Origin of the sequence: Ancylobacter amanitiformis (assembly GCF_030814815.1) — a bacterium.
GTDB classification, from domain to species: Bacteria; Pseudomonadota; Alphaproteobacteria; order Rhizobiales; family Xanthobacteraceae; genus Ancylobacter; species Ancylobacter amanitiformis.
Genome location: NZ_JAUSVR010000021.1, coordinates 1 through 53,645, shown reverse-complemented (window position 1 = coordinate 53,645; position 53,645 = coordinate 1). Strand labels below are relative to the sequence as shown.

At 67.4% G+C, this 53,645-nt stretch carries 50 protein-coding genes and 2 tRNA genes; 31 read left to right on the top strand and 21 right to left on the bottom strand.

What is annotated here, in order from left to right; genetic code table 11:
- Positions 1 to 214 precede the first annotated feature (214 nt).
- The 4 genes from QOZ99_RS19950 to QOZ99_RS19935 all read left to right on the top strand — a co-directional run bounded on the left by QOZ99_RS19950 (position 215) and on the right by QOZ99_RS19935 (position 6,908).
- Positions 215 to 1,015, top strand: coding sequence for an ABC transporter permease (locus QOZ99_RS19950; RefSeq protein ID WP_306891749.1), 801 nt, complete (start codon positions 215 to 217; stop codon positions 1,013 to 1,015).
- Between the two features lie 11 nt (positions 1,016 to 1,026).
- Positions 1,027 to 2,478 (top strand): gamma-aminobutyraldehyde dehydrogenase, encoded by a 1,452-nt coding sequence (locus QOZ99_RS19945; protein ID WP_306891748.1) that lies wholly within the window; start codon positions 1,027 to 1,029, stop codon positions 2,476 to 2,478.
- A gap of 320 nt (positions 2,479 to 2,798) precedes the next feature.
- Complete coding sequence (locus QOZ99_RS19940) at positions 2,799 to 3,824, top strand: efflux RND transporter periplasmic adaptor subunit (protein WP_306891747.1); 1,026 nt, start codon at positions 2,799 to 2,801, stop codon at positions 3,822 to 3,824.
- 9 nt (positions 3,825 to 3,833) lie between these two features.
- Positions 3,834 to 6,908 carry an efflux RND transporter permease subunit gene (locus tag QOZ99_RS19935; RefSeq protein WP_306891746.1) on the top strand — a complete coding sequence of 1,025 codons (3,075 nt, stop codon included), beginning with the start codon at positions 3,834 to 3,836 and terminating at the stop codon, positions 6,906 to 6,908.
- Between the two features lie 14 nt (positions 6,909 to 6,922).
- On the opposite strand, the gene QOZ99_RS19930 is transcribed toward QOZ99_RS19935, so the two are convergent.
- Genes QOZ99_RS19930 through pxpB form a run of 3 tightly spaced genes read right to left on the bottom strand, consistent with a single transcriptional unit; the run spans position 6,923 to position 9,521 of the window.
- The gene (locus QOZ99_RS19930) at positions 6,923 to 7,693 is read right to left on the bottom strand and encodes a LamB/YcsF family protein (RefSeq protein ID WP_306891745.1); all 771 of its coding nucleotides are present in this window, start codon (positions 7,691 to 7,693) and stop codon (positions 6,923 to 6,925) included.
- A 14-nt stretch (positions 7,694 to 7,707) separates the two neighbouring features.
- Positions 7,708 to 8,745 carry a 5-oxoprolinase subunit C family protein gene (locus QOZ99_RS19925; RefSeq protein ID WP_306891744.1) on the bottom strand — a complete coding sequence of 346 codons (1,038 nt, stop codon included), beginning with the start codon at positions 8,743 to 8,745 and terminating at the stop codon, positions 7,708 to 7,710.
- Positions 8,745 to 9,521, bottom strand: a complete 777-nt coding sequence (pxpB, locus tag QOZ99_RS19920) for a 5-oxoprolinase subunit PxpB (RefSeq protein WP_306891743.1) — start codon at positions 9,519 to 9,521, stop codon at positions 8,745 to 8,747. Before pxpB ends, QOZ99_RS19925 begins: the two co-directional genes overlap by 1 nt.
- A 356-nt stretch (positions 9,522 to 9,877) precedes the next feature.
- Here pxpB and QOZ99_RS19915 point away from each other — a divergent pair, with 356 nt between their 5' ends.
- The 11 genes from QOZ99_RS19915 to QOZ99_RS19865 all read left to right on the top strand — a co-directional run bounded on the left by QOZ99_RS19915 (position 9,878) and on the right by QOZ99_RS19865 (position 20,754).
- On the top strand, positions 9,878 to 10,507 hold the full coding sequence (locus QOZ99_RS19915; RefSeq protein WP_306891742.1) for a DUF1989 domain-containing protein: 630 nt from the start codon (positions 9,878 to 9,880) through the stop codon (positions 10,505 to 10,507).
- Complete coding sequence (locus QOZ99_RS19910; RefSeq protein WP_306891741.1) at positions 10,507 to 11,322, top strand: amino acid ABC transporter ATP-binding protein; 816 nt, start codon at positions 10,507 to 10,509, stop codon at positions 11,320 to 11,322. The genes QOZ99_RS19915 and QOZ99_RS19910 overlap by 1 nt, the downstream gene beginning before the upstream one ends.
- Positions 11,322 to 11,990, top strand: coding sequence for an amino acid ABC transporter permease (locus tag QOZ99_RS19905; protein ID WP_306891740.1), 669 nt, complete (start codon positions 11,322 to 11,324; stop codon positions 11,988 to 11,990). The genes QOZ99_RS19910 and QOZ99_RS19905 overlap by 1 nt, the downstream gene beginning before the upstream one ends.
- 13 nt (positions 11,991 to 12,003) lie before the next feature.
- Entirely contained in the window at positions 12,004 to 12,948 is a 945-nt protein-coding gene (gene speB, locus QOZ99_RS19900) for an agmatinase (RefSeq protein ID WP_306891739.1), read from the top strand.
- Positions 12,949 to 13,062: 114 nt separating this feature from the next.
- Complete coding sequence (locus tag QOZ99_RS19895) at positions 13,063 to 13,866, top strand: transporter substrate-binding domain-containing protein (protein WP_306891738.1); 804 nt, start codon at positions 13,063 to 13,065, stop codon at positions 13,864 to 13,866.
- Between the two features lie 67 nt (positions 13,867 to 13,933).
- Complete coding sequence (locus QOZ99_RS19890) at positions 13,934 to 14,614, top strand: GntR family transcriptional regulator (protein WP_306891737.1); 681 nt, start codon at positions 13,934 to 13,936, stop codon at positions 14,612 to 14,614.
- A 9-nt stretch (positions 14,615 to 14,623) separates the two neighbouring features.
- The gene (locus tag QOZ99_RS19885) at positions 14,624 to 15,556 is read left to right on the top strand and encodes a dihydrodipicolinate synthase family protein (protein WP_306891736.1); all 933 of its coding nucleotides are present in this window, start codon (positions 14,624 to 14,626) and stop codon (positions 15,554 to 15,556) included.
- Positions 15,557 to 15,562: 6 nt separating this feature from the next.
- The gene (locus QOZ99_RS19880; RefSeq protein WP_306891735.1) at positions 15,563 to 16,342 is read left to right on the top strand and encodes an SDR family oxidoreductase; all 780 of its coding nucleotides are present in this window, start codon (positions 15,563 to 15,565) and stop codon (positions 16,340 to 16,342) included.
- A gap of 78 nt (positions 16,343 to 16,420) precedes the next feature.
- Positions 16,421 to 17,419, top strand: a complete 999-nt coding sequence (locus QOZ99_RS19875) for a hydroxyacid dehydrogenase (protein ID WP_306891734.1) — start codon at positions 16,421 to 16,423, stop codon at positions 17,417 to 17,419.
- On the top strand, positions 17,416 to 18,678 hold the full coding sequence (locus QOZ99_RS19870; protein WP_306891733.1) for a Zn-dependent hydrolase: 1,263 nt from the start codon (positions 17,416 to 17,418) through the stop codon (positions 18,676 to 18,678). Before QOZ99_RS19875 ends, QOZ99_RS19870 begins: the two co-directional genes overlap by 4 nt.
- 258 nt (positions 18,679 to 18,936) lie before the next feature.
- Positions 18,937 to 20,754 (top strand): ABC transporter ATP-binding protein, encoded by a 1,818-nt coding sequence (locus QOZ99_RS19865; RefSeq protein ID WP_306891732.1) that lies wholly within the window; start codon positions 18,937 to 18,939, stop codon positions 20,752 to 20,754.
- A gap of 58 nt (positions 20,755 to 20,812) precedes the next feature.
- On the opposite strand, the gene QOZ99_RS19860 is transcribed toward QOZ99_RS19865, so the two are convergent.
- Complete coding sequence (locus tag QOZ99_RS19860) at positions 20,813 to 22,915, bottom strand: hypothetical protein (RefSeq protein WP_306891731.1); 2,103 nt, start codon at positions 22,913 to 22,915, stop codon at positions 20,813 to 20,815.
- A gap of 3 nt (positions 22,916 to 22,918) precedes the next feature.
- The gene (locus QOZ99_RS19855; RefSeq protein ID WP_306891730.1) at positions 22,919 to 23,293 is read right to left on the bottom strand and encodes an EamA family transporter; all 375 of its coding nucleotides are present in this window, start codon (positions 23,291 to 23,293) and stop codon (positions 22,919 to 22,921) included.
- Between the two features lie 269 nt (positions 23,294 to 23,562).
- Between QOZ99_RS19855 and rffA the strand changes: the two genes are divergently transcribed.
- The 9 genes from rffA to QOZ99_RS19810 all read left to right on the top strand — a co-directional run bounded on the left by rffA (position 23,563) and on the right by QOZ99_RS19810 (position 32,161).
- A complete protein-coding gene (rffA, locus tag QOZ99_RS19850; protein ID WP_306891729.1) occupies positions 23,563 to 24,723 on the top strand; it encodes a dTDP-4-amino-4,6-dideoxygalactose transaminase in 1,161 nt (386 codons plus the stop codon).
- Positions 24,724 to 24,867: 144 nt separating this feature from the next.
- On the top strand, positions 24,868 to 26,070 hold the full coding sequence (locus QOZ99_RS19845; RefSeq protein ID WP_306891728.1) for an ATP-grasp domain-containing protein: 1,203 nt from the start codon (positions 24,868 to 24,870) through the stop codon (positions 26,068 to 26,070).
- 69 nt (positions 26,071 to 26,139) lie between these two features.
- A complete protein-coding gene (locus tag QOZ99_RS19840; protein WP_306891727.1) occupies positions 26,140 to 27,066 on the top strand; it encodes a glycosyltransferase family 2 protein in 927 nt (308 codons plus the stop codon).
- Positions 27,063 to 27,737, top strand: coding sequence for a class I SAM-dependent methyltransferase (locus QOZ99_RS19835; protein WP_306891726.1), 675 nt, complete (start codon positions 27,063 to 27,065; stop codon positions 27,735 to 27,737). Before QOZ99_RS19840 ends, QOZ99_RS19835 begins: the two co-directional genes overlap by 4 nt.
- Positions 27,738 to 27,893: 156 nt before the next feature.
- On the top strand, positions 27,894 to 28,811 hold the full coding sequence (locus QOZ99_RS19830; RefSeq protein ID WP_306891725.1) for a polysaccharide deacetylase family protein: 918 nt from the start codon (positions 27,894 to 27,896) through the stop codon (positions 28,809 to 28,811).
- Positions 28,812 to 28,934: 123 nt separating this feature from the next.
- On the top strand, positions 28,935 to 30,536 hold the full coding sequence (locus tag QOZ99_RS19825; protein WP_306891724.1) for a hypothetical protein: 1,602 nt from the start codon (positions 28,935 to 28,937) through the stop codon (positions 30,534 to 30,536).
- A 150-nt stretch (positions 30,537 to 30,686) separates the two neighbouring features.
- Positions 30,687 to 30,760, top strand: a tRNA-Gly gene (locus QOZ99_RS19820).
- A 153-nt stretch (positions 30,761 to 30,913) separates the two neighbouring features.
- Positions 30,914 to 31,219 carry a hypothetical protein gene (locus tag QOZ99_RS19815; RefSeq protein ID WP_306891723.1) on the top strand — a complete coding sequence of 102 codons (306 nt, stop codon included), beginning with the start codon at positions 30,914 to 30,916 and terminating at the stop codon, positions 31,217 to 31,219.
- A 48-nt stretch (positions 31,220 to 31,267) separates the two neighbouring features.
- Positions 31,268 to 32,161 (top strand): polysaccharide deacetylase family protein, encoded by an 894-nt coding sequence (locus QOZ99_RS19810; RefSeq protein ID WP_306891722.1) that lies wholly within the window; start codon positions 31,268 to 31,270, stop codon positions 32,159 to 32,161.
- 199 nt (positions 32,162 to 32,360) lie between these two features.
- On the opposite strand, the gene QOZ99_RS19805 is transcribed toward QOZ99_RS19810, so the two are convergent.
- The 9 genes from QOZ99_RS19805 to QOZ99_RS19765 all read right to left on the bottom strand — a co-directional run bounded on the left by QOZ99_RS19805 (position 32,361) and on the right by QOZ99_RS19765 (position 42,436).
- Entirely contained in the window at positions 32,361 to 33,011 is a 651-nt protein-coding gene (locus QOZ99_RS19805; protein ID WP_306891721.1) for an NUDIX domain-containing protein, read from the bottom strand.
- Complete coding sequence (locus tag QOZ99_RS19800; protein WP_306891720.1) at positions 33,008 to 34,675, bottom strand: ABC transporter ATP-binding protein; 1,668 nt, start codon at positions 34,673 to 34,675, stop codon at positions 33,008 to 33,010. The genes QOZ99_RS19805 and QOZ99_RS19800 overlap by 4 nt, the downstream gene beginning before the upstream one ends.
- Positions 34,672 to 35,145: a type II toxin-antitoxin system VapC family toxin gene (locus tag QOZ99_RS19795; protein WP_306891719.1), complete on the bottom strand. Its 474-nt coding sequence runs from the start codon at positions 35,143 to 35,145 to the stop codon at positions 34,672 to 34,674. Before QOZ99_RS19795 ends, QOZ99_RS19800 begins: the two co-directional genes overlap by 4 nt.
- A complete protein-coding gene (locus tag QOZ99_RS19790) occupies positions 35,133 to 35,360 on the bottom strand; it encodes a hypothetical protein (RefSeq protein ID WP_306891718.1) in 228 nt (75 codons plus the stop codon). The genes QOZ99_RS19795 and QOZ99_RS19790 overlap by 13 nt, the downstream gene beginning before the upstream one ends.
- 34 nt (positions 35,361 to 35,394) lie before the next feature.
- Entirely contained in the window at positions 35,395 to 36,573 is a 1,179-nt protein-coding gene (locus QOZ99_RS19785; protein ID WP_370876897.1) for an ABC transporter permease, read from the bottom strand.
- The gene (locus QOZ99_RS19780; RefSeq protein WP_306891717.1) at positions 36,573 to 37,679 is read right to left on the bottom strand and encodes a microcin C ABC transporter permease YejB; all 1,107 of its coding nucleotides are present in this window, start codon (positions 37,677 to 37,679) and stop codon (positions 36,573 to 36,575) included. The genes QOZ99_RS19785 and QOZ99_RS19780 overlap by 1 nt, the downstream gene beginning before the upstream one ends.
- 98 nt (positions 37,680 to 37,777) lie before the next feature.
- On the bottom strand, positions 37,778 to 39,625 hold the full coding sequence (locus tag QOZ99_RS19775) for an extracellular solute-binding protein (RefSeq protein ID WP_370876898.1): 1,848 nt from the start codon (positions 39,623 to 39,625) through the stop codon (positions 37,778 to 37,780).
- Between the two features lie 59 nt (positions 39,626 to 39,684).
- Complete coding sequence (locus QOZ99_RS19770; RefSeq protein WP_306891715.1) at positions 39,685 to 41,592, bottom strand: extracellular solute-binding protein; 1,908 nt, start codon at positions 41,590 to 41,592, stop codon at positions 39,685 to 39,687.
- Positions 41,593 to 41,854: 262 nt separating this feature from the next.
- Positions 41,855 to 42,436 (bottom strand): c-type cytochrome, encoded by a 582-nt coding sequence (locus tag QOZ99_RS19765; protein WP_306891714.1) that lies wholly within the window; start codon positions 42,434 to 42,436, stop codon positions 41,855 to 41,857.
- 216 nt (positions 42,437 to 42,652) lie between these two features.
- On the opposite strand from QOZ99_RS19765, the gene QOZ99_RS19760 reads away from it, so the two are divergent.
- Both QOZ99_RS19760 and QOZ99_RS19755 read left to right on the top strand, forming a co-directional pair.
- Positions 42,653 to 43,396 carry a 3-deoxy-manno-octulosonate cytidylyltransferase gene (locus QOZ99_RS19760; protein WP_306891713.1) on the top strand — a complete coding sequence of 248 codons (744 nt, stop codon included), beginning with the start codon at positions 42,653 to 42,655 and terminating at the stop codon, positions 43,394 to 43,396.
- A 24-nt stretch (positions 43,397 to 43,420) separates the two neighbouring features.
- The gene (locus QOZ99_RS19755; RefSeq protein WP_306891712.1) at positions 43,421 to 44,272 is read left to right on the top strand and encodes a prephenate dehydratase; all 852 of its coding nucleotides are present in this window, start codon (positions 43,421 to 43,423) and stop codon (positions 44,270 to 44,272) included.
- A gap of 127 nt (positions 44,273 to 44,399) precedes the next feature.
- Here the strand turns inward: QOZ99_RS19755 and fabI are convergent, their stop codons facing one another.
- The 3 genes from fabI to fabA form a co-directional block, all read right to left on the bottom strand.
- Positions 44,400 to 45,236, bottom strand: a complete 837-nt coding sequence (gene fabI, locus QOZ99_RS19750) for an enoyl-ACP reductase FabI (protein WP_306891711.1) — start codon at positions 45,234 to 45,236, stop codon at positions 44,400 to 44,402.
- Between the two features lie 28 nt (positions 45,237 to 45,264).
- Positions 45,265 to 46,488, bottom strand: a complete 1,224-nt coding sequence (gene fabB / locus QOZ99_RS19745) for a beta-ketoacyl-ACP synthase I (protein ID WP_306891710.1) — start codon at positions 46,486 to 46,488, stop codon at positions 45,265 to 45,267.
- A gap of 120 nt (positions 46,489 to 46,608) precedes the next feature.
- Positions 46,609 to 47,115 (bottom strand): 3-hydroxyacyl-[acyl-carrier-protein] dehydratase FabA, encoded by a 507-nt coding sequence (gene fabA / locus QOZ99_RS19740; RefSeq protein WP_183191823.1) that lies wholly within the window; start codon positions 47,113 to 47,115, stop codon positions 46,609 to 46,611.
- 399 nt (positions 47,116 to 47,514) lie between these two features.
- Between fabA and irrA the strand changes: the two genes are divergently transcribed.
- Positions 47,515 to 48,045, top strand: coding sequence for an iron response transcriptional regulator IrrA (gene irrA / locus QOZ99_RS19735; protein ID WP_183191758.1), 531 nt, complete (start codon positions 47,515 to 47,517; stop codon positions 48,043 to 48,045).
- A 69-nt stretch (positions 48,046 to 48,114) separates the two neighbouring features.
- Here irrA and QOZ99_RS19730 read toward each other — a convergent pair whose 3' ends face one another.
- Complete coding sequence (locus QOZ99_RS19730; RefSeq protein WP_306891709.1) at positions 48,115 to 48,957, bottom strand: LysR substrate-binding domain-containing protein; 843 nt, start codon at positions 48,955 to 48,957, stop codon at positions 48,115 to 48,117.
- 93 nt (positions 48,958 to 49,050) lie between these two features.
- Between QOZ99_RS19730 and QOZ99_RS19725 the strand changes: the two genes are divergently transcribed.
- Positions 49,051 to 49,485, top strand: coding sequence for a tautomerase family protein (locus tag QOZ99_RS19725; protein WP_306891708.1), 435 nt, complete (start codon positions 49,051 to 49,053; stop codon positions 49,483 to 49,485).
- Here the strand turns inward: QOZ99_RS19725 and QOZ99_RS19720 are convergent.
- Complete coding sequence (locus tag QOZ99_RS19720; protein ID WP_306891707.1) at positions 49,461 to 50,003, bottom strand: SH3 domain-containing protein; 543 nt, start codon at positions 50,001 to 50,003, stop codon at positions 49,461 to 49,463. The two genes, QOZ99_RS19725 and QOZ99_RS19720, sit on opposite strands and share 25 nt — an antisense overlap.
- Positions 50,004 to 50,310: 307 nt before the next feature.
- Between QOZ99_RS19720 and QOZ99_RS19715 the strand changes: the two genes are divergently transcribed.
- Positions 50,311 to 51,312, top strand: a complete 1,002-nt coding sequence (locus QOZ99_RS19715) for a 2-hydroxyacid dehydrogenase (RefSeq protein ID WP_183191753.1) — start codon at positions 50,311 to 50,313, stop codon at positions 51,310 to 51,312.
- A gap of 34 nt (positions 51,313 to 51,346) precedes the next feature.
- Here the strand turns inward: QOZ99_RS19715 and QOZ99_RS19710 are convergent, their stop codons facing one another.
- Positions 51,347 to 52,192 carry a HesA/MoeB/ThiF family protein gene (locus tag QOZ99_RS19710; RefSeq protein WP_306891706.1) on the bottom strand — a complete coding sequence of 282 codons (846 nt, stop codon included), beginning with the start codon at positions 52,190 to 52,192 and terminating at the stop codon, positions 51,347 to 51,349.
- Positions 52,193 to 52,573: 381 nt separating this feature from the next.
- Between QOZ99_RS19710 and QOZ99_RS19705 the strand changes: the two genes are divergently transcribed.
- Positions 52,574 to 52,650 (top strand) — tRNA-Arg (locus QOZ99_RS19705).
- A gap of 83 nt (positions 52,651 to 52,733) precedes the next feature.
- Complete coding sequence (locus tag QOZ99_RS19700; RefSeq protein ID WP_306891705.1) at positions 52,734 to 53,075, top strand: hypothetical protein; 342 nt, start codon at positions 52,734 to 52,736, stop codon at positions 53,073 to 53,075.
- A 106-nt stretch (positions 53,076 to 53,181) separates the two neighbouring features.
- On the opposite strand, the gene QOZ99_RS19695 is transcribed toward QOZ99_RS19700, so the two are convergent.
- Positions 53,182 to 53,547, bottom strand: coding sequence for a LysR substrate-binding domain-containing protein (locus QOZ99_RS19695; RefSeq protein WP_306891704.1), 366 nt, complete (start codon positions 53,545 to 53,547; stop codon positions 53,182 to 53,184).
- Between the last annotated feature and the right edge of the window lie 98 nt (positions 53,548 to 53,645).

Genomic DNA, 53,645 nt, shown 5'->3' with positions numbered 1-53,645 from the left:
TTTTTTTTCGCGCGCGCGGTGGGGGGGGGGGTGTGCCCCCCCCGGGCCCCCCCCCCCCCCCCCCCCCCCCCCCCCCCCCCCCGGGGGGGGGGGGGGGGGGGGGGGGCCCCCCCCCCGCGCGCTCCATCGTCGTAGCGCGTCGCCCCTCACCCGGCGCCTGCGGCGCCGACCTCTCCCCGACGGGGAGAGGTGAAGATGCGGCGAGGCCTCAGCGATGACCCGCGCCCCTCTCGCCCTGAAGATCGCCGCGCTTGGCGGGCTCGCCTTCCTGCATGTGCCGCTCTTGTTCATCCTGCTCTACTGCTTCACCACGGAAGAAAAGAGCTACGCCTTTCCCCCGCCCGGCCTGACCTTGAGGTGGTTCGCCGTCGCGTGGGGGCGGGCGGATATCTGGGCGGCGGTCGGGCTGTCGCTCAAGGTCGCGCTGATCGCCACGGCGCTGGCACTGGTGCTCGGCACGCTGGCGGCCGGTGCGCTGGCGCGGGCGCGCTTCTTCGGGCGCGAGCCGGTCTCGCTCTTGTTGGTGCTGCCCATCGCGCTGCCCGGCGTCGTCACCGGCATCGCGCTGCGCCAGGCGTTCGGGCTGATGGAAATCCCCTTCTCGTTCTGGACCATTGTGCTCGGCCACGCCACCTTCTGCATCGTCGTGGTCTACAACAATGCCGTGGCCCGGCTGCGCCGGCTCTCGCCCTCGCTGATCGAGGCGTCGATGGACCTCGGGGCCGATGCCTTCCAGACCTTCCGGCTGGTCGTGCTGCCCAATATCGGCACCGCGCTGCTGGCGGGCGGCATGCTGGCCTTCGCGCTGAGCTTCGACGAAGTCATCGTCACCACCTTCACCGCCGGCCAGCAGTCCACCCTGCCGATCTGGATGCTGTCCGAGCTCATCCGCCCGCGCCAACGCCCGGTGACGAATGTCGTCGCCGTCCTTGTGATCGCCGTCACCTTCCTGCCCATCCTCGCGGCCTATTACCTCACGCGCGCGGGCGAGGCGGTGGCCGGCTCAGGCAAATAGGAGCCCTCTCCATGACCCCTCTTTCCGACACGCAGATGCTTATCGGCGCGCGGTTCGTCGCCGGCACCGAGACGCCGGAGACCGTGCTCAACCCGAAGACCGAGGAGACGCTGATCGAACTGCCCGAAGCCTCCGCCGACCAGATCGACGCGGCGGTGAATGCGGCCGACGCGGCGTTCCGGGGCTGGTCGCGCACCACACCGGCGGAGCGCTCCGCGCTGCTGCTGAAGCTGGCCGACCGTATCGAGAGCGAGGCGGAATCCTTCGCCACGCTGGAGGCGCTCAATTGCGGCAAGCCGCGCCACGCCGTGCTGAACGACGAATTGCCCGGCGTGGTGGATTGCTTCCGCTTCTTCGCCGGCGCGGTGCGCACCCAGCACGGCATGGTGGCGGGCGAATATCTGGCCGGCCACACCTCGATGATCCGCCGCGATCCGATCGGCGTCGTCGCCTCCATCGCGCCGTGGAACTACCCGCTGATGATGGCGGCGTGGAAGCTGGCGCCGGCGCTGGCGGGCGGCAACACGGTGGTGATCAAGCCCTCGGAGCAGACGCCGCTCACCCTGCTGAAGCTGGCGCGGATCATCGCCGACCTGTTTCCCGAAGGCGTGGTGAACGTCGTGGTCGGGCGCGGCGAAAGCGTCGGCAACGCGCTGATCCACCATCCCAAGGTGGCGATGGTCTCGCTCACCGGCGACATCGCCACCGGCAAGAAGGTGCTCGCCGCCGCCGCCAAGACGGTCAAGCGCACGCATCTGGAACTCGGCGGCAAGGCGCCGGTCATCGTGTTCGACGATGCCGACATCGCGCAGGTGGTCGAGGGGGTGAAAGCCTTCGGCTATTACAATGCCGGGCAGGACTGCACCGCCGCCTGCCGCATCTATGCGGGCCGCCGGATCTACGAGAAACTGGTTTCCGATCTCGCCTCGGCGGTGTCCGGGCTCCGGTTTGGCCGGGCGGACGACACACAGAACGATATCGGCCCGCTGATTTCCGCCCGCCAGCGCGCCCGCGTCGCCTCCTTCGTGGAGCGTGCCGCCGAGGTGAGCCATATCGAGATCGCCACCGGCGGCCGGCTCGCGGGCAGCGCGGCCTCCGGCAAGGGCTTCTTCTACGAGCCGACCGTGGTCGCCGGCGCGCGGCACAGCGACGAGATCGTGCGCCGCGAGGTGTTCGGCCCGGTCGTCTCCGTCACGCGGTTCGACGATGTGGACGAGGCGATCGGCTGGGCCAATGACAGCGATTACGGCCTCGCCTCCTCGGTGTGGACGTCCGACGTGGGCAAGGGCATGGCGACGGCGGCGCGGCTGCAATATGGCTGCACCTGGGTGAACTGCCACTTCATGCTGGTGAGCGAGATGCCCCATGGCGGGCTGAAGCAATCGGGCTACGGCAAGGACCTTTCGGCCTATGCGCTGGAGGATTACACCGTCGTGCGCCATGTGATGGTGAAGAACGGCTGAGCCGTCGCGGAACTCCTCCTCGACACGTATCGTTAACCCTGATGGTCGTCACTGACGGCCGTCGGATGAGAATATTCTATTGATGGAGTATCTTACCGAACTGTGATCGGCCACCCGGGAATGTGACAGAGATTTAAGTTGGCACCTCCCGTAGCATCTGCTGTGTCAAAGCTTGGGCTTCCAGATCTCGGGCGCGGCTTGCGAGGACCTTTATGCGACGCGGAATTGGCTTTGTGCTGTGTGTGGCCGTTCTGGCGGGCGTGGGCGCTTTCGCCCAGCAAAAGGGCTGGTTTGATCGGGACTTCGTCACGGAATTCGGATTGGATCAGAAGTTCGCCGCGCTGAAGGGCGAGGCGCGTGCGGCGCCGGAGCCGCGCGCCGGCGCGGCGCGGATCGCTGTCGAGGTGGCACAGGCGCGCGCCTCGCAGGTCACGGCCGACATTCGCTCCATCGGCACGCTGCAATCGGATGAATCGGTGAAGGTGGCCTCGGAGGTCACCGGCCGTGTCCAGGAGATTTCCTTCCGCGAGGGCGAGCACGTCAAGGCCGGCGATGTGCTGGTGCAACTCGACGCCGCGCTGGTGAAAGCCTCGCTGGACGAGACCGAGGCGCGCCTCGAACTGGCCAAGGCCAATCATGACCGGGCCTCGCGCCTCTCGCAGTCCGGTGCCGGCACGACGCGGGCGCTGGATGAGGCGCTCGCGGAGCTGAACCGCTCCAATGCGGTGCTGGACTCGCAGCGCGTGCAGGTGGCCAAGCACACCATCACCGCCCCGTTCGACGGGGTCGTGGGCCTGCGCACGGTGTCGGTGGGCGCCTATATCGCCGTCGGCACGGAACTGGTGAACCTGGAGAAGATCGACCTGCTCAAGGTCGACTTCAAGGTTCCCGAGATCTACCTGCGCAATGTCGCGGTGGGGCAGGAGGTGGAGATCCTCGCCGATGCCATGCCGGGCCAGACCTTCACCGGCATGGTCTATGCGATCGATCCGCTGATCGACGTGAACGGCCGCTCGCTCAGCGTGCGTGCCCGCCTGCCCAACCCGGGCGGCGTGCTGCGGCCCGGCCTGTTCGTGCGCGTGCTGCTCAAGGGCAGCGAGAGCCGTTCCGCGGTGTTCGTGCCGGAGGGCGCCGTGGTGCCGCGCGGCCAGGAGCGTTTCGTCTGGGCGGTCGAGGAGGGCCGCGCGGTCGAGACGAAGGTGACGCTCGGCCAGCGGCTGGCCGGCGAGGTGGAGGTTTTGAGCGGCATCGCGGCAGGCGCCAGCGTGGTCATTGCCGGGCAGGGGCGGCTGCGCAACAAGGCCGCCGTCGAGATTGTGAGCACCCCGCCGGACCCGCAGAGCTGAGGCGCAACCATGGGCCTGCCCGAGATCTGCATCCGCCGCCCGGTCTTCGCCACCGTGCTCAGCCTGCTCATGGTGCTGGTGGGCATCGTCGCCTATAGTCGCCTCACGGTGCGTGAATACCCCAATATCGACGAGCCCGTGGTCTCCGTGGTGACGCGCTATCCCGGCGCCTCGGCCACCATTGTCGAGAGCCAGGTGACGCAGGTGCTGGAAGGCTCGATCGCCGGCATCGAGGGCATCGACGTGCTGGAATCCACCAGCCGCTCGGAATCCAGCCGCATCACGGTTCGGTTCCGCCCGGAGGTCAATGCCGATGTCGCGGCGAGCGACGTGCGCGACCGCGTCAGCCGGGTGCGCCAGCGCCTGCCGGACGAGATCGACGAGCCGGTGATTTCCAAGGTCGAGGCGGATGCGCAGCCCGTCGTGTTCGTGGTGTTCCGCTCGGACCGCATGAACGGGCTGGAGCTGACCGACTATATCGACCGCTACGTGGTCGACCGTTTCAAGAACCTGACCGGCGTCGCCGACGTGCAGATCTATGGCGAGCGCCGCTACGCCATGCGCGTGTGGATCGACCGCGAGCGGCTCGCCGCCTATGAACTGACCGTGCAGGATATCGAGACCGCGCTCAGGGCGCAGAATGTCGAGATTCCCGCCGGGCGCATCGAGAGCGTGAACCGCGAGTTCACGGTTCTCTCGCGCACCGCGCTGGCGAGTGTCGAGCAGTTCAACGACATCATCGTCAAGCGCGCCGGTACCGCGCAGGTGCGGCTGGCCGATGTCGCCAAGGTCGAGCTGGGCGCCGCCGACGAACGCCGCTCCTCGCGCTTCAATGGCGGGCAGGCGATCATTGTCGGCATCGTCAAGCAGGCGGTGGCCAATCCGCTCGACGTCTCGTCCGGCGTGCGCGGGGTGCTGCCGGCGGTGAACGAGAGCCTGCCGGAGGGCATGAGCGCCTCGATCGGCAACGACAATGCGGTGTTCATCGACCGCTCGATCCGCTCGGTGTTCCACACCATCTTCGAGGCGGTGGTGCTGGTGGTGCTGGTGATCGTGGTGTTTCTGCGCTCCTTCCGCGCCTCGATCATCCCGATCGTCACCATCCCCATCTCGCTCATCACCACCTTCGCCGTGATGTATGTGCTCGGCTTCAGCGTGAACACGCTGACGCTGCTCGCGCTGGTTCTGGCCATCGGTCTCGTGGTGGACGATGCCATCGTGGTGCTGGAGAATATCTTCCGCCATATCGAGCACGGCATGAAGCCGATCCCCGCCGCGCTGAAGGGCTCGCGCGAGATCGGCTTCGCGGTGGTGGCGATGACGCTGACGCTGGCGGCGGTCTATGCCCCCGTCGCCTTCGCGCCCGGCCGCACCGGGCGGCTGTTCCTCGAATTCGCGCTCACGCTGGCCGGCGCGGTACTGATTTCCGGCTTCGTCGCGCTGACGCTGACACCGATGATGTGCTCGCGCCTGCTCAGGCACGAGGAGAAGCCCGGGCGCATCTCCGCCTTTGTCGAGGGGTGCCTGCGCGGGCTGGAAAGCGGCTATCGCGCGGCGCTCACCCTCGCGCTCCGGCTGCGGGTGCTGGTGCTGCTGGTGGCGCTGGTGGTGGCGGGGGCGAGCGCGGTCCTGATCCGCGTGCTGCCGTCCGAACTGTCGCCGGTCGAGGATCGCGGCGTGGTACGGGTGACGGGGAGCGGGCCGGAGGGGTCGACGCTGTCCTACACCTCCCGTTACACCAATGAGGTGGAAGGCATCCTCGAAAAGCTGCCGGAGATGGAGAGCGTGCTCATCATCAACGGCATGCCCGAGGTGCATCGTTTTCTCGTCATCGGCCGGCTCAAGGACTGGGACGAGCGCGACCGGCGCCAGCAGGAAATCGTGCGGGCTACCGCGCCGGACCTGCGCCGCATCGCCGGGGTGAACGCCTATGCCAATAATCCACCCTCGCTCGGTGCCTCCAATAATTCGCGGCCGATCGAATTCGTGCTGCAGACCTCGGGCACCTATGAGGAACTCGACACCTATGTGAACCGCTTCCTCGATCGCATCGCCGATTACCCCGGCCTCGCCAGCGTGGAGAGCGACCTCAAGCTGAACAAGCCGGAAATCTCCATCGCCATCGATCGCGCCAAGGCAGCGGATCTCGGCATCGATGTCTCCGTGCTGGGGCGCACGCTGGAGAGCCTGCTCGGCGGGCGGCAGGTGACGCGTTTCGAAGTGGGCGGCGAGCAATATGACGTCTATGTGCAGCTCGACGCCAGCGATCGCGCCTCGCCGGCGACGCTCGACACGATCTATCTGCGTGCTGCCAACGGGCAGATGGTGCAATTGTCCAACCTGGTGAACATTGCCGAGACGGTGGCGCCGCAGGAGCTGAAGCGCTTCAACCAGCTGCGCTCGGCCACCATCTCCGCCAACCTCGCCCCCGGCTACGCGCAGGGCGAGGTACTCGCTTTTCTGGACCAGACGGCGCGCGAGGTGCTGCCGCAGACGGTGCAGACCGACGTCTCCGGCCAGAGCCGCGAATATCGCGCGGCCGGCCAGAGCCTGCTTCTGGTGTTCATCCTGGCGCTGGGCTTCATCTATCTCGTGCTCGCCGCCCAGTTCGAGAGCTTCCGCGACCCGGTCATCATCATGCTCACGGTGCCGCTCTCCATGACCGGGGCGCTGGCCGCGCTCTATTTCGCCGGCGGCACGCTCAACGTCTATTCGCAGATCGGCCTCGTCACGCTGGTGGGCCTCATCACCAAGCACGGCATTCTCATCGTCGAGTTCGCCAACCAGCAGCAGGAGGCCGGGCTGGACCGGCGGGCGGCGGTGATCGAGGCGGCGACGCTGCGGCTGCGGCCGATCCTGATGACCACCGGCGCCATGGTGCTCGGCGCGGTGCCGCTCGCCATGGCCAGCGGGGCGGGCGCGGAGAGCCGCTCGCAGATCGGCTGGGTCATCGTTGGCGGCATGACGTTGGGCACGTTGCTGACGCTGTTCGTGGTGCCGGCGGTCTATTCGTTCATCGGGCGCGTTCACCATGTGGCCCACGCCGAAATCGCCCCCGGCCTGGTGCACACCCCGGGCGAGTGAGCCGCAGATGAGCGCTACAGCCAGTTCGCCATGGGCTCCACGCCATAGCCGGCGGCGGTGAGGCGCGTGCGCACGGCGCGGGCCATGGCGACCGCGTCGGCGGTGTCGCCATGCACGCAGATCGTGTCCGCCCGCACCGGAATGCGCGGACCGTCGAGCGAGGCGACCGAACCGCTGTCGAGAATGTCGAGGATCCGCGCGGCCGCCGCCTCCGCGTCATGCAGCACCGCGCCGGGCAGCTTGCGCGAGGCAAGGTTGCCGTTACCGGCATAGGCGCGATCGGCATAGATCTCGCGGGCAACGCGCAATCCCGCCTCCTCGCCGGCGCGCTCGGTCGGCAGGCCGGGCATCACCACGAAAATCAGGCCGGGATCGACCGCCCGGATCGCCCGCGCGACGGCACGGGCCAGATCGATATCCTCATTGGCCATGTTGCCGAGCGAGCCATGGGTCTTCACATGGCCGAGGCGCAGGCCCTGCGCGTGGGCCAGCGCCTGCAGGGCGCCGATCTGGTAGATGAGCTGCTTCTCGATATCGGCCGGGCTCTGGCCGTGGATCGGCCGCCGGCCGAATCCCCACAGGTCCATGAAGCTGGGATGGGCGCCGCAGCCCACGCCGCGCGCCTTGGCGAGGGAAAGTGTCTGCGCCATCACCAGCGGGTCGCCGGCATGAAAGCCGCAGGCAATGTTGGCCGAGGTCACGATGTCCAGCATGGCGGCATCATCGCCGAGCGAATAGACGCCGAAGCCCTCGCCCATGTCGCAGTTGAGGTCGATCATCTTCATGGGGCGTGCTCCGTTCAGGGTTCGCTCATTGGATCGAGGGCGGAACAGACGCCGCCGATGAGGTTGTGCGCCAGCAGGCTCTCGCTGGACAGCGCCGCTCCCGCCGGGGCGCATTCGATCATCCGGGCTGCCATGGCCGCGATGCGCCGCTCATGCTCCACGGCCGCCAGCGCTGCCGCCTCGGCGGTGACGGCGGTGAAGGCGAATTCGTCGCCGGGCCGCGCCTGCCCGAGCCGCCAGAGATCCGGCCCGATCACGGTGGCGATCTTGGGATAGCCGCCGGTGGTCTGCCGGTCGGCGAGCAGGATGAGCGGGCGGCCATTGCCCGGCACCTGGATGGAGCCGTTCATGATGCCGTCGGAGACGATGTTGAAGCCCCCGGCATGGGCGATGGCCGGCCCCTCCATCTGCGCACCCATGCGATCGACCTTGTCGCTCACCCGATAGCGGGCGGACAGGAAGGTCGCGATGCCCTCGCGGGTGAAGAAGTCGTCCTGCGGGCCCAGCACCACGCGGATCGGGCCCTCCCCACGCGGGCGATAGGGCGCCGGGAGCGCCAGCAGGGGCCCGGCCGATTCCCCGCGCGCCGGCAGGCGGTCCCCCGCCCGCACGGCTCGCCCGTCCACCCCGCCGATCATCGAGCGCGAATGGGTGGACCGGCTGCCAAGCGTCGGCGCGATGTCGAAGCCGCCGGCGATGGCGAGATAGGCGCGCATGCCATGGCGCGCGGCGCCGATCTCGAGCCGGTCGCCGGGCGCGAGGTGATGGGCGCGCCAGCCATCGGCGGCCGTGCCATTGATGGCGAGCGCCATGTCGGCGCCGGCCAGCGCGAGGCGCAGCGGGCCGCCTTCGACCACGGCCGAGAGCCCCAGCATGGTGAGCTCGACCGTGGCTTCGCCGCGTCCATTGCCCACCAGCAGGTTCGCCGCCTGCATGGAGAGGCTGTCCATCGCGCCCGAGGCGGAGATGCCGAAGCGCTGATAGCCGAACCGGCCGAAATCCTGCAGGCTGGAGAACAGGCCCGGGCGATCGATGACGAGACAGGCGCCCATCAGGCCGGCTCCCATTCGGCAATGATCTCGCCCGCCTCGGCGGCGCGGCACAGCGCGGCATATTCGGCTTGCGGGACCGGGGTAAAGCGGATCGTGTCGCCGGCGGCGAAGAGAAAAGGGCGCTCCGCACGGGTGGGGTCGTAGGTACGCACCGGCGTCTGCCCGAGCAGGTGCCAGCCGCTGGGAATCTCCAGCGGCGGCGAGACGGCCGCCTGCCGCCCGCCGATGGAGATGCTGCGCGGGGGTGTCTTCAGCCGCGGATCGGTGCGCCGGCTGGTGTGGATCGCCTCGTCCAGCCCGCCGAGATAGGCAAAGCCGGGCGCGAAGCCGATCATGTAGACGCGGTATTCCGCGCGGCTGTGAAGGTCGATCACCTCGCCGGTGGTGAGGCCATGCAGGCGCGCGACATGGTCGAGATCCACGCCGTGCTCGCCGCCATAGGCCACCGGCACGCGCCAGGTGCCGTGACCGGTGCCGTGACTCGGGCCGTGCCGGGTGCCGTGACTGGGCCGCCCGTCCGCCCGTGGCGGCCACAGCGCCAGTACGTGCCCCCGCAGCGCCTCCCGGCTCAGCACCAGCGGATCGAACAGCACGAGCAGCGAGCGATAGGTGGGCACGATCTCGCACACCCCGTCCAGCTGGAGGGCGTCCAGCGCATCGGCCAGCGCGATCACCTCACGGTTGACCTGCTCGTCGATGGTGTCGCCGAACTCGACCACGAGGCCGCTCTCGCCAGCGTCGAGCAGGCGGGGAGGAAGCGCTTGGGCAGTCTTCATGCACGTTCTTCCGTCATGTCGATACGTATCACCCCTTCCATTTCCAGATGCGTGCCAAGCGCGGTTCGCGCCGCACGCGTTCCCTGGAGCGAGGGCGGAAAAAGGCTGCGCGCGCCGACCTTTGGCCGTGGCAACACCGCCCGCCACGCCCGCCGGTTGACGCGCCTTCCATTCCGCTCCCGCGCCCGTCCGCGCGGTTTCGCCTATGAAATGAGCAGGCGTTGATTAAAAATGCCACTTGCATTCCATGGGTATACCAAAAAATATCAAGCAGTTAGTTCGCAACTACGGACTGCCGCGCGTTCTCGCCTCTCGTGGGCGGTGCGCGGGCCGACCAGAGGGTTTCGAGGGACGTGATGGATTACCCACTCGAGAATTCCTTCGTGCTGCCGGCCGGCACCGGCAAGGCGGTGCGCATGAAGGCGGGGCAGCGGCTCAAGCTGACCAACCCGTATGGCACGCAGGCGATCGACTTCTGGGCGTTCGTCGAACGGGACCTCTACGAGTTCACCTCGATGGACAATTTCCGTTCCTTCCACTCGACGGTACACGTGACGAAGGAGACGGCGCTGGTGAGCACCCGCCGCCGGCCGCTTGTGTCGATCGTCGAGGACACCTCGTCCGGCAGGCACGACACGCTGCTATGCGCCTGCAACGCGGACATCTACCGCCAGCTCGGCGTCGAGGGTTATCACCGCTCCTGCTCGGACAACCTGCATGAGGGGCTGGCCGAGCTCGGCATCACGCTGCCCTTCACCCCGGCGCCGGCGAATCTGTTCATGTGCGTCGCGGTGCGCGCGGACGGGTCGCTGGATCGGCTGCTGCCCACCTCCCGACCCGGTTCCTATCTCGTGCTGCAGGCCGAGGACGACGTCGTCATGGCCTTTTCCTGCTGCCCGCAGGATATCACCCCGATCAATGGCGAGGACCGCACGCCGCGCGACTGCCGGATCGACATCTTTTCGCCGGCCGGCGGGGGCGCCTGATGGTCGGCGAGCCGCTCATCCGCATTCGCGACCTTCGGAAGCGTTTCGGCGCCCATGAGGTGCTGAAGGGCGTGTCGCTCGATGTGCATGCGGGCGAGGTCGTATCGGTCATCGGTGCCTCCGGCTCGGGCAAGAGCACGTTCCTGCGCTGCGTGAACGTGCTGGAGCGCCCGAATGGCGGCACGATGGACTTCGAGGGCTTCCACTTCGATTACGAGGAGGGCGCCCGCCGCCAGCCCACACCGGCGCAGCTGCGCGATCTGCGCGCGCGCATCGGCATGGTGTTCCAGAGCTACAATCTCTGGCCGCACCTGACCGTGCTGGAAAATGTCGTCGAGGCTCCCATCCGGGTGAAGGGCGAGCGGCCCGCCGAGGCACGCGAGAAGGCGGAGGCGCTGCTCGCCCGCATCGGCCTGGCCGAGAAGCGCCATGCCTATCCTTCCAAGCTGTCCGGCGGCCAGCAGCAGCGCGTCGCCATCGTGCGCGCGCTGGCCATGCAGCCGCGGTTGATGCTGTTCGACGAAGTCACTTCCGCGCTCGATCCGGAGCTGGTCGGCGAAGTGCTGGGGCTGATGGCGAGCCTGGCGGGCGAGGGCATGACCATGCTGCTGGTCACTCACGAGATCGGCTTCGCCCGCGAGGTCTCCAACCGGGTCATCTTCTTCGACCAGGGTGTCATCGCCGAAGACGGCTCGCCCGGCGACGTGCTGCGCCAGCCGAGCAGCGAGCGGCTGAAACAGTTCCTGCGCCGCGTGCTGCACGAGGACGCGTATCACGCGGCGCCGGCCGCGCCGCTGCTGGGAGGGCGGGCCTGATGCTCGACACGATCACGCGCTGGTGGGAAGGCTTCGCCCCCTATGTGCCCGGCTTCGCCGCGGCGAGCGGACTGGTGCTGGTGCTGTCGGTGCTCGCCATCGTGGTGAGCTGGGCCTGCGGGCTGCTGGCCGCGCTCGGCAAGGTCTCGCGCTTCGCCGCGCTCCGCCGCGTGAGCGAATTCTACATCTGGTTCATTCGCGGCACGCCGACGCTGATCCAGATCTTCATCATCTATTTCGGCCTGCCGCAGATGGGACTGCGGCTCTCCCCCTTCGTCGCGGGGGTGATCGCGCTCGGTGTCAATGGCGGCGCCTATGTCGCCGAGATCGTGCGCTCCGGCCTTTCCGCCATCCCCAAGGGGCAGATGGAATCGGCCCAGGCGCTCGGCATGAGCCGCTGGCACATGATGAGCCGCATCATCCTGCCGCAGGTCTTCCGCGTGATCCTGCCGCCTGTGACCAACGAAGCGATCACCATGGTGAAGAACACCTCGCTGCTCTCCACCATCACCGTTGTGGAACTCACGCTCTATTCGCAGACGATCATCGCCACCACCTTTCGCCCCTTCGAATTCTATATCGCGACAGCGCTTATCTATCTCGTGATGACAAGTCTCATCTCGCAGGCAGCCGGGCAGCTGGAGCGTTACTACGCCCGTTCGCTGTAAGAGGACCGCCAAGATGAGCGTTCTGCCCGTCGATTCGCTCGAAACCCCGCGCTTCTGCGGCGTGCCGACCTTCATGCGGCTGCCGCAGGCGACCACGCTGGCCGGCCTCGACGCCGCGATCATCGGCCTGCCATCGGATTCCGGCGCGCCGTTCCGCACCGGCGCGCGCTTCGCGCCGAATGCGGTGCGGGCCATGTCGATCATGCTGCGGCCCATCAACCCCTACCGCGGCATCAACGTGTTCGAGACGCTCGCCTGCGCCGATGCCGGGGATGCCGCCGTGGTGCCCGGCTACGAGATCGAATCGCTGGAGCGGCTGGAGCTTGCGGTGCGCGCGGTGGTGGATGCCGGCGTCACGCCATTCGGCATCGGCGGCGATCACTCGGTGACGCTTGCCGCCCTGCGCGCGGTGGCGGCCAGGCACGGGCCGCTGGCGCTGATCCAGTTCGATTCGCACTCCGATACATGGGACAAGTATTTCGCCGGCAAAAAATACAGCGCCGGCACGCCGTTCCGCCGCGCGGTGGAGGAGGGGATCGTCGATCCTGACCATTCGATCCAGATCGGCATGCGCGGCTCGCTGTTCAAGGCGGACGATGTCAGCCAGTCGATCGAGCTCGGTTACGAGGTCGTCACCACGGACGAGATGTTCGCGTGTGGCATTCCCGCCCTGGCCGCACGCATCGCCGCGCGGACGGGTGGGCGTCCGGCCTACCTGACCTTCGACCTCGATTTCGTCGATCCCGCCTACGCCCCCGCCGTGCAGACGCCGGAAGCCGGGGGCCCGAGCGCGCGCGAGGCGCTGGACCTCTTGCGCCGCATCGAGGGGGTGAACCTGGTCGGCGCGGACGTGGTCGAACTTTGCCCGCCCTATGACCAGCCGGCGCAGATCACCGCGCTGCTCGCCGCCACCGTGATGGCCGAGCTGCTGGCGCTGCGCGCGGCGCGCCAGGCGTGAGATCTGAAGATCCTGAAAGGGGCATCGCAGGCGCGAGCCCCTTTTCGAGAGCGGACCGGCGCCGCCCTGCGGCCCGTTGAAGACCTGAGACAGCAGACGACAGAGGGGAAAAACATGCGTCTGAACTTCCTTCCCGTGCTTGCCGCCGCTCTCGTCGGCGGGCTTCTCGCCGGTGGGCTCTCCACCAACCCGGCCGGCGCGCAGGAGCTTGAGCTGATCAAGCCCGGCACGCTGCTCATCGCCACCGAGGGCACCTATCCGCCCTTCTCCATGCGCACGCCCGACGGCCAGCTCGACGGGCTGGAGATCCGCGTCGGCAAGGAGATCGCCCGCCGGCTCAACCTCCAGTACGAGCCGGTGATCATCAAGTGGGAGGCGCTGCTCGTCGGCCTCGCCGCCGACCAGTACGACTTCGCCTCCGACGCCATGGACATCACGGCCGAGCGTCAGAAGCAGGTGATGTTCGCCGATGGCTGGCTGGAATCGGGCGGGCGCGTCATCACCCGCAAGGATTCCGCGATCAAGACCCCGGCCGACATCAAGGGCAAGACGGTCGGCGTGCTGGTCTCTTCCAGCTGGCAGAAGCTGGCGGAAGAGCGCGGCGCCACGACCAAGGCCTACAAGGCCGAGTCGGATGCCATCCAGGATCTGGTGAACGGCCAGATCGACGCGGTCATCACCGATTCCATCGCCGCCGCCTATGCCATCGAGGCGTCCAAGCTGCCGCTGGTGCTGGTGCCGGACTATCTCAGCCATATCCAGAAGGGTTTCCCCTTCAAGAAGGGCAAGCCGAACCTCGTCAAGGCGGTGAACAAGGCGCTGGCGGACATGATCGCCGACGGCACGTATGCCAAGCTGACCACCCCGCTCATCGGCTATTCGCCGGCCCCCAAGGATCCGATCAAGACGCAGTTCTGATCGACGCTATCGTTCGTCCGGCGGCGCGCCGCCGCCGCCGGACGCCTCCCCTGCCGCAGAGTTGCCCATGTCCATTCCCGCCCCCCGAAAGCCCGCGACCGGCCTTGTCGAAGAGCGCGAGGAAAGCCTCAGCCAGATGGCCTATAACGACCTTCTGGACCGGCTGATCCGGCGCGAGATCCCGGTTGGCGCGGTGCTGCAGGAGCGCCGTCTCGCCGAGGCGCTGGCCATTTCCCGCACGCCGGTGCGCGACGCGCTGAACCGGCTGGAAAGCGAGGGCTTCATCACCCGCAAGCCCGGCGGGGTGCTGGTGGTGAAGGAGTTCTCGACCCGCGAACTGATCGAGACCCTGCATGTGCGTCAGATCCTGGAGGGCGAGGCGGTGCGACTGGCCGCCGGGCGCATTCCGCTGGCCGAGCTCGACGACGCCGAACAGGCGATCCGCGCCCTGATCGCCGCGCCGATGCCGAGCGCCGAGCGGGACTGGGAAGTCGATACCCGGTTTCATTCCATGATCGCCACGCGCAGCGGCAACGCCGTGCTGGCCAAGCAGATTCACGACCTCCGGCTCAAGACGCACATGTTCAACATGGACCGCGTGCCCGAGCGCTTCGAGATCGGCCATCGCGAGCATCTCGCCATCATCGAGGCCCTGCGCCGCGAGGACCGCGACGGTGCCCGCGCCGGCATCCAGAGCCATATCGAGAACGTCAAGCTGAGCATCATCGCGAAGCTCAGCGCCATCTGAGGAACGACCATGTCGGCCGAGAAGATCAACGAACAGACCCGGGGCGTCTACATCATTTCGCCCACGCCCTTCACCGAGACGGGCGAGGTGGATTTCGCCAGCACGGATTCGCTCATCGATTTCTATTTCGAGACGGGCGTGACCGGCATCACCATTCTCGGCGTGCTGGGCGAGGCGCAAAAGCTCGCCCCGACCGAGGCGCGCGCCTTCCTCGAACACGTCATGAAGCGGGTGGATGGGCGCAAGCCCATCGTGGTGGGAGCTTCCAATCCCGGCACCGACAATCTGGTGCGCTTCGCCAGGCAGGCGATGGACCTTGGCGCGGCCGGGCTGATGATCTCCCCGCAGCCCTTCCTCAAGACCGATGACCAGGTGTTCGGCTACTGGGCGGAAGTGCTGACGCGGCTCGGGCCGGACGTGCCGGTCTGCTATCAGGACTATCCGCAGACCACCAACACGGTGAGTTCGGTCGGCGTACTCCACCGGTTGATCGATGCCTTCCCGAACTTCGTCATGCTCAAGCATGAGGAGGGCTCCGGCCTGCCCAAGATCACCAAGCTGCGCGAGCGCTCCGACAGGGGCGAGGGGCGGCGCGTCTCGATCCTGGTCGGCAATGGCGGGCTCTACCTGCCGCAGGAACTGCGCCGCGGGGTCGATGGCGCCATGACCGGCTTCGCCTATCCCGAGATGCTGGTGGGCGTGGTGGAGAAGTTCCATGCCGGCGATGTCGAGGGCGCCGAGGATCTGTTCGACATCTACCTGCCGATCCTGCGGCACGAGCAGCAGATGGGCTTCGGGCTCGCCATCCGCAAGGAAGTGCTGAAGCGGCGCGGCATCATCGCCTGCTCCGACACCCGCCACCCCGGCCCCAAGCTGACCGCGCGCGACCACCAGGAGCTGACCGAGCTCATGGCGCGGCTGCAGCGCAAGCTGCACGGGTGACGCGCCATGGATCTCGGATTTGAAGGACGCACCGCGCTGGTGCTCGGCGCGAGCCGGGGCCTCGGCCTCGCCATTGCCCGCACGCTCGCCCGCGAGGGCGCCGGCGTCATCCTGGCGGGGCGCAACGCGGCCGCGCTGGAGGAAGCTGCCGCGGGCATCCGCGCGGCCGGTGGCACGGCCCGCATCCAGCGGCTCGATCTCGGCGATCGTGCCTCGGTGCTCGCGGCGCTCGATGCGCTGGCGGGCGAGCCGATCGACATTCTCGTGAACAATTCCGGCGGCCCGCCGCCGGGCCCGGTCGCGAGCGTGGCGCTGGAGGTGTGGAGCGCGCAGTTCGAGACGATGGTCTCGGCCCTCTTCCTTGTGACGGCGCGGCTGCTGCCGGGCATGCGCGCGCGCGGCTTCGGGCGCATCATCAACGTGGTCTCGTCCGGCGTGGCGCAGCCGATCCCCAATCTCGGCATTTCCAACGCCCTGCGCTCCGCCGTCGTCGGCTGGGCCAAGACGCTGGCCGGCGAAGTGGCGGGGGACGGGGTGACGGTGAATTGCGTGCTGCCCGGCCGCATCCACACGCAGCGCGTGGACGAACTCGACGCCGCCGCCGCCACCCGCACCGGGCAGAGCGTCGAGCAGGTCGCAACCGCGTCACGCGCCGCCATTCCGATGGGGCGCTACGGCACGCCGCAGGAATTCGCCGACGTCGTCGCCTTCCTCGCCAGCACGCGGGCGAGCTACATGACCGGCTCGACCGTGCGCGTCGACGGCGGCGCCATCCGCGGCATCTGATGCTGGCGGTGTCCGAAGAGTGTTCGGTCCGAAGAGTGTCTTGGTCCGAAAAAAGTGTCTCGGTCCGAAGGGGCTTCCATGCGTTCGATCTGCCTGATCCTCCAGCGCATTCACGATGACGGGCCGGCCCTGCTTGGCGCGGCCGGCTATGAGAGCCGGCTGGCCCGCTCGCTGGAATGGCCGGCGCTGGCCGAGGACATCGCCGGCGCGCGTGCCGTGCTGACCCGCGACGCGCGGGTCGACGCGGCGCTGATGGATGCGGCGCCGGGACTGGAAGTCATCGGCGTGCATGGCGCGGGGGTCGACAATGTCGACCTTGCGGCGGCGACCGCGCGCGGCATTCTGGTCGTCAACACGCCGGGGGCGAATGCCCGTTCGGTGGCGGAGCATGCGCTGGCGCTCGCCTTCCATCTCGCCAAGTCGCTCGGTCCGGGCGACCGGGCGGCGCGCGCGAGCGACGGGGCGTTCAAATATCGCTCCGCGCTGACCGAACTGGAGGGCGCAACCTTCGGCGTCGTCGGCTTCGGTGCCATCGGGGCGGCCACCGCGCAGCTCGCGCGGGCGCTCGGCATGCAGGTCGTGGTGTGGACGCGGCGGCCGGCCGATCCGGCCGTGGCGGCGGCGGGGTTCACGCAGATCGTCGCGCTGGGCGACCTGCTGGCGCAGGCCGATATCGTCTCGCTGCATCTTCCCGGCGGGGCCGGCACGCGTCACCTGATCGGCGCCGCGCAGATCGCCCGCATGAAGGCATCGGCCCTACTCATCAACACCGCGCGCGGCACGGTGGTGGACGAGGCCGCGCTCGCGGTGGCGCTGCGCGAGGGGCGTATTTCCGGCGCCGGCCTCGATGTGTTCGAGGTCGAGCCGCTGCCGCCGTCCTCGCCGTTGATCGGCCTCGACAATGTGGTGCTGACCCCGCATGTCTCCGGCTCGACGCAGGCCGCGCTCAAGCGCACCGCGACCGCGCTGGCGGGCGAGGTGATCGCGGCGCTCGCCGGGCACCGGCCGACCCATCTCGTCAATCCCGCGGCGTGGTCCGCCCGCCGGTTCGGGGCACTGTGCGAGGCTGGCGGGTGAGCGCGCTCGACGCGGCCATCGCCTTCGCGGAAGGCCTGTTCGACGAGCTTCGCGCCAACACGACCGATGCGCCGGGCATCACCCGGGCGGCCTATGGCACGGGTGAGGAGTTCGCCCATGCTTTGGTGCGCGCGGCGGCCCGCGAACTGGATCTGGTCGAGGCGACCGATGCCGCCGGCAATCTCTACCTGACGCTGGCCGGCACCGCGCCCCAGCTTCCGGGCTGGATCATCGGCTCGCATATGGACAGCGTGCCTCATGGCGGCAATTACGACGGCGCCGCCGGCGTGCTGGCCGGGCTCTCCGTGGCCCACGCGTTGCGGCGGGAAGGCCGGCGTCCCGAACGCAACCTCACCGTGATGGTGATCCGCGCCGAGGAGAGCACGTGGTTTCCCGTCTCCTATCTCGGCAGCCGCGCGGCCTTCGGCCGGCTCCCGCGCGAGGCGCTGGAGGCGTGCCGCGCCGATACCGGTCTGACACTGCGCGAGCATATGCAGCGGCTCGTTTTCGACCCGGCGGCGGTGGCACGTGGGGAAGCGTTTCTCGATCCGGCCGGCCTTCGCGGCTTTATCGAAGTGCATATCGAACAGGGCCCGGTGCTGGAGCGCGCGGACGCCCCGCTCGGCCTTGTGACGGGCATTGCCGGCTCGTTCCGCTATCGCGAGGCGCGGTGCCTTGGCGCCTATGGCCATTCGGGCGCGGTGCCGCGCGCTTACCGCCAGGATGCGGTGCTCGGCTTCGCCGATCTCGTCGCCGCGCTGGAGACCCGCTGGGACGGGCTGGAACGCGAGGGCCTCACCGCCACCATCACCTTCGGGGAGGTGGCGACGGATCCCACCCAGCATGCCTTTTCCAAGGTGCCGGGCGAGGTCGGGTTCTGCCTCGATGTGCGCAGCGCAAGCCCGGAAGTCTTGGAGCGCATCCATGCCGAGCTTTTGGCGGATGCCGGCGTGATCGCGCAGCGGCGGGGCGTGCGCTTCGAGTTCGGCGCGCGCACCGGCAGCACCCCGGCCCTGCTCGATCCGGCGCTCCGGGGGCAACTCGCGCAGGCCGCGCGGCGCATGGGGCTGCGGGCGATCGAGATGCCGAGCGGCGCGGGGCACGACACCGCCACCTTCGCCGCGCAGGGTGTGCCGGCGAGCCTGATCTTCGTGCGCAACCAGAATGGCAGCCACAATCCGCTTGAGGCCATGCGGATGGAGGATTTCGCCGCCGCGGTGCATCTGCTGCTGGCGTTTCTGTCCACGCCGGGGGACTGAGCCGGTCGAGCGGGCGAGGACGAGGTGGACGCGATTGCCTCGCCGGCATTCCCGTGGTAAACGCTTACGTGATCGACACTGCGAACCAGGGAGGGGCGCGAATGACTATTCTGTTTCGTCAGCCCGTCCCGGCTGTGAAGCCGCACGGCTAGTTCGGCAGGCCGCGGAGCTGCGCTCCCCCGCCATCCGGTCACTTTTTCCCCGCGCTGAGCTCATTTCCATCGCAGGAGAGGCGCGTCTTTCGCGCCTGCGTTTCCCATGTCTTTCCAGTCCAAACGCGGCAGCGACGCGCTGCGCGACGTCCTTGCCTTCACGTTCCGTCACTGGGCGCGCCGCTGGCCGATGGCGGTCGGCATAGGCGCGGCCATCGTTCTGGCGACGCTGACCGAGATCTTCGTGCCGCTCTATGCCGGCCGGCTGATCGACGCGCTGACCGCCGGCAAGAGCGAGGCCCCGGCCGCGCTGGAGGCTTTCGTCATGATGGCGGGGCTCGGCCTTGTCATGGTGGTGCTGCGCCATCTTGCCTGGTGGGGGGTGGTGCCGCTCACCCTCGCCATCATGTCGGACGTGGTGCGCGAGGCGTTCCACCGGGTTCAGCGCTTCTCCAGCGACTGGCACGCCAACAGCTTCGCCGGCTCCACCGTGCGCAAGATCACCCGCGGCATGTGGGCGCTCGATGTCATCAACGACGTGCTGCTGCTCTCGCTGCTGCCCTCGGTTGTGGTGCTGGCCGGCACCGTGCTGCTGCTGATGCTGCACTGGCCGGTGATGGGGCTGGTGATGGCGGTCGGCGCGCTGGCCTATGGCGCGCTCACCGTCATGCTCGCCACCCGCGTCGTGGCGCCCGCCGCCCGGCTGTCCAATGCGTGGGACACCCGCATCGGCGGCATCCTCTCCGACACGCTCGGCGCCAACCAGGTGGTGAAGGCCTTCGGCGCCGAGGCGCGCGAGGACGAGCGGCTGGGCGTGGTGGTGACGCGCTGGCGCCGGCGGGTGCGGCGCACCTGGATGCTGGCGACCTGGAGCGCCAGCGGCGAATTCGCGCTGCTCTGGGTGGTGCGCACCACCGTCACCGCCACGGCGCTCTGGCTGTGGTGGCAGGGGCGCGCCACGCCCGGCGACGTCACCTATGTGCTGGCCACCTATTTCGTGCTGCACGGCTATCTGCGCGAGATCGGCCAGCATGTGCACAACCTTCAGCGCGCGGTGAACGACATGGAGGAGATGGTGGACCTGCACGCGCTCACCGCCGGCGTCGCCGACCGCGATACCGCGTCGCCTCTGACGGTGCGGGGCGGCGAGGTGCGTTTCGCGCAGGTCACCTTCCACTATGGCCGCCATGCCGCGCCGCTTTTCGCCGGGCTCGACGTGCTCATCCCGGCCGGGCAGCGCGTGGGTCTGGTCGGGCCGTCCGGCTCGGGCAAGACGACATTCGTGAAGCTGCTGCAGCGGCTCTACGATGTCAGCGATGGCGGCGTGCTGATCGACGGGCATGATGTGCGCGAGGTGGCGCAGGCCTCGCTGCGCCAGCAGATCGCCATCGTGCAGCAGGAGCCCATCCTCTTCCACCGCACGCTGGCGGAGAACATCGCCTATGCGCGGCCCGATGCCAGCGCGGGAGACATCGAGCGCGCGGCACGGCTCGCCAACGCGCACGACTTCATCGAGCGCTTGCCGAAGGGCTATCGCACGCTGGTCGGCGAGCGGGGGGTGAAGCTCTCCGGCGGCGAGCGCCAGCGGGTGGCCATCGCCCGCGCCTTCCTCGCGGATGCGCCGATCCTCATTCTGGATGAAGCGACTTCCAGCCTCGATTCCGAGTCCGAGGCGGCGATCCAGCAGGCGATGGAGCGGCTGATGCAGGGGCGCACGGCCATCGTCATCGCGCACCGACTTTCCACCGTGCGGGCGATGGACCGTATCCTCGTCTTCGAGCATGGCCGGGTCGTCGAGGACGGCCGGCACCAAGAGTTGCTGGCACGCCCCGGCGGGCGCTACCGGCGGCTGTTCGAGCGCCAGTCGGATGGCATGGCGCAGATCGCGTCGGTGGAGACCGAGGAGGAGCCGGCGGTGGGATAGAGCCGGATCCGATCCGGTGAGCCAACCGGATCGGCCGAGCCGCCCGACGAATGGATCGTCACGGTGGCGGCGCGCGATAGAGGGCGCCAAAGCTGTTGCGGAGTTCCGCGCCCGTGCCCTCGGGATCGAAGCTCGGCTGGCCGGGTCCGCGCACGACGTACCAGCTGATGCCGGCCTTCCCCATCAGATGCCGCGCCGCACCCAGGTCGGCGGCGTGGGCGATTGCGTCGAGGACCGAGAGGCGCTCGGCGACCAGCGCGGCCTGAGCGGGGCTGACGGCGGCTTCGGTCGACGGACGCGAGAGAAAGCACGGCACGCCGCTGATGCCGGCAAGCGTGGCGCAGCTGTCGATATTGCCATCCTCGGCGCGGATGTCGGCGACCGCCAGCGTCATTCCGGGAGCGGACGCCGCGCGGATGGCGAGCGCGGTCGGCACCAGCGCGGGTTCGGTGGGGCGGCGAATGAAATTCGACAGGCCGGCCGGCATCAGTTCGGCCGTGTAGAGGCCCGCAGCCTGCGGCAGGACCGACAGCACTGCGATGGCCAGCGCGGCGGGCACGAATACGCGCGGCGGCGCGACCTTCGTATCCAGCCGCAGCCACCGCGCCGCGAGGATGGCGATGAAGACCGCGAAGACCGGGTAGACCAGCACCAGCGGCCTGTGCTGGAACTCGGTGTTGGGGTCGGAGAAGGGCGCCTTGGGCGCGAGCAGGATAAGCGCGGCATAGACCGCGAGCAGCAGCAGGGGAAAGGCATCCAGGCCGGTCGTGCCGCGCCGCAGCCGCGCCAGCCCCAGGATGATGAGATAGGCGGGCAGCAGAACGCCCAGGATCGCCGCCAGCGTGACCAGCAGCCCCAGCGCGAGCGCGGGGCCCATCCCCTGCGTCTCGACCAGCGAATGAAAGAGGCCCTCGCGAAGGGTCGGCCCCAGGGTGTCCAGCGCAATGAGAAAGAAGCTGGGCGCGTTGGAGAAGCCGGCGACGGCGTCGTGCAGGGCCGGGATCGCCGTCACGGCGGCGATGCCGGCCAGCCCGGCGATGCCAGCTGCGAGGATCAGGGCGGCGCGATGACGGCGCAGGGCCGGAATCTCGCCCGCCCACAACAGCGCCATGACCGGGGCGAACAGGATGAAGACATGCGCCCGCAGCTGGAAAAGCACGGCCACCAGCGCCGCCGCGAGGATCCACATTCCCCAGCCGCCGATACGTCGGCCGCGCTCGAAACAGGCCAGCGCCGCCAGAGCGCCACCCACCGCATAGCCCGATCCCGGCTCCAGCAGCATCACCGTCTGGAAGCCGAAGAAGCGGTTGCCGATGCCCAGATGCGCGCCGTCGGGCAGGGCGAAGAGCAGGCCGATGGCGATGAGGCCCGCCGCGCTTCCGCCCATCGAGGCCGCCAGTGCATAGGCCCCGCACGCCCCGAGAAAGACGCCGAGCGGCACCAGCATCGCCGCCTGCGCGGCGAGGGGCGTGAGATCGAGCAGCCGCATGATGGCCGCCGCCGGCAGGTAATAGCCGTAATGGTAGAGGCCGAGGGGCACATCCGCCAGCAGCAGACTGCCCCGGCCGAAGCCGAGCGGGTCGCCAAACTGCGCGAGCTGCGCGGCGTGGATCACGCCATCCGTATTGAGCATCACGCCCTGCGTCACCAGCGCCGGCAGAACCGCCACCAGATCGCGGAAGCCGAACAGCACCAGCCCGGCGGCCAGTGCCAGCATCACATTGTCGGTGGCGGCGTCTCCTCCGCCGGCCGGCAGCCGCGGCAAGACGAGAGCGCCGGTGAGCGCGACGGCGCCACCAAAAAGAAGAAAGCACAGCGGCGCGGGAAGGCCCAGCACGAACACGCCGAAGAGTTGAGCCGTCACGCAGGCGGCAAAGCCGCAGACGAGTGAGAGGGCGAGCCGGCCGGCGAATATTCCGGCGCCGGCCGCGGCCAGCAGAAGTTCTCCGGCCATCAGCACGGCCAGGACGCCGGCCCATAGGGCGAGGATGGCGGGAAGGCCGGGCACGCCGCCGGACATCCATACAAGAGCGGCGAGAAAGAGCGCGACGATGCCGCTGGCGATGACGATCTCGTGGGCAAGGCTCCGGCGATGGCTCCGGCGATGGCTCCCGCCGAGGGCCGCGTCTGCCGGGCCCCGCTCCCCGTTCGCCGATGTCATGGCTCAGCCCCGTCCAAGCTCGGCAATCACGATGCCACCGACGATCAGGGTGATGCCCAGCACTTGCAGCAATGTGATGCGCTCGCTGAACAGCAGCCAGGAACTGACGGGCACCAGTACATAGATGAGCGCGGTGAAGGCGAAGGCGCGCGACAGCTCCACCCGTTCCAGCGCGCTCATCCAGGCCAGCATGGCGAGGACCGACGCCCCGAGCGACAGGATCACCCAGGGATCGAGGAACATGGAGGCGAGATAGGCGAGACGGCCCTTGTCGGAAGCGACGTCCGAATGCGCGGTGGCGCGCCATTTGAGCGCGAGCGTCCCGGCCAGCGAGAGGAGCACATTGGCCGTGAGATAGATGAGACCCGACGCATTCATGCCTCGTACGACCTCCGATTGTGTCCCGGTTCGGCAGACCTGCGTGACTAGCACAGGCCCCGATGCACAGGCTACGCCCTCCCGCTCCCGCCTGAGCCGGCACAAGGACACTGCAAGCTGACCTTTGGAGAGGCGGGTGTAACTTCCCGCGCGCAGTTGACCACTGCGGACACGGAGGTGTTAATCAAAGGACCGGGGCAGCGGTAATTTTGGATCGGAGCACCTCGTGGTTGTGAAGAATCATTCATCGAGGGAGGCCGGAAGCCAAGATGCTGGTACCATTCAACAGGATCGAGCTCGCCGGGCCTGAACTCGACTACATCAGGGAGGCGCTCGGCGAGACGGTGGCGGGCAATGGCCGCTTCACCCAGCTCTGCCAGCAATTGCTGGAGCAGAGCTATGCCGGCTCGCGGGTGCTGCTGACGACCTCCTGCACCTCGGCGCTGGAAATGGCGGGGCTGCTCGCGGGGCTGGGTCCGGGCGATGAAGTCATCATGCCTTCCTTCACCTTCACCAGCACGGCGAATGCGGTGGTGCTGCGCGGGGGTGTTCCGGTCTTCGTCGACATACGGCCCGATACCCAGAACATCGATGAGACGCGGATCGAGGCGGCAATCACGCCGCGCACACGGGCGATCTGCGTCGTGCACTATGCCGGCGTCGGCTGCGAGATGACGGCCATCGGCGAGATTGCCCGGCGCCACGGGCTGACCCTCATCGAGGATGCGGCCCAGGCGATCGGCTCGACCTATCGCGGGCGCCCCCTCGGCACCTTCGGGGAACTGTCGGCGCTGAGTTTCCACGAGACCAAGAACGTCATTTCCGGCGAGGGCGGGGCGCTGATCATCAACGATCCCGAGCTAATGGACCGCGCCGAGATCCTCTGGGAGAAGGGCACCGACCGCGTCCGCTTCCGGCGGGGGCTGGTGACAAAATATACCTGGGTGGATGTCGGCTCCTCCTTCCTGCCGAGCGACATCACCGCCGCCTTCCTTTACTCGCAGCTCCAGTCCATGGAGGCGATCATCGCGGATCGGCTCGGCATCTGGGAGCGCTACCATGCCGGGCTGGAGCCGCTGGAGGCGCGCGGCCTCATCACGCGGCCGACCGTGCCGGATGGCTGCACGACCAATGGCCACATCTATTATGTGCTGCTTGACGATGCCAACGCCCGCGACCGCTGGGCCGCGCAGCTCGCCGAGGCCGGCATCGATGCCTTCATGCACTATGTGCCCCTGCACAGCTCTCCGGCGGGACGGCGGTTCGGGCGCACGCACGGGGATCTGGCCGTGACCGACGCGACGGCCGGCCGGCTGCTGCGCCTGCCGGTCTTCCCCGGCATGACGGCGGAGCAGGCGGACCTGGTCATTCACGCGATGCACGCCATCGCGCGCGGACCATCGGTGCGGCAGCTGGAGGGTTCTCGGTGAGCCCCGACACCCGCAATTCTCCAGCCATGTGCGTCGACGCGTTTCCGTCACGCGACGGGGTATCGACGTCGCGCGAAAACGCTCCCGTCCCCGGCTGAGGCGACCGCGTTCGCCGATATCCGCCACCCACACGGCGTCCCGTTCATGTCGAAGACGATCCTTTTCCTCGGGGCCTCCCCGCAGCAGCTGGCGCCGATCGACTATGCGAGGGCAGCGGGCTATCGTACGGTGACGTGCGACAACCGGCCCGGCAATCCGGGGCACAGGCTGGCCCATGCCTCCTACAATGTCAGCACCACGGCGATGGACGAGGTGCTGCGGGTAGCCGAGCGCGAGCGGATCGATGCGGTGGTGAGCTTCGGCAGCGATGTCGGCGCCCCGACCGCGGCCTTCGTCGCGGAACGGCTCGGCCTGCCCGGCAACCCGCTCGACGGGGTGCGCACGCTCACCGACAAGGGCCGGTTCCGTGCCCTCCAGGCGGAATGCGGCCGCTTCCATCCCCGCCATCTCACGCTGGCGGCGGGCGATCTCAGCGATCCGCGCCGCGTGCAGGAGCGGGTGCGCGCGGAGGTTGGCACGAAGGTCATCGTCAAGCCGGTCGACGCGAGCGGAGCGAAGGGGGTGCGCAAGATCGCCGATCCCGCGGAACTGCTGCCCGCCATTCGCGCCGCGATCGGCTTTTCCGCCAGCGGACGGGCCATTGTCGAGACCGTCATCGATCAGCTCGGCTACCAGATCTGCGGCGAGGGTTTCCTGCGCGACGGGCGCATCGCCTTTCATGCCTTCGCCAATGAGCATTTCCACCCCGGCATACACGTGCCGGTGGGGGAGAGCTTTCCCTCCGTCTTCGACCCGCGGCTGATCGGCAAGGCCGTCGATGAATTGCAGTTCCTGTTCGGGCAGACCGGTCTACGGCAGGGGCCGTTCAACTTCGACCTCATCTTCACGCCGGAGGGAGAGGTGTTCGTCATAGAGATTGGCCCGCGCAATGGCGGAAACCGCATGCCGGAGGCGATCCTCTACGGAACCGGCGTCGACACCATCGCCGCCACGGTGGAAATCGCGCTGGGGCGACCGGTCGACCTTGCGCGCCGGCACGATTACCTCTGCTCCACCTATTCGGTCTATTCCGACGCGCCCGGCATCCTGCAAGCCGTGCTATACGATCCACATGTGCGGCGCCGGATCGTGGACGAGCGCCTGTTCCTCGGCCCGGGCGATCCGGTCGAGCGCTTCGAGATGGGAAGCCTGATGATCGGCAATCTGATCCTGACCTTCGACACCTATGTCGACATGATCGAGACGATCGATCGCATGAAGGATCATATCACCGTCTCACTCGTTTAGTCCGGGCGAGCGGGCCTCCTCCGCCGCGCCGAAGCCGAGTGCCCGTCGTCGAATTGTCAGTATCGAAGCATGAAACTCTCCATCGTCACCACGCTCTACCGTTCCGAGCCCCATATCGTGGAATTCTGCGACCGGGCGCTGGCCGCCGCGCGCGCCATTGCGAGTGACGTGGAACTCGTCATCGTCAATGATGGTTCGCCGGATCGGGCCTTCGCGCTGGCGCGCGATTATGCCAGGACGCATCCCGGCCTTGTGGTGGTCGACCTGTCGCGCAATTTCGGCCATCACCCCGCGATGATGGCGGGGCTGCGCCAGGCCACCGGGGACCTCGTTTTTCTGATCGATAGCGACCTGGAAGAAGAGCCGGAGTGGCTCGCGCGCTTTCTGGCGCGGCTGACCGAGAGCGGCGCGGATGTGGTCTACGGCGTCCAGGAGACGCGGCGTGGCGGCGTGGTGGACCGCATCGGCGGCCATGTCTATTACGCTCTCTTCCGCCTGCTCAGCGGGCTCGACATTCCCGCCAATCTGGTGACGGCCCGGCTCATGACCCGGCGTTATGTCGATGCGCTGGTGAGCTTCGAGGAGCGGGAGCTCGATATTGCCGGGCTCTGGGTGCTGTCCGGGTTCGAGCAGGTGGCGATCCCGGTCATCAAGCACAGCAGCAGCCCGACGACCTATTCCATCCTGCACAAGATCCGGTTGATGATCGATTCCATCACATCGTTCAGCAACACCCCGCTGGTGGCGATCTTCAATATCGGGCTGACGATCTTTTTCGGCTCGATGCTGTGGTCGCTCTACCTGCTCGTCAACTGGCTCTTTCTCGACACGCCGCTCAGCGGCTGGACATCGGTGATGATGTCGATCTGGATCCTCGGGGGCATGATCATTTCCTTCATAGGCGTGATCGGCATCTATCTCGCCAAGGTGTTCTCGGAGACGAAGCGCCGGCCCAGCGTCATCGTGCGCGACATCGTGCGGAGTGCGCCGCCGTGAGCCTCACCGAGGGCGGGCGCTACGTCGCCCGCAATGCCGACATCATCGCCGCGCTCGTCGCCTTCAACGCCGCGCAGATCGAGGCGCACGCGGCGACCCCGCAAGGAGTCGGCTGGAACAGCGCGAACGCCCAGACCGTGCGGTTCGACCAGGTGCTAAAGGTCATCCGCCGGGGCGGCGCGGATGTCAGCCTCAACGATGTCGGCAGCGGTTACGGCGCGCTGCATGACTACATGCGCGCGACCGGCATCGCCGCCGAGTATCGTGGCTTCGATGTCACGGAAACCTCCATGGAGCGGGCGCGGGCGCTCCATCCGCAAATGGGGTCCTCCCGTTTTGCGCCCATGGCCGAGCTGTCGCCGGCCACCTACAGCGTGGCCAGCGGGATATTCGGGCTGCGGCTCAGCTTCGACGAGGCGCGCTGGCATGCCTATATCCTCGACACGCTCGATCTCATGGATGCCAATAGTCGTGAAGGTTTCTCCTTCAATATGCTGACCGCCTATTCCGATCCCGACCGCAGATCGGGCGATCTCTACTATGCCGACCCGGGCCGCTATTTCGACCTGTGCAAGCGGCGCTATGCGCGCAATGTCGCGCTCTATCACGACTATGATCTCTACGACTTCACGCTCGTCGTGAGAAAGGAACGCCCGGCGCGCGCGGATTGATCCGGCGGGTGCCCTGGTGCGACGGTGTAAATCCGACCACTGCCAAGGGCTTGGCAGTGGTTTCGGACAGATTGATTCCGGCATGCCGAAGCCGGGGCGGCCGCGCACCATCCGCGCCGCTCTCGGGCCAGGCCGGCGATGGAGCCTCGAACGGGCATGGACAGGCTGACGATCCACCTGACGGTCGATGTCGGGCCGGCCGACGCCGTGCTCGGCCGCGGTGGCGATATCGATGCCGACTGGTCGGCGACACTACAGGGCAGCGAATTGCTGTTCGAGGCGCTGGCCCGTCTCGCAGACCGGCGGGGCGAGCCGGTGGGAACGACCTGGTTCCTGCGCGCCGACCGCCTCATCCATGCCCAGTTTGGCGACCGGCTGGCCATTGTCGAGCGGTTCGAGCAACTTGTCGCCCGCCATGTCGCCCATCATGGCGGACCCGCACCGGAACTCGGCTGGATGCCGCAACTCTACGGATCCGGCTCTGCCGCGATCGACCATGATGACCTCGCGCAGACGCATGCGAAGCTCGCCGCAAGCGGGCGGGCGCCGTGCAGCGTGCGGATGGGCAATTGCTATCACGACAACCGGACCATGGCGGCGCTGGCCGAACTCGGCATCGCATTCGACAGTTCCGCGCTGCCGGGACGGGTCAAGATGGAGGGTGGCTGGCGGCTCGACTGGAGCCCCACGCCCGATCACCCCTTCCGGCCCTCGCGTGCCGACTACCGGCAACCGGGCGTGCCGGCGCTCGACATCATCGAGGTGCCGCTCACCATGCTGCCCATCCAGGCGCCCTATGATGCGGTGCCGCTGGCGCGCTATGTGAATCCGGCGATGCGGGCAGAACTGCTGTGGCCCGGCCTTGCCGATCTGGTCGCCACACGCGAAGACCTCGTCCTGATTGTTCACCCGGACGAGGTATATCCGGCGCGGCAGGCCGCAGGGCATCCGCTGATCGACTATTCCATCCAGACGCTGATGGCCAATCTGGCGCGGCTGGAGGCGCTGGCGCAGCGTATCGGCCGCCGCGCGAGCTTCCGCCCGCTTTCCGAGGTTGCGCCGCCCGAGCTTTGAGAAGCCAGACATCGATGCCTGCCGGGGGAGGCTTTCGCGGGAACGTCTACCGATGGTTGTGCTGCCGCTGAATCATGTTAGCGTTGGTCTCATCGGGCGGGGTATTTTCCAGAACTAATCGTCATGAGCTATTCGCGACATTGTCTCGCTGCCGCCATGACGGCTGTCCTGGCCGTGGCGGCGCTCGCACAGTCCGTGGGGATATACTTCGAGACAAATGACGATGTCAGCATGATGATGCTGGCGCACGGATTTGGTCTTACGAATGTTGCGACGGATCAGATACTTTTTTCCAATAGACTGGAGGGAGATATTGTTGACCGGATAGGAATGCCATTTGGGCAGCCGGGATACTCGATCTATATGTTCCTGTGCCTGTCCTTGAGCCTCGGCTTTCTGTTTGCAAGCCTCATCCGGCTCAACCACGGCGTCCTCGTGAATGCGGCTACCATCACTGCATTGGCCATCCGTCCGCTGCTGGCTCCGCAATTCACCATCACGGCGTCGCTACTGTCGCTCGCCGGCATCGTGGTTTTCCTGGACGATCGCACGATGCGGTCGCCGTGCCGGCTGGTGGCGGCGACTGGGCTTTTCTTCCTTGGTTTCCTGATGCGGATCGACTCGGCGGTCTTCATGCTGCTGATTGCGAGCCCGATGCTGTTGCGGGCCCGGTCCTTCCAGCGCGGGACGCTGGTCGCTGCCGGGGCGTTCATGCTGGCGGTCATGGCTGCCCTCTGGTGGGACGGGCTGGGGTACCTGAGCGAGGGCTGGACGGCATTCAATGCCGTCGAAGGACCGCGCGTGTGGTTCACCGATTACGGCGTGGCGGCCCAATTGCTCGACAAGCCCGACCTGCTGACCGCGGCCGGCTGGTCGCGAAACGATGTCGACATGATCGCGCAGTGGTGGTTCGTCGATCCGCAGGTCTATTCAGCCGAGCGCCTCGGCCGGCTGCTTTCAGTCGCGGGTCCGCTGACCATCGATACGGTGCGCACGGATCTGCTGTCGAGCTGGTTCGGCCTGCTGCTGGGCTGGGATATGGCGCCGCTCGTCATCCTCTCCGTCATCTCGCTGGCTCTGAGCCTTCGCGGCGGCCAATGGCGCCTTCTGGTGTGCGTCACCGTGGTGCTGGCAGCGTTTGCCGGCTTCGCCCTGCTCGGCCGGCCGGGCATCACGCGCGTCGCCTATTCCGCGTTCGCCGCTCTGCTCGTGCTTTCCTGCCTATCGCCCTTCAGCCGATCGCGCACGGTCATCCAGACGGCGGCCGCGCTTATCTGTGCGAGCGTATTGGCGGTGCTTTATGTCGGCCAGGCGCAGCAATCGCGACTGCAGCAGGCCGGTGCCCTCGCGGAACTGCACAAGGTGCCACCTGCCGATGTCGTCGTGGTCTGGGCCGATGTCCTGCCCTATCAGGCGCTCTATCCCGCCTTCCTGCGCGCGGGCGAGGATTTTCCGCCCGTGCACATCTACAGCCTCGGATCGGACCAACTGGCACCGCATGCGCTTTCGTGGTGGGGTGGTGACGCCGCACAGACGATCCGCCGGCTGACCTCCCCCGACGGGATCGACCTCGTGGCCCGCGACGACCTCGTCGCCAAGCTCGACGTTTATTGCCGGGAGCATTGGGGCATTCCGCTGGCCGTCGACCGATCGGTCCCCGCGCAGGGTTGGCAATACTATCACGTCGCCTGCCCGACGGGATCGCAAGCGATCGTCTGGGACTAGGATGATCTCGCCGTTCTGCCGCCGACAATCGCGCACCGCCGGGCGGCCTGCGGCAGGATCATGCCGAGGGTGGATGATGACACCTGTGCAATGGCGCGCGCGGGGGCTTGAAACTACCCCCGTCGTGCTTCTAAGGTGCGCGCGCTCAGAGCGGGCGTAGTTCAATGGTAGAACGGCAGCTTCCCAAGCTGCATACGAGGGTTCGATTCCCTTCGCCCGCTCCAGCCTTCTTCACATCTCGGTGTCATGGCCGGTCTCGAATGATTGCGAGGCCTTTTGCCGTGCGAGTTCGCTCCCCGTCGTCGCGCGGCTGATGTAATTTGCGGGGCTGTGCCTGGCGGGCCAGCCGGGCCAGCCGGGTAGGCTGGAGGAGGTTGATGATGCGCCCCGTTCCGTTGTCTGTTGCCGTCGTGCTGTCGGCCTGTTGCATGGTTCCGGCAGCCTTTGCCCAGTCCATGCCCAACTCGCTCAACATGAGTTGTGCCGCCGCTTCGGCACTGGTGCGCGAGAGGGGGGCTGTCGTCATTGGCACCGGTCCCAACCTGTTCGATCGTTATGTCGCCAATCAGGGCTATTGCAGCGCGCAGGAGCAGGTAGCGGCGCCGAGCTGGATCCAGACGCGCGACCAGTCCCAGTGCTTTGTCGGCTATCGCTGCCGCGAGCCCTATCAGCGGGGCAATTGAGGCGCGCCTGGGTCGGCCATTGTCGAACCCTCCTGCGGATGAGATGCGATGCACCTGCCGGACCATGGCCGCTACGACTATCGGCCCATCACCCGTCGCCCGGATTTCCGCTGGCCGAAGGGGGAGGGGCTGGCCGTCTATGTCGCGGTGAACCTGGAGCATTTCGCCTTCGCAGAGGGCCTTGGCGCCGCGCTTGTCGCGCCGACGCCGCAGCCCGACGTCGCCAATTTCAGCTGGCGCGACTATGGCAACCGGGTCGGCGTCTGGCGGCTGATCGCGCTTCTGGACGAACTGCACCTGCCGGCCTCGGTGCTCGTCAACAGCGCCATCTACGATTATTGCCCGGAGGTCGTGGCGGCGTTCCGGGCCCGTGGCGACGAGATTGTCGGCCATGGACGCAGCAATAGCGAACGCCAGGGCGACCTGCCGGAGGCCGGCGAGGCCGCGCTGATCGCCGAGGCGACCGCCGTCATCGCGCAGGCGGAGGGTGCGCCGCCGGCCGGCTGGCTGGGCCCCTGGATCTCACAGAGCCACATCACGCCCGACCTGCTGGCCGAGCAGGGCTATCGCTACCTGCTCGACTGGTGCATGGACGATCAGCCGGTGTGGATGCGCACGCGCGGCGGCGGGCGGATCCTCTCCGTGCCCTATCCGCAGGAGCTGAACGACATTCCCGCCATCATGGCGCGGCAGATGGAGGCACCGGCCTTCGCGGACATGATCATCGACCATTTCGAGGAAATGCTGCCCGACGCCCGGCAGGCGCCGCTGGTCATGGGGCTGGCGCTGCATCCCTATATTGTCGGCCAGCCGCACCGGATGCGCCATCTGCGGCGGGCGCTCGCCCATATTGCCGATCAGGCGGACCGGATCTGGATCCCCCGCGCCGGCGACATCGCCGCAAGCTATATCGCGCAGGTTCCTGACGACAACGGGACCTGAAACAACAGGCAAACGGCCGCAGGGGCCACAGGCGGGGAAACATCCCCGCCGGGAATCCTCGCATCAGCCTTGTCCGCGTGCGTGTCTTTCGTGCGGACAAGGGCGCCGGCTCTCGCCATCATCGAATTGGCCCGCCGCACCGCCCCCCGTGGACGTCCGCCGGGAGAGCCTGTCGCGCGGCGCAGCGTGGCCGGCGGGCTCAATCCTGCGCCGCTACGAAAGCGTCGATCCGCTCGCGGTTGAGCGCGAACCATTGCAGCGCGATGAGCACGAAGGAATTGCCGATCGCCCCGGGGAAGGGCGCGGTCAGCTGTGCCAGCGCGTCAGCCACCGGCACCAGAAAGGGGCGGGTGAGCTCGTTTTCACCCGGCTCGCCTGCCTGCGCCGGCACCTCACGGGAATCGACCAGCGCGAGGAACAGGCTGGCCTGCTCGTCACTGACGCCGGGGCTCGGCATGAAGGTGAGCATCGGCAGCAGCGCGCGCGGGGCGACGCCGATCTCCTCGTGGCACTCGCGCCGCACGGCGGGTTCGGCAGCCTCGCCGGGCTCCACCAGACCGGCGGCGAGTTCGACGATCTCGCCGGCGCCTCGCGCGAGATGCGCGGTCACGCGGAACTGGCGGATGAGCACGAAGCAACGCGCGGCCGGATCATAGGCGAGGGCGGCGACCACGGAACCGACCCGCAGGATGTCGCGCGTCTGCTCCAGCGGGGCTTCATCCGCGCCGGCGAGGGTGATCTCGAAGCGCTCATAGGGGCGGAAGCCGTCCTCATCCAGCCGGGCGGGGCCGTGCAGCGTGAGCGCGATGTCGCGGTCGGCCAGTTCGCCGATCCCGGCACGCGCGATCATGGCTGCACCTCGGCCGGCAAGGGAGACGGCGGAGGATTTGGCAGGTTGCCCGGCGCCTCCGTATCCAGGTTGAAGGCGGCGGCGAACAGCGTACGCGTGTATTCGGTCTTCGGCGCGGCGAACAGATCGGCGGCGGCGCCCTGCTCGACCACCACCCCCTGCTTCATCACCAGCAGTGTCGAGGCGAGCGCGGCGACCACGCGCAAATCGTGGCTGATGAACATGTAGGTGAGATCGCGGCGCTGTTGCAGATCGCGCAGAAGATCGACGATCTGCGCCTGAACGATCATGTCGAGCGCGCTGGTCGGCTCGTCGAGCACGATGAAGGAGGGTTCCAGCACGATGGCGCGGGCGATGGCGACGCGCTGGCGCTGCCCGCCCGAGAATTCGTGGGGGTAACGGTGGCGGGTCTCCGGCTCCAGGCCGACATCGCGCAAGGCGGCGACGACGCGGGCATCGCGCGCGTCGGCGTCAAGCCGGGGCTGATGCACGCGCAGGCCCTCGCCGATAATATCGGTGATCGACATGCGCGGGGAGAGCGAGCCGAACGGGTCCTGGAACACGATCTGCATCTCGTGGCGCTGCGCGCGCATCTCGCCATAGCCGAGCGTGTCGATCGGCTTGCCCATGAAGACGATCGGACCATTGCTGGAGATGAGGCGCAGCAGCGCGAGGCCCAGCGTGGTCTTGCCGGAGCCGGATTCGCCCACCACGCCGAGCGTCTCGCCGCGGCGGATGGCAACGCTCACGCCATCGACCGCCTTGATGTGGCCGACCGTGCGGCGCAGCACGCCGGCCTTGATCGGGAACCACACCTTGAGGTCGTTGGCCTCCAGCACCAGCGGGGCTTCCGGGTGGGGCGGGGCGGGGTTGCCCCGCGGTTGGGCGGCGATCAGCGCCCGTGTATAGGCATGCTCGGGACTGGCGAAGATATCCGCGACCGGCCGCGCCTCGACGATGCGTCCGTGGTTCATCACGCAGACCCGGTCCGCCACCTTGCGCACGATGCCCAGATCATGGGTGATGAACAGCATGGCCATGCCAAGCCGGCACTGCAACTCCTTCAGCAGCGTGAGGATCTGCGCCTGCACCGTCACGTCGAGCGCGGTGGTCGGCTCGTCGGCGATCAAGAGCTTGGGCTCGTTGGCCAGCGCCATGGCGATCATCACGCGCTGGCGCTGGCCGCCGGAAAGCTGGTGCGGGTAGGAGCCGAGCCGTGTCTCCGGCTCGGGGATCCCCACCTCGGTCAGCAGTTCGATCACCCGCGCCCGCGCCGCCGGCCCACGCATGCCCCGGTGCAGGAACAGGATCTCGCCGATCTGCTGCTCCACCGTGTGCAGCGGGTTCAACGAACTCATCGGCTCCTGGAACACCATGGTGATGTCGTTGCCGCGCACCCCCCGAATGGCGTGCTCGTCCATGGCGAGCAGGTCCTGCCCCTCGAACATCACGCGGCCGGAAGGGTGCGAGGCGGCGGGATATTGCAGCAGCTTGAGGATGGACAGGGCGGTGACGGACTTGCCCGACCCCGATTCCCCCACCAGCGCCAGCGTTTCCCCGCGCCCGACCGCGAAGGACACATGATCCACCGCCAGCGTGGTGCGCTCGCCCTGGGTGAAGGCGACGGACAGGTCCTCGACGGAGAGGAGGGGGGTGTCAGTCATGCGAATGTCTCTATGAGCGCTGTCAGGGCCGGCACTGTCAGATCAACCCATGGCATGTCGGCCTGGCCGCGAAGACGGCGATCGCCGGTTACGAAGTGCGTGCAGTTCATCAGCCGAGCGGTCGCAATATGAATCGCGTCAGGTAGCTTGATTTCTTTGCGATCCGCTCGTATCCGCGCCGCCATTTCAAGACACGGACGATCGACGGGTCCAATGGTCAGCGCAGCATTTGAGCGCAACAGCCTACGATAAATATCGATTAATTCAGTGTCGTTGTCTCGCAATGGGCGAACAAGTAGCTCTGCAAGTGTCAGTTCACTGCTACGCAGAGACACGACATCTCCATCAAAGGCGTAGAGCTGAAGCGCTCCAAGTCGATAGGATAGTTCATCATCGTCCTCGACGAGGCGGATGAAGACGCTGGTGTCCCAATAAATTCGGAAGCTATTCACACCGTTCAGTCGCCCCATTCGTCTCGAAGTTCGCGAATGCGGGCTACTGCTTCCTCGGTGGTAGTTCCCCGAGGCTTAACCCTCGCGCGGATTTCAGCGTAGGTGAGGGGCTTATGCTTGGATGCTGGCGGCTCGGTCGTCACAATCACCTGCACATACGGCCCCTCCATGCCCTCGCGCAGATCTTCGGGCAGCTTCTCGATGGGGTAATGCTCGCGCACGATCTTGTTCATCGCCCTTCTCCTTCCGCCAACCCTACCACGGCGCTCATTCGAACGTCTTCCTCGGGTCGAAGGCGTCGCGCACGGCCTCGCCGACGAAGATCAGCAGGCTCAGCATGAAGGCGACGGTGAAGAAGCCGGTGAGGCCGAGCCAGGGCGCCTGCACGTTCGACTTGCCCTGCGCCAGCAATTCGCCGAGCGAGGGCGAGCCGGGGGGAAGGCCGAAGCCGAGGAAGTCGAGCGCGGTGAGCGTCATCACCGAGGAGGAGACGATGAAGGGCAGCATGGTCAGCGTCGCCACCATCGCGTTGGGCAGCATGTGTCGCCACATGATGACGCCGTTCGACACGCCGAGCGCGCGGGCCGCCTGGACATATTCGAAATTGCGCGCGCGCAGGAATTCCGCCCGCACCAGCCCGACCAGCGACACCCACGAGAACAGCAGGAGGATGCCGAGCAGCACCCAGAAGCCGGGGGCGAGGATCGAGGAGATGATGAGCAGCAGGTAGAGCGCGGGGATCGAGGTCCAGATCTCGATGAAACGCTGGAAGATAAGGTCGGTCCAGCCGCCGAAATAGCCCTGCACCGCGCCGGCCGCCACGCCGATGGTGGAGGAGATGAGGGTCAGGATCAGGCCGAACAGCACCGAGAGGCGGAAGCCGTAGATGAGGCGGGCCAGCACGTCGCGGCCCTGGTCGTCCGTGCCCAGCCAGTTCCATTCCAGCGCGCCGCAGCCCCCGGTGCGGCCGAGTTTCTCGACCACCGGGGCGCATTGCGCGTCGGTCAGCATCCAGGTCGGCGGGGAGGGGGCGGGGGTCGGCAGGTCGAGATTATGCGTGGAATAGCTGTAGCGGATCGGCGGCCAGATCATCCAGCCGCCCTTCTCCGTGATCAGTTTCTTGAGATAGGGGTCGCGATAATCCGCCTCGGTCTCGAAATCGCCGCCGAACGTGGTCTCGGGATAGGCGACCAGACCGGGGAAATAATAGCCGCCGTCATACTCGACCAGGAACGGCTTGTCGTTGGCGATGAATTCCGCGCCCAGGCTGAGCACGAACAGCACCGAGAACAGCCAGAAGCTCCACCAGCCGCGCCCGTTGCGGCGGAAATTGGCGAGCCGGCGCTGGTTGATGGGCGACAGCCGCGGACGGCGCGGCGCGGGCTCGATGGCGGCGGTTGTGGGGTTCGTCGGGGTTGCGGGGGGCGTCGTGGCGGCGTCCATCATCAGACGTCCCGCGTGTCGAAGTCGATGCGCGGATCGACCCAGGTGTAGGTGAGATCGGAGATGAGGTTCACCACCAGCCCGACCAGCGAGAAGATGTAGAGATTGGCGAACACCACGGGATAATCGCGGTTGAGCACGCTCTCGAAGCCGAGCAGGCCCAGCCCGTCGAGCGAGAAGATGGTCTCGATCAACAGCGAGCCGGAGAAGAAGGCGGCGACGAACGCGCCGGGAAAGCCGGCGATGATGATGAGCATCGCGTTGCGGAACACATGGCGGTAGAGCACCGCGCGTTCCGACAGGCCCTTCATGCGCGCGGTAACGACATATTGCTTGCGGATCTCGTCGAGGAACGAGTTCTTGGTCAGGAGCGCCATGGTGGCGAAGGCGCCGAGCACCATGGAGATGATCGGCAAAGCCAGGTGCCAGAAATAATCGAGGATCTTGGCCCCCAGCGACATCTGGTCCCAATTGTCGGAGGTGAGCCCGCGCAAGGGGAACCACGAGAAGAACGAGCCGCCGGCGAACAGGATGATCAGGAGAATCGCGAACAGGAAGCTCGGTATGGCGTAGCCGACGATGATCACCGCCGAGGTCCACATGTCGAAGCGCGAGCCGTCGCGCACGGCCTTGGCGATGCCGAGCGGGATCGAGATGGCGTAGGTCAGCAGCGTCATCCACAGCCCGAGCGAGATCGAGACCGGCATCTTCTCCAGGATGAGGTCGATGACCGAGATGTCGCGGAAATAGGAGCGCCCGAAATCGAAGCGGGCATAGTCCCACAGCATCTTGCCGAAGCGCTCATAGGCCGGCTTGTCGAAGCCGAACTGCTTTTCCAGTTCCTTGATGAAGGCGGGGTCCAGCCCCTGCGCGCCGCGATATTTCGAGGCGGTGGGGTCGCCCGCCTGCGCGCCGCCCGCCCCGCCGCCGAAATCGCCGCCGCTGCCGGAAATGCGGGCGGTGGCGTCGGTCCCCTCGCCGGTGATCTGCGAGATCACCCGCTCGACCGGCCCGCCCGGGGCGAATTGCACCACGATGAAGGAGATCAGCATGATGCCGACGATGGTCGGCACCATCAGGGCGAGACGGCGGACGATATAGGCGAGCATGCGATCAGGCTTTCTCCGCCGGGCTTCCTCAGCGAGCGGCGCACAGGGTGGCGGTCGTCGGCACTGGCGTCAACTTAACGTCCTGTTAGGTCGATCCGTCATCCCGCCGACTTCTGTCGCGCCGACCAGATTCCCGGAATCGCCCGGTCATAGGCCGGGCGCGGAACGGAGGGCCAGCCGAACTCGTCCCAGAAGGCAATGCGAAACTCGGCCGAATACCAGTGCGGCACCCAGTAGCGCCCCGCCCGCAGCCGGCGGTCCAGCACATGGCAGGCGGTGCGCAGCTTGTCCCGGGTGTCGGCAAGGATCACCTGCTCGATCAGCAGGTCCACCACCGGGTCCTGGATGCCGGACAGGTTGTTGGAGCCCGGCGTGGCGGCGGCGCGCGAGCCGAAATAATTGCGCAGCGATTCGCCCGGCACGGTGGAGACCGAGAAGCGCCGCACCGTCGCGTCGAAGTCGAAATCATTCAGCCGCCGCTGGTATTGCGGCGAATCGACGAGGCGGAAATGTGCCTCGATGCCGAGCAGCTTGAGGTTCTTGATGAAGGGAGCGGTGTGGCGCTCCAGCCCGTTCTCGTCGTCGAGGAACTCGATGGTGAGCGCCTGCCCCTGCGGATCGACCAGCCTTCCGTCCTTGATCACCCAGCCGGCCTCGCGCAGCAAGTGCGTCGCCTTGCGCAGCAGCGTGCGGTCCTGCCCCGAGCCGTCCGAGACCGGCGGCGTCCAGGGCTCGCCCGTGAGCGCGGCGATATCGGCGGCGGAGAGCTTGTCGCCCAGCCGCTCCATCAGCGCGATCTCCTGCGGCCCGGCCGGGCCTTCCGCCTTCAGGTCGGAATTCTCGAAGAACGAGGTCGTCCGCCTGTAGAGGTCGAACATCAGGTTCTTGTTGGTCCATTCGAAGTCGAACGCATAGGACAGCGCCTCGCGCATGCGCGGATCGGCAAATTGCGGGCGGCGGAGGTTGAGGAACCAGCCCTGCGCGCCCGAGGGGGTCTTGTCGGGCAGCACGGCCTGTTTGACCTTGCCCTCGCGCAGCGCCGGGAAATCATAGCCGGTGGCCCAGGTGCGCGCGGTGAATTCCTGCCGGAACAGATAGGCGCGCGCCTTGAACGCTTCGAAGCCGACCTCGCGATCGCGGAAATACTCGTAGCGGAGCGTGTCGAAATTGTTCACCCCGGCATTCACCGGCAGGCCCGCGCCCCAGTAGTCCGCCACGCGCTCATAGGCGATATAGCGGCCCGGCTCGAAGCGGCCCACCTTGTAGGGGCCCGAGCCGAGCGGGGGATCCAGCGAACTGTCCTCGAAGGATTTCACGCTGTAATAGGCGCGCGAGAAGATCGGCAGCGACGCCGCGAATAGCGGCACGTCGCGCGCCCGTCCGGGGGAGAAGGTGACGACGGCGACCTCCTCGCCCTCCGCCTCCGCGCCCTCCATCTGCCGCAGGTTCTGGCCGATGACCGGGTGGCCCTTCTCCTTCAGCACGTTGAGCGAGAAGGCGACATCCTCGGCGGTCAGCTTCGTGCCGTCGTGGAAGCGCGCCTCGGGGCGCAGGCGAAAGCGGTAGACCGTGCCGTCCGGCGAGATGGACACGCTCCTTGCCACCAGCCCGTAGACCGCGTCCGGCTCATCGAAGGCGCGAACCATCAGCGAATCGAAGATCAGATCGATGCCCTGCGCGCCGTCGCCCTTGAGGATGTAGCCGTTCAGCGAATTGAAGGTCTGGAACGACTGGTTGAAGGCCGCCGTCGAGCCGACCTGCGAGAAACTGCCGCCCTTGGCAGCCTCCGGGTCGACATAGTCGAAATGCTTGAAATCGGCGGGGTATTTCAGGTCGCCGAAGGCGGAAAGGCCATGCACCTCGCCACCGGGGATCGGTGAGGCCGGCGCGGCCGCCGGCGCTGGGGGCGAGCTTTGCGCGAAGGCGCCGCGCGGGCGCACCAGCATCGCACCCGCGCCCGCACCGGCTGCCAGCGTGAGGATGGCGCGGCGGGAGAGAGGAGCGCTCACTGGCCCCCCCCGGTCTGCGCCGCCTTCTGCGCGTCCCACCACCAGATATCGGGGAAGCCGAAGGAATATTCCGGCAGCTTGTCGGGCCGGCCGAAGCGGTTCCAGCGCGCGGTGCGCGTGTTGGGGTAGTTCCAGCTCGGCACCACGTAATCATGCGCCAGCAGCGCGCGGTCCAGCGCGTGGGTGGCGGCAACCAGTTCGCCGCGGTCCTTGGCGTAGATCACCTTCTCGATCAGCGCGTCGATACCGGGGTCCTTGATGCCGGCATAATTGCCCGAGCCTTCGCGATCGGCGGCATCCGAGCCCCAGAAATCGCGCTGCTCGTTGCCGGGCGACAGCGACTGGCTCCAGCCGGCGATGATCATGTCGTAATCGCGGGCGCGCAGCCGGTTGATATATTGCGAGGTATCGACCTGCCGGACCGTGACGGTGATGCCGAGCCGCTCCAGCCCCGGCTTGTAGAACAAGGCGACGCGCTCGAAGGCGGGATTGGCGATGAGAATCTCCAGGGTGAAGGGCTCGCCCTTGGCGTTCACCAGCTTGCCGCTCTTTATCTCGAAACCGGCCTGCCGCAAGAGGTTTGCCGCCTCGCGCAGATTGCTGCGCCGCAGACCCTCGCTCCAGCCTTCCGGGTTGGTGTAGGGCGTGGTGAAGACGGACGCGGGCACCTTGTCCTTCACGCTTTCCAGAATCTCCAGCTCCTTGCCCTGCGGCAGGCCGGAGGAGGCCAGTTCGGTGTTCTGGAAATAGCTCGAGGTGCGCTTGTACTGGCCGAAGAACAGGGTGCGGTTCATGCCGTCGAAATCGAGCGCGAGGTTGAGCGCGCGCCGTACCCGCTGGTCCTGGAACTTCTCGCGCCGCAGATTGGGGATGAAGGCCTGCATCTGGCCCGAGGCGCGGTTGGCAAACTCCTCCAAGATCACCTTGCCCTGTTTCACCGCCGGGAAATCATAGGCGGTCGCCCAGTCCTTGGCGGAGGTCTCGACACGGAAATCGTACTGGTCGCCCTTGAAGGCCTCGAGCTCCACCGTGCTGTCGCGGAAATACTCGTAGCGCTGCTCGTTGAAATTATTGGTGCCGACATTCACCGGCAGGTCGCGGCCCCAATAATCGGGCACGCGCTCGAAAGCGATGGTGCGGCCGGGCACTACCTGCTTGATCTTGTAGGGGCCCGAGCCGAGCGGGATTTCCAGCGTGGTCTGGCTGATGTCGCGCGGCTTGCCGTTGGAATCGGTGCCGGTCCACCAGTGCTTGGGCATGACACGGATCTGGCCGACGATCTGCGGCAGTTCGCGATTGCCCGCCTGATCGAAGGTGAAGGTCACTTCGCGCTCGCCGGTCACGGCGGCGGATTTGACGTGGCTGTAATAATAGGCCTGGCGCGGGTTGTTCTTCGTCAGTTGCTCGAACGACCACACCACGTCTTCCGCGGTCACCGGCTGGCCGTCATGCCACTTGGCTTCCGGACGCAGGCGATAGGTTACAGAGGCGAAATCCGCGGGGTAGCTCACCGCTTCCGCCAGCAGGCCATATTCGGTCGCCACCTCATCGGAGGAGGGCGCCATCAGCGTGTCGTAGATCAGTTGCAGGCCCACCACCGGCGTGCCGCGGGTGATGATGTCGTTCAGCGAATCGAAGGTGCCGTCATAGGACAGGCGCAGCAGCCCGCCCTTGGGCGCGTCGGGGTTCACATAGTCGAAATGCTTGAAACCGTCGGGGTATTTCGGCGTGCCCAGCAGCGAGAGCGCGTGATGCCATACGCGCGTCTCCGCCACAGGGCTCGCGGAGGGAGAGGGCTGCTGGGCTGCCGCTGGCGCCGCCTCTTGCGTCGCCGCTGGCGCTACCTCTTGCGCCCATGCCGGCCCGGCCAGCAGAATCAGCCCGAGCAGGGCCGCACTCAGCATTGCCGTCCCGGGATTCACGGCAGGGGCGCGGCGTGGCGCGCGGCATGGCGCGCGGCGGAGAGCGGGGCGGGTGTTCATTCAGGCTCCTCGTGGCAGGCGGGTGGTGCCCCGTATCGCGGCGCAGCCGCGCCGGACGACCGTTCGCCGGATTATGAACCGTTACGTTCCGAAAAGAATAAGGCCGGGGCGCGAAGCGCCACCGGCCTGACGGAAACGTGAATTTCGAAGCAAACCAACGCGAGGGTTCCCGCGCGAAGCCCGATCAGTTGGCAGGCGCGGGAGCCGCCGCCGGTGCGGGTGCCGCGCCGGGCGTGGGCAGCGGCTGCGGGCTGTGCGAGAGCGTGTTGAGATAGACCAGCAGGTCCGCGCGCTCGGTTTCCTTGGCGATGCCGGCAAAGCCCATGGCGGTGCCGGGAATATCGGCCTTGGGGTTCTTGATGAAGGCCGCCAGCTCATCGAAGGTCCAGGTGCCGCCATGCGCCTTCAGGGCGGCGGAATAGGCGAAGCCCTCCGCGCTGGCGACCGGACGGCCGACGATGCCGTAGAGGTCCGGGCCCACCTTGGCGCCGGCGCCTTCCACGAAATTATGACAGGCAGCGCACTTCTTGGCGACGGCGGCGCCCTTCTCCGCACTCGCGGCGCCGAGCAGCTCGGCGATCGGCACCTCGGCCGGCGCGGCCGCCTGGGCGGACCCGGTCGATGTCTCCTGCACGACGATCTCGAAGCCCGGCTTTTCCGGCGCATGGCTGGAAAAAAGGATGTCGGCAAAAACGTTCAGGCCGAGCGTGAAGGTCAGCACGCCCAGAACTGCCCCAGCAATCTTGTTCAGCTCGAAGCCGTCCATTGAAATTGATGCTCCCTAAACCCGGCGGCGTTCCCTCCGGCCGGTTCGCCGACGCCCCTCCGACTGTAACAGCCACCTGACGCGGCCGCCAATCGCGCGGCGGAACTAATCATTTTGACGGTTGACGTGCAACCCGTATAAGCGCCCCGCGATTGCTACGTTTCGCCACTCGCGGCGCGGCGCGCGCCCCGCCTAAACTCATGCGAAGGCCTGCACATGTCCGCAGGGGACACACTTATTCTGATTCCGGCCCGCATGGCGTCCACCCGGCTGCCCGGCAAGCCGCTCGCCGATGTCGGCGGCCGTTCCATGATCGTCGAGGTGACGCGGCGTTCCGTCGCGGCAGGGATCGGCCGGGTCGTGGTCGCCACCGACGATGAGGACGTGCGCGCGGCGGTGGCGGGCGCGGGATACGAGGTCGTCATGACCCGTTCCGACCACGCGTCCGGCTCGGACCGAATCTTCGAGGCGCTCGGTCATGTCGATCCCGAGGGCCGCGCTCGCCGCATCGTCAACGTGCAGGGCGACCTGCCGACGCTGGATCCCGGGCTGATCCGCGCCGCCGTCGCGCTCCTGGACGATCCGGCGGTGGATATCGGCACACTGGCGGCGGAAATCGTGGACGCGGGCGAGCGCACCAATCCCAATGTGGTCAAGGTGGTGGGGACGCAGGTCTCGCCCGCGCGCCTGCGCGCCTTCTATTTCACCCGTGCCACCGCGCCGCATGGCGAGGGGCCGCTGTTCCATCACATCGGCCTCTACGCCTATCGCCGCGCCGCGCTGGAGCGCTTCGTCGCGCTGCCGCCCTCGCCGCTGGAGAGCCGCGAGAAGCTGGAGCAGCTGCGCGCGCTGGAGGCGGGGATGCGCATCGATGTCGCCGTCGTCGACACCGTGCCGCTGGGGGTGGATACGCCCGAGGATCTGGAACGGGCACGCTCGCTGCTCGCTCGCGAAGCTTAGAACAGAAGAGTCGAGGACAAGATCATGACCACCCGCCGCACCGTCGTGTTCCAGGGCGAGCCGGGCGCCAATTCGCACATTGCCTGCCGCGAGGTGTTTCCCGAATTCGAGGCGGTGCCCTGCGCGACCTTCGAGGATGCCTTCGCGGCGCTGAAGAATGGCGAGGCGGATCTCGGCATGATCCCGATCGAGAATTCGATCGCCGGCCGCGTCGCCGACATCCATCACCTGATGCCGACTTCCGGCCTCACCATCATCGGCGAATTCTTCCTGCCGCTATCGCATCAGCTCATGGCCGTGCCCGGCGCCTCGCTCGCCACGGTGAAGACGGTGGAGAGCCATGTCATGGCGCTCGGCCAGTGCCGCAACATGATTCGCAAGCTCGGCCTCAAGGCAGTGGTGGCCGTCGACACGGCCGGAGCGGCCCGTCTGGTCGCGGAATCCGGCGATCCGACCCGCGCCGCCATCGCCTCGCGGCTGGCATCGGAGATCTATGGGCTCGACGTCGTCGCCGAGAATATCGAGGACGACGCGCACAACACCACGCGCTTCATCATCCTCGCCCGCGAAGGTGAATGGGCCGAGGCCGGCAACGGGCCGACCGTCACCACCTTCGTGTTCCGGGTGCGCAACGTGCCGGCCGCGCTCTACAAGGCGCTGGGCGGCTTCGCCACCAACGGCGTCAACATGACCAAGCTGGAATCCTACCAGCTGGACGGCGAGTTCTTCGCCACGCAGTTCTATGCCGATGTCGACGGCCATCCCGACGACCGCGGGCTGAAGCTGGCGCTGGAGGAACTGTCGTTCTTCTCCAAGGAGGTTCGCATCCTCGGCGTCTATCCCGCCCACCCCTACCGGATCGCGCTCCGGGCGTAGCCTTCGCTCGAAAACCCGTCCCGGGTGGCCGCCGGCGATCCGGGATGGTGGATGCGAAGCCTGGAAAGCGATTCCGGGCTCTCCGCGCATCGCCTGGCCTGCCTTGGGGGCAGGGGAGCGGAAAAACCTACTCCGCCGCCGCGACGCCGCCGGCGCTGACCTCGGCATCCTCGATCGCCTTCAACGCGTCGGGATGCGGCATCGAGATGATGTTGTAGCCGGAATCGACGAAGTGCACCTCGCCGGTCACGCCGGTCGACAGGTCGGACAGCAGGTACAGCGCGGAGCCGCCGACCTCGTCGATGGAAACGGTGCGGCGCAGCGGCGCGTGGCGCTTCTGGTAGTTGAACATCAGCCGCGCATCGGCGATGCCCGCGCCCGCCAGAGTGCGGATGGGGCCGGCGGAAATCGCGTTCACGCGGATGCCCTGCGGCCCGTAATCGGCCGCGAGATAGCGCACGCTCGCCTCCAGCGCCGCCTTGGCCACGCCCATCACGTTGTAATTGGGCATGACGCGGGTGGAGCCGCCATAGGTGAGGGTGATGAGCGAGCCGCCATGCGGCATCAGCGCGGCGGCGCGCTTGGCCAGCTCGGTGAAGGAGAAGCAGGAGATCACCATGGTGCGCGCGAAATTGGCGCGCGTGGTGTCGGCGTAGCGCCCCTTCAACTCGCTCTTGTCGGAAAAGCCGATGGCATGGACGAGGAAGTCGATGCTGCCCCATTTCTGCTGCAGCGCCTCGAAGGTGGCGTCGACCGTGGCGATGTCCTCGACATCGCAGGCCAGCACCGTATCGCTGCCGACGCTTTCGGCGAGTGGCTTGACCCGCCGGCCCAGCGCCTCGCCCTGATAGGTGAAGGCGAGTTCCGCCCCCTGGTCGGCCAGCGACTTGGCGATGCCCCAGGCGATCGAATGATCGTTGGCGACACCCATGACGAGGCCGCGCTTGCCCTTCATCAGGCTCATGGTCGTTGTCCCTTCAGGTCGGGGCCGGTCAGGCCGCTTCCGGGTGCTGCAGCACCAGGACAGCGTTGGTGCCGCCGAAGCCGAAGCCGTTGGAGAGCACCCGGCCGAGCTTCACATTGTCGACGCGCTCGCGCACGATCGGCATGTCGGCGAAGGCCGGGTCGATCTCGTCGATATGGGCGCTCGCCGAGATGAAGCCGTTCTGCATCATCAGGATCGAGTAGATCGCCTCGTGCACGCCGGTGGCGCCCTGCGAGTGGCCGGTCAGCGACTTGGTGGCGGAGATGGGCGGGGCCTTGTCGCCGAACACGGCGCGAATCGCCTCGATTTCCTTGAGGTCGCCGATCGGCGTCGAGGTGGCGTGCGGGTTGATGTAGTCGATCCCGCCCTTCACGTCCCGGAGCGCCAGCTGCATGGCGCGGGCCGCGCCCTCGCCGGAGGGGGCGACCATGTCGGCGCCGTCCGAGGAGGCGCCATAGCCGACGATCTCGGCATAGATGCGCGCGCCGCGGGCCTTGGCATGCTCCAGCTCTTCCAGGACCAGCACGCCGGCACCGCCGGAGATGACGAAGCCGTCGCGGTTCTTGTCATAGGGGCGGGACGCGACCGAGGGGCGATCATTATAGTCGGAGGACATGGCGCCCATGGCGTCGAACAGATCCGACAGGGTCCAGTCGAGGTCCTCGCAGCCGCCGGCGAACATGATGTCCTGCTTGCCCCACAGGATCTGCTCGGCGGCGTTGCCGATGCAGATATTGGTGGTGGCGCAGGCGGCGGAGATGGAATAGCTCGCGCCCTTGATCTTGAACCAGGTCGACAGCGTCGCCGAGGCGGTGGAGCCCATCGCCTTCGGCACCGCGAAGGGACCGACCCGCTTGGGGCTGCTGTTCTTGCGGGTGATGTCCGCCGCTTCCACGATGGTGCGGGTGGAGGAGCCGCCCGAGCCCATCACCAGTCCGGTGCGCTCATTGGAGATTTCGTGCTCCTCAAGCCCGGCGTCGCGGATCGCCTGATCCATGGCGACGTGATTCCAGGCGGTGCCGCCGCCGTGGAAACGCATGGCGCGGCGGTCGACGATCGCGCTGGCGTCAAGCTGCGGAGCGCCATGCACCTGGCTGCGGAAGCCGAGATCGACATAGCTCTGGGAGCGGGTGATGCCGCTCTTGCCCTCGTGCAGCGCGGCCAGCACCTCCTGCGCGGAGTTGCCGATCGACGAGACAATGCCCATTCCGGTTACGACAACGCGGCGCATAGGCTTCCTTTCCTTCAAAGCACGCGAAATGGCGCCGCGTGCGGCGCTTCGCAAGAGGCCAGCTCACGCGGGGCGCTCACGAGGATCGGTTCGCAAGGGATGGCCCGCACGTAACGATTCTCAGGTCTGGAACAGGCCGACCTTCAGATCGCTGGCGCGATAGATGACTTCGCCATCGGCGGCCAGCCAGCCATCGGCGATGCCGAGCACCAGCTTGGAACGCATGACGCGCTTGAAATCAATGCCGTACACCACGTTCTTGACCGTGGGCAGCACCTGACCGGAAAACTTGATCTCGCCGACACCCAGCGCCCGGCCGCGCCCCGGCGCGCCCAGCCAGCCGAGGTGAAAGCCCACCATCTGCCACAGCGCATCGAGCCCAAGGCAGCCCGGCATGACGGGATCGCCGATGAAATGGCAGGAGAAGAACCAGAGGTCCGGCCGGACGTCGAGTTCGGCGCGCACATGCCCCTTGCCGTTCGGGCCGCCATCATCCGAAATCTCGGTGATGCGGTCGAACATCAGCATCGGCGGCGCCGGCAGCTGGGCGTTGCCCGGACCGAAAAGCTCCCCGCGTCCGCACGCAAGCAGTTCCTCGTAATTAAAGCTTGTCTGCCGCTCGACCATCGTCCCCGTATCACCCACGTTGTTTCTTCTGCTTTCTCGGCAGGCGACCGGCTCGGCCCCTGCGTCAGCTGCCGCCGGAACCCCATGGTTCGGACCGTCGACCGCTGCGCTTCCTAACACAGGGGCTTGCCGGCTCAAAGTCGCCTGCCGGCGGTACCCGAATCCAAAATGTCACGGCCGTGACAGCGCTGGTCCAGCAACGGCCGGCAGATTGGAATGATTACGATCATCAAAGCCGATATTGCCCCTGCGCTTCGCGTGCAGATATAGTGCGGGTGAAAAATTGCGGTGCTGGCGGCGTGTTAAGTCGTGGCATCGTTGTCATATGACGGACACGGTCTTTTTCTCGCCCGGGCAGGGGCGGTGACAAGGGCCGGGCTGCAAGAGTCGGATGTCGAGATGAGCGAAGCGTTTCGCCCCCACCCAGTGGCCGTATCCCGCGTCGTGGTCGATGACGAGGAGCCGGTGCTTCCGGTCGCCAAGCTGCGCGATGGCGCCGGCAATGCCCGTACCGGCTGTCCCTTCCACGATGTGCGGCACATGCTGCGCGATGTCGGCCTGCGCCCCACGCGCCAGCGCCTCGCGCTCGGCTGGCTGCTCTTCGCCAAGGGCGACCGCCATGTATCGGCGGAAATCCTGCACGAGGAAGCCATCAAGGCCCGTTTCCCGGTGTCGCTGGCCACCGTGTACAACACGCTGCACCAGTTCACCGAGGTCGGCCTGCTGCGCGAACTGGCGATCGACGGGTCGAAGACCTATTTCGACACCAACCCGTCGGATCACCATCACTTCTTCATGGAAGGCGAGAACCACCTTCTCGACATTCCCAGCGCCGCGGTCGAGGTGGAGCGCATTCCCGAGCCGCCCGAGGGCTATGAGGTCGCCCGCGTCGATGTCGTGGTCCGTCTGCGCCCCAAGCGCCGCTCCTGAGACTGAACGCTCGATCCTGCGAAAGGCCGGTCCTGTGACCGGCCTTTTTGTTTGCGGCGACGGGCCGGCTCACGCCTTCAGGAAGGCCGCGAATGCGCGCAGGGCGCGGCGGTTCGCGGGGTCGCCGGCGCGGGCGACGAGAATCACGTCCGCCATGGGCAAGGTCGGCAGGCCGAGGCGAGGGCCGACATCCTCGCTTCCGGGCGGCGCGAGATGGCCGGCCATCGGCGCGATCGCCAGTCCGGCGGCCACCGCCGCGCTGACCGACGACACGCTGCCGCCGGTAAATGCCTCGCGCCAGCGCAGGCCGGCATCGTCGAGCGCGCGGGTGGCGGTGGCCCGCACGCCGCACGGGGCGGCCAGCAAGGCGAGGGGCACGATCGCCCCGACCTGTCGCCAGTGCTTTGCGGCGAACCAGCCATAGGCATCGCGGCGCAGCACCTCGCTGTCGCGCCGATCGCCTTCCCGGCGCACCAGCGCGGCGTCGAATTCCCCGGCGTCATAAGCGTCGAGCAGAGGCCGCGAAAAGCCCATCCGCACGTCGAATGCGATGTCCGGGCTGACCGTGGCGAGGCGTTGCAGCAGCGCCGGCAGGGTGTCGCCCGTGGTGTGGTCGCTGATGCCGAGCCGCAGCCGCGGCGGCGTAGGTGCTTCCCACTGCCGGGCCTCGCGGTCCGCCGCCAGCAGACGGCGGGCGCGTTCCATGAAATCGGCGCCGTCGGATGTCAGGCGCACGAGGCGGGGCGTGCGCTCCAGCAGCGAACGCCCCAGGCGTTGCTCCAGCTTGCGCAGCTTCAGGCTGATGCCGGCCTGCGTGCCGCCCAGCGCCTCGGCCGCGCGCGTGAAGCTCGACAATTCCGCCACATGGACGAAGGCCTGGACGAGATCGAGATCGAGCGGGCGATCAGTCATATAATTTTGTTATCATAGATAGATGAATAAACAACATTATAACATGATGCGGACTGCGCTACGACACCTCATCACCTGATCGAGGAGGGCGCCATGCCGATGATCCAGATTAAGTTCGCTTCACCCCTCACGCTGTCGCAGGGGGAGGCGACCATTGCCGGCGCTGCGGCGCGGCTTGCCGAGCAATGGCTCGGCAAGGATCCGTCCGTGACCGCGGTGCTGGTGGAGGAAGTGGCGGCTGACCGCTGGTTCTGCGGCGGGCGCCGCCTGTCGGAGCAGGGCTCCGCCGCCTTCTGGCTCGACATCCGGATCACCGAAGGCACCAATAGCAAGGACGAGAAGGCCGCGTTCATCGCCGCCACCTTCGCCACCATGGCCGAGTTGCTCGGCCCGCTCCATCCGGAGAGCTATGTCCATGTGGTGGAGGCCCGCGCCGATGCCTATGGCTATGGCGGCCTCACGCAGGAGCGCCGCTACATCGCCGGCCGCCCCGTACCGCCGGCTCAGTCGATCTTTTCGCCGGGATAGACGCCCCAGAGCCGTTCCTGCTCGACATAGCCGTCGAACCCGTTGTCGAAGAAGCGGCACCATTTGCCGTCGCAATGCTCGACCTTGCCGAGCACGCCGGGTTCGAGCCGCGCCCGCACGCCCGAGGTCTTGTCGGCCGAGGCATAGAGCGTGGTCGGCTCGCCCTTGAGCCAGGGGCTCACGAGAGCGGTGCGCCGCGAGGACAGCATGGAGTGGTAGACCCAGCCCTCCGAACCATCCGAATCACGGATGCGCCGCCACGTCTCGAATTCGGCGGTCACTTCCACCGGCAGGCCGGCGCGGGTGAACACCCAGGCGACGGCATGGTCTCGCGTGGGCCCCGAACGCACGTTCACCTTGTCGGCCTTCAGGCTGAGGAAGCGGGGAATCGGCAGACCGCTGGCACGGCCGACCGGACCTTTCGCATCCGCCGCGTCCTGCGCACCGGCCGGGACCGCGACGGGCGGGGCGAGCAGGCTCGCCGCGGCGAGTGTCACGGCGAGAATCGTGCCCAGCATTCCACCCCGCCTGCAGGCGCCTGCGCGATCGCGCCGCGGCGAAAGAGGCACGTGGTTGCCTTGCTCTGCCTCGATCCGAAGCCGTTTCTTGCTTGTCATCCCGCTTATTCACCTATTCGTCTGCGTCGTCGTGCCGGCCTCGCGCCCTGCCGGGCCGCCGCTGACACTCCGCCTGCACCGCATTCGGTACATTTTTGTGTTTCGCGAACCCGTCTGCTAATGAACGCGTCGCCCCCCACGGCGCGAGTGTGAGCCTTCAGCGTTAACGGGAGCTTGATTACCGACGCGTATTCCTCCGGGGAGTGACATGGCCCGCAAAAAGCCTCTCGTGGTCGTGACGCGCAGGTTGCCCGACAAGATCGAAACCCGCATGCGCGAATTGTTCGACGCGCGCCTGAATGTCGACGACGTTCCCATGTCGCAGGCCGCGCTAGCCGAGGCCATGGCCACCGCCGACGTGCTGGTGCCGGCTCTGTGCGACCGCATCGATGCGCGGGTGATCGAGGCGGCGGGGCCTAATTTCAAGCTGATCGCCAATTTCGGCAATGGCGTCGATCATATCGACGTCGCCGCGGCCACCGCGCGCGGCATCACCATCACCAACACGCCCGGCGTGCTCACCGAAGACACCGCCGACATGACGATGGCGCTCATCCTCGCGGTGCCGCGCCGGTTGAGCGAGGGCGCCGCCCTGGTCACGGCCGGGGACGGGCAATGGCCCGGCTGGTCGCCGACCTGGATGCTCGGGCACCGCATCTGGGGCAAGCGTCTCGGTATCATCGGCATGGGCCGCATCGGCCAGGCGGTCGCCCGCCGCGCCAAGGCGTTCGGGCTGCAGATCCACTATCACAACCGGCATCCGCTCCCCGCCCAGATCGAGGAAGAGCTGGAAGCCACCTATTGGGACAGCCTCGACCAGATGCTGGCGCGGATGGACATCCTGTCCGTCAACTGCCCGCACACGCCGGGCACCTATCATCTTCTCTCGGCGCGCCGGCTCAAGCTGGTTCGGCCCGATGCCTATATCGTGAACACGGCGCGCGGCGAGGTGATCGACGAGCATGCGCTGATTCGCATGATCGAGGCGGGCGACATCGCCGGCGCCGGGCTCGACGTGTTCGAGCGCGAGCCGGCGGTCAGCCCCAAGCTGCTCAAGCTCGCCCGAACCGGCAAGGTGGTGCTGTTGCCGCATATGGGCTCGGCCACCGTCGAGGCGCGCATCGACACCGGCGAGAAGGTGATCGTGAACATCCGTGCGTTCATGGACGACCACCGCCCGCCGGATCGCGTGCTGCCGAACATGCTGTGATGCCGCGGGCCTGCGCGCGGGGGGGCGCGATGGCCTAAGTCCGGTGTCGCGACAGGTCGGTGATGGTGGGGTTCGTGCCGGTCAGCGGGTTGTCCGGGTCCCAGCCATAGTTGAGCGTTTCGAACCGCATGGCGCGGGCGTCGATCATCAGCAGGCGCCCCACCAGCCCCTCGCCGAAGCCGACAATGGCGCGAACCGCCTCCAGCGCCACCAGCGAACCGGCGATGCCGGCCAGCGCGCCGAGTATGCCGGCTTCCGCGCAGGTGGGCACCGTGCCGGTGGGCGGGGGCTCGGGAAACAGGCAGCGATAGGTCGGGTTGGGCGTGCCGTCCGCGCCGGTCTCATGGGCGCGCAGCGTCGTCACCGTGGCATCGAAACGCCCCAGCGCCGCCGTCACCAGCGGCTTGGCCGAAAGCGCGCAGGCATCCGAGACCAGATAGCGCGTGGCGAAATTGTCCGAGCCGTCGATCACCACATCGACTGACGCGAGAAGCGCCGGCGCATTGTCGGCGGTGAGGCGCTCATTGACCGCCTCCACTGTCACATGCGGGTTGAGCGCGGCGATGAAAGCCTGCGCGCTCGTCGTCTTGGGCTGCCCGATCGCGGCCGTGGTGTGGATCACCTGCCGCTGCAGATTGGACAGCGAGACCTCATCATCGTCGACGATGACGAGGCGCCCGACGCCGGCGGCGGCGAGATAGAGCAGGGCCGGGGCGCCCAGCCCGCCGGCACCCACCACCAGGATGCTGGCCTTCTTCAGCTTCTGCTGGCCCGGCCCGCCGATTTCGGCGAGCACGAGATGGCGGGCATAGCGCTCGACCTCGTCGGCCGAGAACAGGGAGGGGCGGGCGGGGGCGGGCGGGGCATCGGTGCTCATCATGCCAGCAATATAGCAATGACAGCGCCGCCCGCCAGAAGCGGCCGTGCCCGCCGATCAACGCGGGGCCGTGGCTCCGCGACGGGTCGGGGTGGGGGGCGCCGGCCCTGAGAGGCGCTGGTTTTGAGAAACGGGTCCAACTGGGCATGCCGCCATGGGGCGGCCATAAGGAATCCCGGCTCCGCTCGCGAAGCCATGGCCCCGCGATAGCGTCGGTCAAGGAGGCATGTCGGCCCCGGTTTCGCGGATCCGGGCGCGATGGCGGTCGAAGGCGGAAGCTGCGTTCCACCAGCCCGCGAGAAGCTGTGCGGCGCGGCCCCCAGAACGGTTGCCCGGCTGCGGTCATTCGACTATGAAGACGTGGCTCGCGCCTCAAGCGCCGATGCACCCGTAGCTCAGCTGGATAGAGCGCTGCCCTCCGAAGGCAGAGGTCGCACGTTCGAATCGTGCCGGGTGCGCCAATCTTTTCAATAGCTTAGCTCGTTTTGCGGGCCTGGGATCGGGCTGTCCCACACACTCGTCCCACATAAAGGCGACTTGCGCCGTGGTCATCACGGCTTTGTCGGCGGCGGGGTGCCAGAACGTTTCTGAGTTCGAGAATCACCCGCCAGATCGCATGCGTCCGATCGTCGGCATGACGATGGCTGAATTCTCTCGTTACACAGGCCTGACCCCGGTCGACCAATACGACATCGAGGGCGGGCGCGTCTTTGTGCTGCCGTTAAACGACCGAGCGGGGCCGCCGCGGGAAAGCGGCAGTGCGCGAATGGCTCCGGATGTCTGCCAGCTCCTGCTCGCCGCGCGGCGGGTCGCGCAGGGCGAAAACGCTTCTAGCTGGCGGATTGAAGAGGTCGAGCGGTCGGGCCTATGCGGGCTGAGCTCGTAGGCGGCCGGCATTCGCGTGGGGCCGCTCGCGCGCATACGCGGATCAGTGCCGGTCGGGCTTTGCGTCAGGCAGCCATTCGATCAACGCCGGGGAGCGCGATCGGCTGCTACGGCTCACCGACCGGCGTGCTGGGCGCGCCGTCGAACTCCTCGATCCACGCGCATATCGTGTCGCTAGCGGCGCGTAGCGGTGAGCCGAGAGGCGTGTAGGCGAAATAGCTGCGCGACGGCAGCGAGATCTGTGGAAAGGGCGTCACCAGCCGCCCAGCTCGCACATCGTCCTCGATCAGGGTGGACGGCGCCATTGCCACGCCGAGCCCGTCCACCGCCGCCTGGATCGAGAGGTAGAAATGATCCAGCGTCAGCGTCGCCGCCGGTTCGAGCGCGCCATGTCCGGCCTTCGCCAGCCAGTCGCGCCAGAGCCTGGGCATGCTGGCAACCTGCAGAAGCGTGTGCCGTGCGAGATCTCCCACCTCATCTAGGCTCAGGACCTATTAATCTGCCTTGAGTTGTGATTCACAGTCTCCCTTGAGGAGGCTGGCATGGGTGATTTGTTCCTGCTGAGCGAGCG

Excerpts from the sequence above, each read along its gene's own strand:
- QOZ99_RS19950 (WP_306891749.1), top strand. The coding sequence starts at position 215 with ATGACCCGCGCCCCTCTCGCCCTGAAGATCGCCGCGCTTGGCGGGCTC.
- QOZ99_RS19945 (WP_306891748.1), top strand. The coding sequence starts at position 1,027 with ATGACCCCTCTTTCCGACACGCAGATGCTTATCGGCGCGCGGTTCGTC.
- QOZ99_RS19935 (WP_306891746.1), top strand. The coding sequence starts at position 3,834 with ATGGGCCTGCCCGAGATCTGCATCCGCCGCCCGGTCTTCGCCACCGTG.
- QOZ99_RS19930 (WP_306891745.1), bottom strand. The coding sequence starts at position 7,693 with ATGAAGATGATCGACCTCAACTGCGACATGGGCGAGGGCTTCGGCGTC.
- QOZ99_RS19925 (WP_306891744.1), bottom strand. The coding sequence starts at position 8,745 with ATGGGCGCCTGTCTCGTCATCGATCGCCCGGGCCTGTTCTCCAGCCTG.
- pxpB (WP_306891743.1), bottom strand. The coding sequence starts at position 9,521 with ATGAAGACTGCCCAAGCGCTTCCTCCCCGCCTGCTCGACGCTGGCGAG.
- QOZ99_RS19915 (WP_306891742.1), top strand. The coding sequence starts at position 9,878 with ATGGATTACCCACTCGAGAATTCCTTCGTGCTGCCGGCCGGCACCGGC.
- QOZ99_RS19910 (WP_306891741.1), top strand. The coding sequence starts at position 10,507 with ATGGTCGGCGAGCCGCTCATCCGCATTCGCGACCTTCGGAAGCGTTTC.
- QOZ99_RS19905 (WP_306891740.1), top strand. The coding sequence starts at position 11,322 with ATGCTCGACACGATCACGCGCTGGTGGGAAGGCTTCGCCCCCTATGTG.
- speB (WP_306891739.1), top strand. The coding sequence starts at position 12,004 with ATGAGCGTTCTGCCCGTCGATTCGCTCGAAACCCCGCGCTTCTGCGGC.
- QOZ99_RS19895 (WP_306891738.1), top strand. The coding sequence starts at position 13,063 with ATGCGTCTGAACTTCCTTCCCGTGCTTGCCGCCGCTCTCGTCGGCGGG.
- QOZ99_RS19890 (WP_306891737.1), top strand. The coding sequence starts at position 13,934 with ATGTCCATTCCCGCCCCCCGAAAGCCCGCGACCGGCCTTGTCGAAGAG.
- QOZ99_RS19885 (WP_306891736.1), top strand. The coding sequence starts at position 14,624 with ATGTCGGCCGAGAAGATCAACGAACAGACCCGGGGCGTCTACATCATT.
- QOZ99_RS19880 (WP_306891735.1), top strand. The coding sequence starts at position 15,563 with ATGGATCTCGGATTTGAAGGACGCACCGCGCTGGTGCTCGGCGCGAGC.
- QOZ99_RS19875 (WP_306891734.1), top strand. The coding sequence starts at position 16,421 with ATGCGTTCGATCTGCCTGATCCTCCAGCGCATTCACGATGACGGGCCG.
- QOZ99_RS19865 (WP_306891732.1), top strand. The coding sequence starts at position 18,937 with ATGTCTTTCCAGTCCAAACGCGGCAGCGACGCGCTGCGCGACGTCCTT.
- QOZ99_RS19860 (WP_306891731.1), bottom strand. The coding sequence starts at position 22,915 with ATGACATCGGCGAACGGGGAGCGGGGCCCGGCAGACGCGGCCCTCGGC.
- QOZ99_RS19855 (WP_306891730.1), bottom strand. The coding sequence starts at position 23,293 with ATGAATGCGTCGGGTCTCATCTATCTCACGGCCAATGTGCTCCTCTCG.
- rffA (WP_306891729.1), top strand. The coding sequence starts at position 23,563 with ATGCTGGTACCATTCAACAGGATCGAGCTCGCCGGGCCTGAACTCGAC.
- QOZ99_RS19845 (WP_306891728.1), top strand. The coding sequence starts at position 24,868 with ATGTCGAAGACGATCCTTTTCCTCGGGGCCTCCCCGCAGCAGCTGGCG.
- QOZ99_RS19840 (WP_306891727.1), top strand. The coding sequence starts at position 26,140 with ATGAAACTCTCCATCGTCACCACGCTCTACCGTTCCGAGCCCCATATC.
- QOZ99_RS19830 (WP_306891725.1), top strand. The coding sequence starts at position 27,894 with ATGGACAGGCTGACGATCCACCTGACGGTCGATGTCGGGCCGGCCGAC.
- QOZ99_RS19825 (WP_306891724.1), top strand. The coding sequence starts at position 28,935 with ATGAGCTATTCGCGACATTGTCTCGCTGCCGCCATGACGGCTGTCCTG.
- QOZ99_RS19815 (WP_306891723.1), top strand. The coding sequence starts at position 30,914 with ATGATGCGCCCCGTTCCGTTGTCTGTTGCCGTCGTGCTGTCGGCCTGT.
- QOZ99_RS19810 (WP_306891722.1), top strand. The coding sequence starts at position 31,268 with ATGCACCTGCCGGACCATGGCCGCTACGACTATCGGCCCATCACCCGT.
- QOZ99_RS19805 (WP_306891721.1), bottom strand. The coding sequence starts at position 33,011 with ATGATCGCGCGTGCCGGGATCGGCGAACTGGCCGACCGCGACATCGCG.
- QOZ99_RS19800 (WP_306891720.1), bottom strand. The coding sequence starts at position 34,675 with ATGACTGACACCCCCCTCCTCTCCGTCGAGGACCTGTCCGTCGCCTTC.
- QOZ99_RS19795 (WP_306891719.1), bottom strand. The coding sequence starts at position 35,145 with ATGGGGCGACTGAACGGTGTGAATAGCTTCCGAATTTATTGGGACACC.
- QOZ99_RS19790 (WP_306891718.1), bottom strand. The coding sequence starts at position 35,360 with ATGAACAAGATCGTGCGCGAGCATTACCCCATCGAGAAGCTGCCCGAA.
- QOZ99_RS19785 (WP_370876897.1), bottom strand. The coding sequence starts at position 36,573 with ATGATGGACGCCGCCACGACGCCCCCCGCAACCCCGACGAACCCCACA.
- QOZ99_RS19780 (WP_306891717.1), bottom strand. The coding sequence starts at position 37,679 with ATGCTCGCCTATATCGTCCGCCGTCTCGCCCTGATGGTGCCGACCATC.
- QOZ99_RS19775 (WP_370876898.1), bottom strand. The coding sequence starts at position 39,625 with ATGCTGGTGCGCCCGCGCGGCGCCTTCGCGCAAAGCTCGCCCCCAGCG.
- QOZ99_RS19770 (WP_306891715.1), bottom strand. The coding sequence starts at position 41,592 with ATGCTGAGTGCGGCCCTGCTCGGGCTGATTCTGCTGGCCGGGCCGGCA.
- QOZ99_RS19765 (WP_306891714.1), bottom strand. The coding sequence starts at position 42,436 with ATGGACGGCTTCGAGCTGAACAAGATTGCTGGGGCAGTTCTGGGCGTG.
- QOZ99_RS19760 (WP_306891713.1), top strand. The coding sequence starts at position 42,653 with ATGTCCGCAGGGGACACACTTATTCTGATTCCGGCCCGCATGGCGTCC.
- QOZ99_RS19755 (WP_306891712.1), top strand. The coding sequence starts at position 43,421 with ATGACCACCCGCCGCACCGTCGTGTTCCAGGGCGAGCCGGGCGCCAAT.
- fabI (WP_306891711.1), bottom strand. The coding sequence starts at position 45,236 with ATGAGCCTGATGAAGGGCAAGCGCGGCCTCGTCATGGGTGTCGCCAAC.
- fabB (WP_306891710.1), bottom strand. The coding sequence starts at position 46,488 with ATGCGCCGCGTTGTCGTAACCGGAATGGGCATTGTCTCGTCGATCGGC.
- fabA (WP_183191823.1), bottom strand. The coding sequence starts at position 47,115 with ATGGTCGAGCGGCAGACAAGCTTTAATTACGAGGAACTGCTTGCGTGC.
- irrA (WP_183191758.1), top strand. The coding sequence starts at position 47,515 with ATGAGCGAAGCGTTTCGCCCCCACCCAGTGGCCGTATCCCGCGTCGTG.
- QOZ99_RS19730 (WP_306891709.1), bottom strand. The coding sequence starts at position 48,957 with ATGACTGATCGCCCGCTCGATCTCGATCTCGTCCAGGCCTTCGTCCAT.
- QOZ99_RS19725 (WP_306891708.1), top strand. The coding sequence starts at position 49,051 with ATGCCGATGATCCAGATTAAGTTCGCTTCACCCCTCACGCTGTCGCAG.
- QOZ99_RS19720 (WP_306891707.1), bottom strand. The coding sequence starts at position 50,003 with ATGCTGGGCACGATTCTCGCCGTGACACTCGCCGCGGCGAGCCTGCTC.
- QOZ99_RS19715 (WP_183191753.1), top strand. The coding sequence starts at position 50,311 with ATGGCCCGCAAAAAGCCTCTCGTGGTCGTGACGCGCAGGTTGCCCGAC.
- QOZ99_RS19710 (WP_306891706.1), bottom strand. The coding sequence starts at position 52,192 with ATGATGAGCACCGATGCCCCGCCCGCCCCCGCCCGCCCCTCCCTGTTC.